55 protein-coding genes and 4 pseudogenes (1 of these 59 only partly in view) are annotated in these 55,983 nt (G+C 66.6%); 27 read left to right on the top strand and 32 right to left on the bottom strand.

Annotated features, from left to right (window positions below; genetic code table 11):
• On the bottom strand, positions 1–172 hold the 5' portion of the coding sequence (locus tag FV226_RS12350) for a DUF2934 domain-containing protein (protein ID WP_147763147.1). Its footprint begins 23 nt before the window's first position; only the first 172 of its 195 coding nucleotides appear in the window; it begins with the start codon at positions 170–172; the stop codon falls past the left edge of the window.
• The gene (locus FV226_RS12345; protein ID WP_147763146.1) at positions 173–1,558 is read right to left on the bottom strand and encodes a TAXI family TRAP transporter solute-binding subunit; all 1,386 of its coding nucleotides are present in this window, start codon (positions 1,556–1,558) and stop codon (positions 173–175) included. It lies immediately after the preceding gene.
• Between the two features lie 214 nt (positions 1,559–1,772).
• On the opposite strand from FV226_RS12345, the gene FV226_RS12340 reads away from it, so the two are divergent.
• The 6 genes from FV226_RS12340 to FV226_RS12320 all read left to right on the top strand — a co-directional run bounded on the left by FV226_RS12340 (position 1,773) and on the right by FV226_RS12320 (position 6,052).
• Entirely contained in the window at positions 1,773–2,006 is a 234-nt protein-coding gene (locus tag FV226_RS12340) for a hypothetical protein (protein WP_246691583.1), read from the top strand.
• Between the two features lie 228 nt (positions 2,007–2,234).
• Positions 2,235–3,080, top strand: coding sequence for a fumarylacetoacetate hydrolase family protein (locus FV226_RS12335; RefSeq protein ID WP_147763145.1), 846 nt, complete (start codon positions 2,235–2,237; stop codon positions 3,078–3,080).
• A gap of 60 nt (positions 3,081–3,140) precedes the next feature.
• Positions 3,141–3,464 carry a YnfA family protein gene (locus FV226_RS12330; RefSeq protein ID WP_147763144.1) on the top strand — a complete coding sequence of 108 codons (324 nt, stop codon included), beginning with the start codon at positions 3,141–3,143 and terminating at the stop codon, positions 3,462–3,464.
• Positions 3,465–3,868: 404 nt separating this feature from the next.
• Positions 3,869–5,020, top strand: a complete 1,152-nt coding sequence (gene nhaA, locus FV226_RS12325) for a Na+/H+ antiporter NhaA (protein ID WP_246691586.1) — start codon at positions 3,869–3,871, stop codon at positions 5,018–5,020.
• 56 nt (positions 5,021–5,076) lie between these two features.
• Complete coding sequence (locus FV226_RS27955) at positions 5,077–5,253, top strand: hypothetical protein (protein WP_187278747.1); 177 nt, start codon at positions 5,077–5,079, stop codon at positions 5,251–5,253.
• A 28-nt stretch (positions 5,254–5,281) separates the two neighbouring features.
• Positions 5,282–6,052, top strand: a complete 771-nt coding sequence (locus tag FV226_RS12320) for a potassium channel family protein (RefSeq protein WP_147763142.1) — start codon at positions 5,282–5,284, stop codon at positions 6,050–6,052.
• On the opposite strand, the gene FV226_RS12315 is transcribed toward FV226_RS12320, so the two are convergent.
• The gene (locus FV226_RS12315; protein WP_147763141.1) at positions 6,049–7,338 is read right to left on the bottom strand and encodes a DUF2254 domain-containing protein; all 1,290 of its coding nucleotides are present in this window, start codon (positions 7,336–7,338) and stop codon (positions 6,049–6,051) included. The two genes, FV226_RS12320 and FV226_RS12315, sit on opposite strands and share 4 nt — an antisense overlap.
• An 83-nt stretch (positions 7,339–7,421) precedes the next feature.
• On the opposite strand from FV226_RS12315, the gene FV226_RS12310 reads away from it, so the two are divergent.
• Positions 7,422–8,675, top strand: a complete 1,254-nt coding sequence (locus tag FV226_RS12310; protein ID WP_147763140.1) for a sodium:proton antiporter — start codon at positions 7,422–7,424, stop codon at positions 8,673–8,675.
• Between the two features lie 193 nt (positions 8,676–8,868).
• Here FV226_RS12310 and FV226_RS12305 read toward each other — a convergent pair whose 3' ends face one another.
• From FV226_RS12305 to FV226_RS27950, 9 genes are all read right to left on the bottom strand, one after another.
• A complete protein-coding gene (locus FV226_RS12305) occupies positions 8,869–9,378 on the bottom strand; it encodes a PTS sugar transporter subunit IIA (protein WP_246691582.1) in 510 nt (169 codons plus the stop codon).
• A gap of 58 nt (positions 9,379–9,436) precedes the next feature.
• Positions 9,437–10,132, bottom strand: a complete 696-nt coding sequence (locus FV226_RS12300) for a response regulator transcription factor (RefSeq protein WP_147751748.1) — start codon at positions 10,130–10,132, stop codon at positions 9,437–9,439.
• Entirely contained in the window at positions 10,129–12,849 is a 2,721-nt protein-coding gene (locus FV226_RS12295; RefSeq protein ID WP_147763139.1) for a sensor histidine kinase KdpD, read from the bottom strand. The genes FV226_RS12300 and FV226_RS12295 overlap by 4 nt, the downstream gene beginning before the upstream one ends.
• 24 nt (positions 12,850–12,873) lie before the next feature.
• A complete protein-coding gene (locus FV226_RS12290; RefSeq protein ID WP_147763138.1) occupies positions 12,874–13,479 on the bottom strand; it encodes a K(+)-transporting ATPase subunit C in 606 nt (201 codons plus the stop codon).
• A gap of 34 nt (positions 13,480–13,513) precedes the next feature.
• Positions 13,514–15,607, bottom strand: coding sequence for a potassium-transporting ATPase subunit KdpB (kdpB, locus tag FV226_RS12285; RefSeq protein WP_147763137.1), 2,094 nt, complete (start codon positions 15,605–15,607; stop codon positions 13,514–13,516).
• Between the two features lie 68 nt (positions 15,608–15,675).
• Positions 15,676–15,879, bottom strand: a complete 204-nt coding sequence (locus FV226_RS12280; protein WP_147763136.1) for a hypothetical protein — start codon at positions 15,877–15,879, stop codon at positions 15,676–15,678.
• Between the two features lie 13 nt (positions 15,880–15,892).
• The gene (gene kdpA / locus FV226_RS12275) at positions 15,893–17,608 is read right to left on the bottom strand and encodes a potassium-transporting ATPase subunit KdpA (RefSeq protein WP_147763135.1); all 1,716 of its coding nucleotides are present in this window, start codon (positions 17,606–17,608) and stop codon (positions 15,893–15,895) included.
• A 13-nt stretch (positions 17,609–17,621) separates the two neighbouring features.
• Positions 17,622–17,711, bottom strand: a complete 90-nt coding sequence (locus FV226_RS12270) for a K(+)-transporting ATPase subunit F (RefSeq protein WP_036267122.1) — start codon at positions 17,709–17,711, stop codon at positions 17,622–17,624.
• 8 nt (positions 17,712–17,719) lie between these two features.
• A complete protein-coding gene (locus FV226_RS27950) occupies positions 17,720–17,875 on the bottom strand; it encodes a hypothetical protein (RefSeq protein ID WP_187278746.1) in 156 nt (51 codons plus the stop codon).
• Positions 17,876–18,954: 1,079 nt separating this feature from the next.
• On the opposite strand from FV226_RS27950, the gene FV226_RS28960 reads away from it, so the two are divergent.
• The 7 genes from FV226_RS28960 to FV226_RS12235 all read left to right on the top strand — a co-directional run bounded on the left by FV226_RS28960 (position 18,955) and on the right by FV226_RS12235 (position 23,303).
• Positions 18,955–20,673 carry an AAA family ATPase gene (locus FV226_RS28960; protein ID WP_147763134.1) on the top strand — a complete coding sequence of 573 codons (1,719 nt, stop codon included), beginning with the start codon at positions 18,955–18,957 and terminating at the stop codon, positions 20,671–20,673.
• On the top strand, positions 20,673–20,927 hold the full coding sequence (locus FV226_RS12260; protein ID WP_147763133.1) for a hypothetical protein: 255 nt from the start codon (positions 20,673–20,675) through the stop codon (positions 20,925–20,927). Before FV226_RS28960 ends, FV226_RS12260 begins: the two co-directional genes overlap by 1 nt.
• Positions 20,915–21,490 carry a hypothetical protein gene (locus FV226_RS28340; protein WP_210246515.1) on the top strand — a complete coding sequence of 192 codons (576 nt, stop codon included), beginning with the start codon at positions 20,915–20,917 and terminating at the stop codon, positions 21,488–21,490. The genes FV226_RS12260 and FV226_RS28340 overlap by 13 nt, the downstream gene beginning before the upstream one ends.
• The gene (locus tag FV226_RS12250) at positions 21,480–21,890 is read left to right on the top strand and encodes a hypothetical protein (RefSeq protein WP_187278745.1); all 411 of its coding nucleotides are present in this window, start codon (positions 21,480–21,482) and stop codon (positions 21,888–21,890) included. Before FV226_RS28340 ends, FV226_RS12250 begins: the two co-directional genes overlap by 11 nt.
• On the top strand, positions 21,887–22,303 hold the full coding sequence (locus FV226_RS12245; RefSeq protein WP_147763132.1) for a DUF6634 family protein: 417 nt from the start codon (positions 21,887–21,889) through the stop codon (positions 22,301–22,303). Before FV226_RS12250 ends, FV226_RS12245 begins: the two co-directional genes overlap by 4 nt.
• The gene (locus FV226_RS12240) at positions 22,300–22,878 is read left to right on the top strand and encodes a hypothetical protein (protein ID WP_246691581.1); all 579 of its coding nucleotides are present in this window, start codon (positions 22,300–22,302) and stop codon (positions 22,876–22,878) included. Before FV226_RS12245 ends, FV226_RS12240 begins: the two co-directional genes overlap by 4 nt.
• Positions 22,879–22,940: 62 nt before the next feature.
• Positions 22,941–23,303, top strand: coding sequence for a hypothetical protein (locus FV226_RS12235; protein ID WP_147763131.1), 363 nt, complete (start codon positions 22,941–22,943; stop codon positions 23,301–23,303).
• 269 nt (positions 23,304–23,572) lie between these two features.
• On the opposite strand, the gene FV226_RS12230 is transcribed toward FV226_RS12235, so the two are convergent.
• The 4 genes from FV226_RS12230 to FV226_RS12215 form a co-directional block, all read right to left on the bottom strand.
• A complete protein-coding gene (locus tag FV226_RS12230) occupies positions 23,573–24,343 on the bottom strand; it encodes a hypothetical protein (RefSeq protein WP_147763130.1) in 771 nt (256 codons plus the stop codon).
• Positions 24,344–24,412: 69 nt separating this feature from the next.
• Positions 24,413–25,228: an ATP-binding protein gene (locus tag FV226_RS12225; protein WP_147763129.1), complete on the bottom strand. Its 816-nt coding sequence runs from the start codon at positions 25,226–25,228 to the stop codon at positions 24,413–24,415.
• A gap of 87 nt (positions 25,229–25,315) precedes the next feature.
• The gene (locus tag FV226_RS12220; protein ID WP_147763128.1) at positions 25,316–25,507 is read right to left on the bottom strand and encodes a hypothetical protein; all 192 of its coding nucleotides are present in this window, start codon (positions 25,505–25,507) and stop codon (positions 25,316–25,318) included.
• Positions 25,508–25,558: 51 nt separating this feature from the next.
• Positions 25,559–26,368: a dsDNA nuclease domain-containing protein gene (locus FV226_RS12215; protein ID WP_187278744.1), complete on the bottom strand. Its 810-nt coding sequence runs from the start codon at positions 26,366–26,368 to the stop codon at positions 25,559–25,561.
• A 429-nt stretch (positions 26,369–26,797) separates the two neighbouring features.
• On the opposite strand from FV226_RS12215, the pseudogene FV226_RS12210 reads away from it, so the two are divergent.
• A pseudogene (locus tag FV226_RS12210) lies at positions 26,798–27,169 on the top strand (SbcC/MukB-like Walker B domain-containing protein); the annotation flags it as partial.
• Between the two features lie 104 nt (positions 27,170–27,273).
• Here FV226_RS12210 and FV226_RS12205 read toward each other — a convergent pair.
• The 4 genes from FV226_RS12205 to FV226_RS12190 all read right to left on the bottom strand — a co-directional run bounded on the left by FV226_RS12205 (position 27,274) and on the right by FV226_RS12190 (position 31,570).
• Positions 27,274–27,555 carry a hypothetical protein gene (locus tag FV226_RS12205; RefSeq protein WP_147763126.1) on the bottom strand — a complete coding sequence of 94 codons (282 nt, stop codon included), beginning with the start codon at positions 27,553–27,555 and terminating at the stop codon, positions 27,274–27,276.
• A gap of 8 nt (positions 27,556–27,563) precedes the next feature.
• Complete coding sequence (locus tag FV226_RS12200) at positions 27,564–28,556, bottom strand: caspase family protein (RefSeq protein WP_147763125.1); 993 nt, start codon at positions 28,554–28,556, stop codon at positions 27,564–27,566.
• A 9-nt stretch (positions 28,557–28,565) separates the two neighbouring features.
• Positions 28,566–28,937, bottom strand: a complete 372-nt coding sequence (locus FV226_RS12195; protein ID WP_147763124.1) for a TIR domain-containing protein — start codon at positions 28,935–28,937, stop codon at positions 28,566–28,568.
• Positions 28,938–29,365: 428 nt separating this feature from the next.
• On the bottom strand, positions 29,366–31,570 hold the full coding sequence (locus FV226_RS12190) for an ATP-binding protein (RefSeq protein WP_187278743.1): 2,205 nt from the start codon (positions 31,568–31,570) through the stop codon (positions 29,366–29,368).
• Between the two features lie 25 nt (positions 31,571–31,595).
• Between FV226_RS12190 and FV226_RS12185 the strand changes: the two genes are divergently transcribed.
• Genes FV226_RS12185 through FV226_RS12175 form a run of 3 tightly spaced genes read left to right on the top strand, consistent with a single transcriptional unit; the run spans position 31,596 to position 36,041 of the window.
• Entirely contained in the window at positions 31,596–33,854 is a 2,259-nt protein-coding gene (locus FV226_RS12185; protein WP_147763122.1) for an ATP-binding protein, read from the top strand.
• A 1-nt stretch (position 33,855) separates the two neighbouring features.
• Complete coding sequence (locus FV226_RS12180) at positions 33,856–34,317, top strand: response regulator (protein WP_147763121.1); 462 nt, start codon at positions 33,856–33,858, stop codon at positions 34,315–34,317.
• 35 nt (positions 34,318–34,352) lie between these two features.
• A complete protein-coding gene (locus FV226_RS12175; RefSeq protein WP_246691580.1) occupies positions 34,353–36,041 on the top strand; it encodes a hybrid sensor histidine kinase/response regulator in 1,689 nt (562 codons plus the stop codon).
• Between the two features lie 226 nt (positions 36,042–36,267).
• Here the strand turns inward: FV226_RS12175 and FV226_RS12170 are convergent, their stop codons facing one another.
• The 3 genes and pseudogenes from FV226_RS12170 to FV226_RS12155 all read right to left on the bottom strand — a co-directional run bounded on the left by FV226_RS12170 (position 36,268) and on the right by FV226_RS12155 (position 37,630).
• Positions 36,268–36,471, bottom strand: a complete 204-nt coding sequence (locus tag FV226_RS12170) for a CsbD family protein (RefSeq protein WP_147763119.1) — start codon at positions 36,469–36,471, stop codon at positions 36,268–36,270.
• A 603-nt stretch (positions 36,472–37,074) separates the two neighbouring features.
• Positions 37,075–37,248: pseudogene (locus FV226_RS28600) on the bottom strand (sigma factor); the annotation flags it as partial.
• Positions 37,232–37,630 carry a hypothetical protein gene (locus FV226_RS12155; protein WP_147763116.1) on the bottom strand — a complete coding sequence of 133 codons (399 nt, stop codon included), beginning with the start codon at positions 37,628–37,630 and terminating at the stop codon, positions 37,232–37,234. The gene FV226_RS12155 and the pseudogene FV226_RS28600, both read right to left, overlap by 17 nt.
• A gap of 548 nt (positions 37,631–38,178) precedes the next feature.
• Here FV226_RS12155 and FV226_RS12150 point away from each other — a divergent pair.
• On the top strand, positions 38,179–39,630 hold the full coding sequence (locus FV226_RS12150) for a diguanylate cyclase (protein ID WP_147763115.1): 1,452 nt from the start codon (positions 38,179–38,181) through the stop codon (positions 39,628–39,630).
• A gap of 175 nt (positions 39,631–39,805) precedes the next feature.
• Here the strand turns inward: FV226_RS12150 and FV226_RS12145 are convergent.
• Positions 39,806–39,970: pseudogene (locus tag FV226_RS12145) on the bottom strand (IS66 family transposase); the annotation flags it as partial.
• Positions 39,971–40,013: 43 nt separating this feature from the next.
• Positions 40,014–41,663 carry an ISL3 family transposase gene (locus FV226_RS12140; RefSeq protein WP_147763114.1) on the bottom strand — a complete coding sequence of 550 codons (1,650 nt, stop codon included), beginning with the start codon at positions 41,661–41,663 and terminating at the stop codon, positions 40,014–40,016.
• A gap of 142 nt (positions 41,664–41,805) precedes the next feature.
• On the opposite strand from FV226_RS12140, the gene FV226_RS12135 reads away from it, so the two are divergent.
• Positions 41,806–42,974, top strand: a protein-coding gene (locus FV226_RS12135; protein WP_147763113.1) for an IS3 family transposase whose coding sequence is annotated in 2 segments (ribosomal slippage) — positions 41,806–42,070 and positions 42,070–42,974 — 1,170 coding nt in all. Because the reading frame shifts where the segments join, the coding sequence is not laid out codon by codon here.
• Between the two features lie 175 nt (positions 42,975–43,149).
• On the opposite strand, the gene FV226_RS12130 is transcribed toward FV226_RS12135, so the two are convergent.
• The gene (locus tag FV226_RS12130; protein ID WP_187278742.1) at positions 43,150–43,743 is read right to left on the bottom strand and encodes a FecR family protein; all 594 of its coding nucleotides are present in this window, start codon (positions 43,741–43,743) and stop codon (positions 43,150–43,152) included.
• Positions 43,744–43,797: 54 nt separating this feature from the next.
• Between FV226_RS12130 and FV226_RS12125 the strand changes: the two genes are divergently transcribed.
• Positions 43,798–44,163 carry a hypothetical protein gene (locus FV226_RS12125; RefSeq protein WP_147763111.1) on the top strand — a complete coding sequence of 122 codons (366 nt, stop codon included), beginning with the start codon at positions 43,798–43,800 and terminating at the stop codon, positions 44,161–44,163.
• Positions 44,164–44,352: 189 nt separating this feature from the next.
• The gene (locus FV226_RS12120; protein ID WP_147763110.1) at positions 44,353–44,748 is read left to right on the top strand and encodes a DUF3307 domain-containing protein; all 396 of its coding nucleotides are present in this window, start codon (positions 44,353–44,355) and stop codon (positions 44,746–44,748) included.
• An 11-nt stretch (positions 44,749–44,759) separates the two neighbouring features.
• Here FV226_RS12120 and FV226_RS12115 read toward each other — a convergent pair whose 3' ends face one another.
• Positions 44,760–46,913 carry an adenylate/guanylate cyclase domain-containing protein gene (locus FV226_RS12115; RefSeq protein WP_147763109.1) on the bottom strand — a complete coding sequence of 718 codons (2,154 nt, stop codon included), beginning with the start codon at positions 46,911–46,913 and terminating at the stop codon, positions 44,760–44,762.
• A 170-nt stretch (positions 46,914–47,083) separates the two neighbouring features.
• On the opposite strand from FV226_RS12115, the gene FV226_RS12110 reads away from it, so the two are divergent.
• Entirely contained in the window at positions 47,084–48,358 is a 1,275-nt protein-coding gene (locus tag FV226_RS12110; RefSeq protein WP_147763108.1) for an EAL domain-containing protein, read from the top strand.
• A gap of 354 nt (positions 48,359–48,712) precedes the next feature.
• Here the strand turns inward: FV226_RS12110 and FV226_RS28335 are convergent, their stop codons facing one another.
• Positions 48,713–49,057, bottom strand: coding sequence for an amidohydrolase family protein (locus FV226_RS28335; protein ID WP_210246514.1), 345 nt, complete (start codon positions 49,055–49,057; stop codon positions 48,713–48,715).
• A 54-nt stretch (positions 49,058–49,111) separates the two neighbouring features.
• Positions 49,112–50,077 carry a hypothetical protein gene (locus FV226_RS12105; RefSeq protein ID WP_210246513.1) on the bottom strand — a complete coding sequence of 322 codons (966 nt, stop codon included), beginning with the start codon at positions 50,075–50,077 and terminating at the stop codon, positions 49,112–49,114.
• A gap of 162 nt (positions 50,078–50,239) precedes the next feature.
• Between FV226_RS12105 and FV226_RS12100 the strand changes: the two genes are divergently transcribed.
• From FV226_RS12100 to FV226_RS12090, 3 genes are all read left to right on the top strand, one after another.
• Positions 50,240–51,217 (top strand): TAXI family TRAP transporter solute-binding subunit, encoded by a 978-nt coding sequence (locus tag FV226_RS12100; protein ID WP_348644101.1) that lies wholly within the window; start codon positions 50,240–50,242, stop codon positions 51,215–51,217.
• Positions 51,218–51,648: 431 nt separating this feature from the next.
• A complete protein-coding gene (locus FV226_RS12095; protein ID WP_147763150.1) occupies positions 51,649–52,761 on the top strand; it encodes a hypothetical protein in 1,113 nt (370 codons plus the stop codon).
• A 13-nt stretch (positions 52,762–52,774) separates the two neighbouring features.
• Complete coding sequence (locus FV226_RS12090; RefSeq protein ID WP_147763149.1) at positions 52,775–53,965, top strand: amidohydrolase family protein; 1,191 nt, start codon at positions 52,775–52,777, stop codon at positions 53,963–53,965.
• Positions 53,966–54,101: 136 nt separating this feature from the next.
• Here FV226_RS12090 and FV226_RS12085 read toward each other — a convergent pair whose 3' ends face one another.
• The gene (locus FV226_RS12085) at positions 54,102–54,830 is read right to left on the bottom strand and encodes an SDR family NAD(P)-dependent oxidoreductase (RefSeq protein ID WP_147763107.1); all 729 of its coding nucleotides are present in this window, start codon (positions 54,828–54,830) and stop codon (positions 54,102–54,104) included.
• Positions 54,827–55,462, bottom strand: a complete 636-nt coding sequence (locus FV226_RS12080) for a DUF938 domain-containing protein (protein ID WP_147763106.1) — start codon at positions 55,460–55,462, stop codon at positions 54,827–54,829. Before FV226_RS12080 ends, FV226_RS12085 begins: the two co-directional genes overlap by 4 nt.
• 102 nt (positions 55,463–55,564) lie before the next feature.
• Between FV226_RS12080 and FV226_RS12075 the strand changes: the two are divergent.
• A pseudogene (locus FV226_RS12075) lies at positions 55,565–55,771 on the top strand (transposase); the annotation flags it as partial.
• An 88-nt stretch (positions 55,772–55,859) separates the two neighbouring features.
• Here the strand turns inward: FV226_RS12075 and FV226_RS28330 are convergent.
• The coding region (locus tag FV226_RS28330; protein WP_246691584.1) for an ATP-binding protein at positions 55,860–55,983 on the bottom strand (124 nt) is incomplete at its 5' end.

Here is a 55,983-nt window from a genome sequence, read left to right as displayed (position 1 = left end):
GGGCGTCGGCCTCTTGCGCCTGCCCATTCCCGTCCGCGGCTTCCACCCCGAGCTCCCGCTCGGCCAAGAGCCAGAAACGGATGTCGAGTCCCTCCGGTCTGTGGTTGCGGTCCCAAAGCTCGAAGGCACGTTCGCGGATGCGCTCGAAGGTGATGTCGTTTGTCAGGGTCATCTAAGCGCCTTCCCCGCAACGGTCCGCTGTCGCGTCTGCATCCATAGGGCGACCGAGACGCCTCGCGATGGTGGACCGCGCCGCATCCACGGCGAGCGTCGCCGCCGCCAGGGTGCGGGGCTCGCTCGTCCGCCTCATCGCATGGCGGGCGATGCTGGCCGCGAGGTCGTCGGTCTCGCCCGCCATCGTCTCCAGCTTGGCGCGGTCGGTCGCATTCCGGGCGTTCGAGCGGATCTCCAGCAACCGCAGGGTCGCGACCTCGATGCGCTCGCGCCGGACGCGTCCCACCCGCTGGCGCAGCCACGCGGCGACGGACCCGAGGCCGCCGCCGAGGATGGCGACCAGGTAGATCCAGCTCTCGTAGCGCTCGATGAAACTCTCCTGCTCGCGCTCGTAATAGTCGATGGCGCCCGGGTGGATGGGTAGCCGTGCGCTGGTCGCACCGACGGTCGTGTCGTAGGCCGGATGCGTGACGTCCTCCGCCGCGGGCGCGGACTCCGATAGGAGCGTCCGCATCTCGAACAGGTGCTGGGTCACCTCCGCGGCGACGCTCCGGGACAGGGTCGAACGGGCCATGAGGCGGTAGGACGACCCGACCGTCGGGACGTCCTCGGCGGGGAGGCGCGGCTGCCCGTCGTAGAGGCCGGCCGGAATGGTCACGGCCTGGAGCCGGGGAAGCCGAGCCAGGGTAGACGCGGCGTCGGGCGCGCCGAACAGCGTCGCCTCGCCGTTCGCGTCCGCACCCCGGACGATCCCGACGATGCGTTGGGCGGCCGCCGACGTCGGCGTGGTCAGCAGGATCACGGCGGCGATGCGGCCCTCGGACAGGAAGCGGCCCAAGTCGCCCTCCTCGACCGGGACGAGGGCCACGGTCCGTCCGGGCACGTCGCCCTCCGGAACGTCGGCCCGCAGGTCAAGGCCGTGTCGCTCGACGAGGCTCCGAACGAGGGCATGGTCCGCCTTCCGGGACGCGAGGATGCCCAACCGTTTGCCCGAAAGGGCGGGGAACCCGTCGATACCGGCCTGGTGGGGCGCTACCACGAAGGTCGCCTGCTCGCGCAGGACCGCCAGGGTGAGCCCGTTGCGCGGCATCGACACGTCGGGCCGTACCACGGCGAGGTCGGCCTTGCCGTCTTGAAGGGCCTCGGCGCTCTCACGCACCCCGCCGTAGGGGACGATCCGCAGGCGGATAGACGCCTTTCCCTTGGACAGGGCATCGGCGTAGGCCCGTATCAACGCCGGTTCCGGGCCTCCGTTCGGGGCCACGGCGACGACCAGAGTGGTCGGGCGCGAGAGGTAGGCGTAGGCGAGGCCGCCGACGGCAAGCGCAAGGAGCGGCGAGCACAGCCAGATCACCCGCCGGATCGGCGACCCCACCTTGCGCAAGCGATTACCCCCGTCGGCGCCTAGTCGCCGAAAGCAAAGGTGGGCTGCGGGAGGCTCCGTTGCGAGTGAGTTTCGCCGCAGATCCGCGCCTTCGCATCGAATCCTGATGGGACACTTATGCGGATGGCCTAGTCTCCCGCTCGAACCTTTATGCGGCCAGGCTCAGGTTATGGATGCGGTCCCGACGATGGATCGCGCGAACCCAAGCCGATCCATGCCCGTCCCCCTTCCGGCCCCCGCCATCGTCGCCGAGGCCCCGCAATTCCCCACCACGAGCTTCGTCGTCGGCCAGGACCCGCAGGGTCGCTGGGTCGCCGTAGAGACCCACGGCCTGGGCGGCGGGCTCTTCCGCACGCGGCACGACGCGCTCCACTACGCGGTCGACCTCACCGGCCATCGACCGGACGCCGTCGTGATCGCGACGGACCGCATCGAACTCCGGATCTGAGATGAACGGTGGCGCCCAACGACTGCGGGCCCGCAGTGCCCGCCGCCTCGTCGCACGGTACGTGGCGGCGGGGGCCATCCTGGTGCTCGGTGGCGCCGCCGGGTGGGCCCTGGGCCTGTCGGTCTCCGTAACCGTGGCGACGCTCTGCATCGGATTGCCGGCGATGGCGCTGATCCAGCATTTCGCCACGCGGGAGCACGGGCGCCGAAGGGGGGACCGTCGGATGCGATGGCAGTCGGCACGGCAGAACCACGGCCTTGGCGCATCACTCGCCCGAAGCCGCAGATCATGACGTTGGCCCCGGACGAGATCGAGCGGATCGCGGAGAGCCTCGCGTCCGCCCATCGCTCAGGCGGTGAGAGCCTCGACGCAGGCCTCCACCGCCTGGCCGGAATGGACGAGGCCGAGGACGTGCAGGAGGCGACGTTGCGCATCCTGGCGGACGGCCACGTCGGCTACGCGCAGTGCGCCACCAGCCAGATGACCGCCCGGCTCCTGGGATGCACGGAACCGGTGATCGCCCCACTGCGTCGCGGAGCGCTTCTGGACGACGGCTCGACCTTCCTCCTGCCGCGGGGGATCATCGGGGTCGGGGCCGGGTACTGCTTTGTCCTCGGGCACCCGCTGGGGGAGGTATCGGAAGGTCCGGCCGGAGAGCGCGAGGCGGCCGATGCCTGCCTCGCCTGCCATCTCGAACTGCATATCATCGGACGTCGCGTCCCCCATGGCATCCCACTGAACGCGTCGACGGCCACTGCCGAACTCGGGCTCGACGTCGTCCATGTGCTCGGGCCCAGGGTGCGCGACGGACGTCCCGTCGACCTCGCCTCGACCGAGGTCCGTATCGACCTCGATGGCCATGCCGTCACCCGGGGGTGGGGGGGGGATACACTCGGCGCACCCATCGCCGCCGTCGCCTGGACGGCACGGTGGCTGGCTGGCCGCGGGCGCCGCCTGGAAGCCGGCGAGGTCGTCACGACGGGGAGTTGCACTGGCCTCGTGCGGGTCGTCCCGGGCCAGCGGGTCAGCGCATCCTTCGGGGATCTCGGGACGGTTTCCCTCGACCTCGTCTGACCAGACGGTCGCTTCGCAACTGGGCTTGACCAAGGACGTGGGGCGCCGGATGCCGGCGGGATGACATTTCTCGCCTACGCCGGCGCCGCGGTCGCCGAGATTGCCGGATGCTTCGCCTTCTGGGCGTGGCTTCGCCTCGACCGTTCGCCGTGGTGGCTGGCGCCCGGCATGGCGTCGCTCGCCCTGTTCGCCTACCTGCTGACCCTCGTCGACAGCGAGAGCGCGGGACGCGCATACGCGGCCTACGGCGGCGTCTACATCGTCTCGTCGATCCTATGGCTCTGGCTGGCCGAGGGGCACCGCCCCGACCGATGGGACGTCGGCGGCGCTGCGATCTGCCTCCTCGGTGCCGCGGTCATCCTCCTCGGACCACGCGGAACGTGACCGGCACAACCCAGGGCTCGCTCGAAGCAAATCCGAGCGTTGATACCACCCCATCACCGCGGCGGAGTTCGAACCAACCCAGCCAGTGAGCGGCCCCTGCCGACATCTCAAAAGCAGACAAAGCCTGCCATCGGCGGACGACTGCCTTTCGACCTATCCCATCCTTCCAGATGGTCTCATCGCGAAGGTCGCCCTTGCGGCCTGCTCCCGTTGGCGAAGCACCCAGGCGTGGGTTGTGGCTGCTCGATTTCGATGCGATAGGCCGCAGTGGGTGCGCGGTCCGTCGGTCGGATCGGCAGGTCGAGCGTTGGTCGGGCCGCCAGCGCCGGAGACCCGCGCCCGTGTCGTCGCCTTCTCGTGCCGTTCCGCGGCCTCGCCGCCGACCCCTGTCGGTGTTCCGTGATATGCTCGTCAGCGAGGCCGGCGGCGGTCTCGTCCTGATGGCCAGCGCCGCGCTCGCGTTGGCGGTGGCGAACTCGCCGCTGGCGGACACCTATTTCGCCGCCCTCAAGACCTATCTCGGCCCGCTGTCGGTCCTGCACTGGATCAACGATGCCCTGATGGCCGTGTTCTTCCTGCTCGTCGGGCTGGAGATCAAGCGCGAGGTGCTCGACGGACGCCTGCGCACCTGGCCCGACCGGGTGCTGCCTGGCTTGGCCGCGCTCGGCGGCATGGCCGCCCCTGCGCTCGTCTATGCCGCAGTCAACTGGAACTCGCCCGAGACGCTGCGGGGCTGGGCCATCCCGGCCGCGACGGACATCGCTTTCGCCCTCGGCGTTCTAGCGCTGCTCGGCTCGCGAGTGCCGGTTTCGCTCAAGATCTTCCTGACGGCCCTCGCCATCATCGACGACCTCGGCGCCGTGCTGATCATCGCCCTGTTCTACACCGCCGACCTGTCGCTCCCGATGCTAGGCGGGGCCGCCTTGACGCTGGCCATGCTCTACGGGCTCAACAAGGCTGGCGTGGCACGCCTGTGGCCGTACCTGCTGCTCGGCGCCGTTCTTTGGGTGTTCGTGCTCGCGTCGGGCGTCCACGCGACTATCGCCGGCGTGCTTCTGGCCCTGACCATCCCGCTGCGCCTGAGCGTCGGCAAGCCGGACGATCCGACCTCGCCACTGCACATCCTGGAGCACGCGGTCCATCCCTGGTCGGCCTACCTGATCCTGCCGGTCTTCGGTTTCGCCAACGCGGGCGTATCGCTGGCGGGGATTACGCCGCGGGTGCTCCTCGATCCGGTGACGCTCGGCGTTGCGCTCGGCCTGTTCGTGGGCAAGCAGGTCGGGGTGTTCGGGCTCGTCTTCGCCGCCGTGAAGCTCGGGCTGGCGCAGCGCCCGGCCCATGCCGGATGGTGGCAGGTCTACGGGATTTCGCTCCTCTGCGGCGTCGGCTTCACCATGAGCCTGTTCATCGGTCTGCTCGCCTTCGCAAATGCGCCCGAGCTTGAGGCCGAGACCAAGGTCGGCGTGCTGATCGGCTCGCTGGCCTGCATGGCCGCCGGTGCACTGGTGCTGCGGTTCGCCCCGGCCCGCCCGGCCCAGACCTCAGCCGATGCCTAGCCGCTGCACCAGGCCGCATCAGCCTTCCTCGACCTCCCAGAACCCGGTGAAGCATCATGCCTCGTCAGTTCCCAAGGCGTCGTACCGGCACCGTCGACGGCCGCCTATCCGATCTCATCCTAGCCCTGACTGGGGTTCTACTTCTCGGGATGGGCTTCCTGATGCTGCTGTCTTGGCTGTCAGGGGATGCCGAGGCCGCGATGGCCGGGTACGGCATCATGCTTAAATTCTGAGATCCAGCCCCTTACGGCCCTTCGACCGATGACGACGTTCACCGCGACGCTTCGCGAACTCTACGAGGAGGATACCGGACGCGCGCATCGCTTCCGCTACGGCCTGCTCGTGTTCGATGTCGCGACCATCGCCTTCGTGGTCGTCACCTCATTCCTGCCGCTGAGCCCCTGGATCGTCGCCAGCGACGTGGCGCTGGGCCTGTGCGTGCTGCTGGACTTCGCGGCCCGTCTGTTCGTCAGCCGAGCGCCGCTGCGCGAGTTCCGGCACCTCAGCACCTGGACGGACCTGGTGGCGGTGGCCTCGTTCCTCGCCCCCGTGCTGGTCGAGGGCGTCGGCTTCCTGCGCATCCTGCGGACCTTGCGCCTGCTGCGAACCTACCACCTGTTGGAGCGGCTGAGGCAGGACAGCGACCTGTTCCGCCGCAACGAGGACGCGATCCTGGCTGCGACCAACCTCGTGGTCTTCGTGTTCACGATGACCGGTATCGTCTACGCCACACAGCACGATCACAACCCGGCCATCCAGACGCCAGTCGACGCCCTGTACTTCACCGTCACGTCGCTCACGACGACTGGCTACGGCGACATCACTCTGCCGGGGCCGAGCGGCCGGCTACTGTCCGTGTTCGTGATGATCTGCGGGGTGACGCTGTTCTTCCGCCTCGCGCAGGTGGTGTTCCGCCCCTACAAGGTTCGTTTCCCATGCAACGCCTGCGGGTTGCAGCGCCACGAGCCGGACGCCGTGCACTGCAAGGCCTGCGGCAACCTCCTGAACATCCCCGACGATGGGGCCTACTAGCCGCCCGCCGCGATCTCGCCGAACCGCCGGTAGCGCTCCTCCAAGTCGGCGAGGTCGGACGGCTCCGCCACGTCGCGGCGGGCGGCGGCGATGACGAGACCGGCATGCCGGGAAAGCTCAGCCGCACGGTCCGGCCGCCTCTCGACCTCGGCGACGCGGGCGAGAACGTCCAGCATCCGACCGAGTACGTGGACCGAGCCGGCAGCGTTTTGGCGGATCATGTGGAACATAGCATCGCACAGCCCGTCGTAGTCGGTGACCGGACGGACCAGCACCGGGCGTCCCTCGCGCGGCACCACTCCGGTCGGCAGGTGCCGCGGGGCTATCCGGCATAGCGCGTCGCCGAGATGGTCGACGACGCTGCCGGCGGTGAACGGGTCGTTGATGCCGGGCGAGAGCGCCCGGACCGCGATCTCCACCAACTGCCGCACCGAGTATTCGGGATCCTGGAGCGCGGCGGGGCGGCGCCCCAGCGTCACGGCGTCGAGGACGGCGACCTCGGCGCCCTCGGCCGGCGCCGACAGGAACGCGACGGGGAAGCCGCTCGGCACGTAGTCGCCGGGCCGTACCCGTAGCGTGACCCTGATCCCGCGCTCGACGGCCCAGTCCGCCAAGGCCTCCTCGTCAAGGGCCTGGACGTAGCCACCGCCAGTCGCGGCCACGGCTCTTCCGGTCGGGGTATCGTCGGGCCGGTCGGTCCCCGGCTTGTCACGGGTATGCGTCGCGATGGCCTTGCACAGGTCTTGCTGGACGGCATCGACCACGGTCTCGATGTTGATGCTCGTGGCGATGTGGTGGACGAACCAGACCAACGTGCCGACCGCGACCAGCGCCAGGAGGAGGGCGCCGGTGATGGCGAGGTGCGGGACGAACGGAACCTCCTCCACGGTGCGCACCGTCCGCAGGACCATCAGCGCGTAGGCGAAGGTCCCGAGGAAGATGCCGAGCACCGTCTGGTTGCGGCCGTCGCGGATGAAGTTGCGCAGGAGTCGGGGCCCCATCTGGCCGGAGGCCAGGGTCAGGGCGGCGATGGTGATCGAGAAGGTCGTGCCGGCGACCCCGATGTTCGAGGAGGCGATGGCACTGAGCAGCGCCCGCGCGCCTTCGGCCCCGCCGGAATAGCCCCAGTTCGCATCCGGCGAGGAAGGGTCGTATCCGACGACGTGGGCCGTCTCCAGCCAGACACCGAACTGGGCCAGAAGGATGCAGCCGAGGACGACGAGGGCCGGCCGGAGCCAGAACAGGTCGCCGAGGATTTCCAGCCAGGCTTTGACGCGCGCGCTCATCGTTGTGGACCGACCCCTTCCGAGCCCGGCAACGACCGGCACGATGGGGCGTTCCGGAAGACCGCTGCCGGGAAGGACGACCCTTGATCTCGATTTTCGACCTTGCCGCGCTGCTGCTCACCCTCTCGGCCCTGTTCGGCTGGCTGAACCGCCGCTTCCTGCGCATGCCCCATAGCATCGGCCTGCTGGTGATGGGGCTTCTCGCCTCGCTGGCGCTGGTGCTCGTCGACGTCGCCTTCCCGGCGCAGCACCTTTACCAGGACCTGACCCGCGTCCTTGACCAAGTCGACTTCACCGGCGTGGTCATGAACGGCATGCTGGCCTTCCTGCTGTTCGCGGGCTCCATGAACCTCGACCTCCGCGCGCTCCGGGAGCGGGCCATGGCGGTCGCTACCCTCGCGCTACTCGGGACCGTCATCTCCACCGCCTTGGTCGGCGGGGCCTTCTGGGCGGCGGGACAGGCGCTCGGCAGCCCGGTGCCGCTGGCTTGGGCTCTGGTATTCGGCGCCCTCATCAGCCCGACCGACCCGGTGGCGGTACTGGCCACGCTGAAGAATGTCGAGGTGCCGGAAGCCCTCGAAACCGAGATGCAGGGCGAGGCTCTGTTCAACGACGGTATAGGCATTGTGCTGTTCACGGTGCTCGTTGCTTTCGCGTCCGGCAAGGGCGGTGAGGCGACGAGCGTCGGCGGGGTGGCGACGCTGCTCGTGCACGAGGCTGGGGGTGGCGTGCTGCTCGGCGTGGTCACCGGCTACGTCGCCTACCGCGCGATGAAGGCCATCGACGACTTCCCCGTGGAGGTGCTGATTACCCTGGCGCTCGTCACCGGCACCTACGCCATCGCGCAGAAGCTCGGCGCGAGCGGCCCCCTCGCGGTGGTGGCCGCCGGGCTGCTGATCGGCGAGCGTGCCCCGCGCTACGCGATGAGCGACACCACGCGGAAGTACGTCTCGGCTCTGTGGACGCTCATCGACGAGGTGCTGAACTCGGTCCTGTTCCTGCTGATCGGCCTGGAGGTGCTCGTCCTGCGTTTCCAGGTCGCCGGCCTGGCGCTGGCCGCCTGCGCCGCCCCCATCGTGCTGGTCGCCCGACTCGTCGCAGTCTCGGCGCCCGTCCTGCTGTTCCGCTGGGGCGGCAACCTTTCACTCGGCAACGTGCCGTTCCTGACATGGGCAGGTGTGCGCGGCGGCATCTCGGTAGCGCTGGCGCTCTCAATCCCGGAGAGCGAGGCCAAGCCGGCGATCCTGGCAGCGACCTACGCCGTGGTGCTGTTCACCATCATCGTGCAGGGCTCGACCCTCGGCCTCGTGGCGCGGCGGACCCTTCGAGCGAGCTAACCGAGACCGACTTTTCTCAGCCAAGGCGAACTGCCAGCCGGAGCTTCCAGACATCCCTTGAGAAGCGTGAGGTGCTGGCAACAAGTCCGCTCTTCTGCATTTCCGCCCGGAAGCGGACCGGCAGAAGCCTACCCATCCTGGACGGTCAGGGTGCACGGCATCCAGTGTCGTTGGATCAACAGCCTGTAGACAGTCACTGTGCCGTCCGGCTGTCCCTCATGCTCGCGTATAGCGCGCCGGCATCGCGGGCTCCCCGCATAGCCGCCACCGCCTCGGTATCACGCATCCGGCGGGCGACGCAGGCCAAGGCATTGAGTTGCGAACCCTGCGCATCGGTCGGGAGCAGCAGTAGGAACACGAGGTCCACCGGCCGTTCGTCGATGGCGTCGAAATCCACCGCATCGCGCAGGCGTATCAAACATCCGAACGGGCGCCTGACGCTCTCCAGCCGGGCGTGCGGCAACGCGATGCCGTCCCCGACCCCGGTCGAACCGAGCCCCTCTCGCTTCTCCAGGGCCGTCCGCAGCGACGCGGCATCGAGGCCGAGCGCCTGGGCGGCCCGGCGCGCCAGGTCGTCCAGGAGCGCGGCCTTGCTCGCCGTGCGGACCCCGACGGCGACTTGGTCGGGCGATAGGATCTCGTCGATGGTCATTCGGGTCGGCTCGGTCGCGGGACTGCGGTAAGGGTCGAGGGGCTCGCTCAAGCGCCCGGGTCCGGAAGGATCTCGAAGGGTTCACCATCATGCGCGGCGAAACACGCCATCAAGCCCGGGCCTCGTCCTCGGGGGCACGTAGGCGATAGCCGACGCCGGTCTCGGTCAGGAGGATGCGCGGGCGCTCGGGATCGGCCTCCAGCTTGAGGCGAAGCTGGCGCATGTAGACCCGCAGGTACTGCGGGTCGGACGAGGTGGAGACCTCGCTCATGAGTTGGGCGTGGGTCAAGGCCTTCCCGGCATGCTGAATCAGGACGCGCAGGAAGTCGTACTCGCGCGGCGTGAGCTTCACCTCCTCGCCGCGGACCCGGACCAGGCGGCGCACGAGGTCGACGCTGAGGCCGTCGACCTCGAACAGGGCGCGCTCGCCCTGGACCGCGAGCTGGTGGCGCAGGGCCGCCCGGATGCGAGCCAGCAGCTCGCCCATGCCGAAGGGCTTGGTGACGTAGTCGTCCGCCCCGAGGTCGAGCGCCTCGACCTTGCCCGCCTCGTCGTCCCGGCTGGACAGGACCACCACGGGCAGGTCGCGATGGTCCTTGCGGATCAGGCGCAGGAGGTCGTGCCCGCGCATGTCGGGCAGCCCGAGGTCGAGGATGATCAGGTCGACGGTCTCACGGGACAGGACGTCCAGCGCGGCGCGTGCGTTGGGTGCCTCGAAGGTCTCGTAGCCCTGGGTCGCAAGGCCCATGCGCAGAAGCTTCCGGATCGGCGGCTCGTCGTCGATGACGAGGATGTTCATGCTCATGCCGCCAGATCCGCGTGGGCGTTTCCCGCCGGGGGGACGGGCAGGAGGATGGTGAAGACGGCCCCGAGGCGGTCGCGGCGGTTGCCGGCCGTCAGGGTGCCGCCCATGGCCTCGACGAACCCCCGTGCGATGGCGAGGCCGAGGCCAGTCCCGGCCCGGACACTATCGCCCTTCCGGACGCGGTAGAACTTGTCGAACACGCGCTCGACGTCCGCCTCGGGCAGGCCATCGCCCTCGTCGAGGACCATGAGGCGGACCTGCCCACGCTCGACCGAGCCCCTGACGGTGACGGCGGACCCCTCGGGGGCGTACTTGGCGGCGTTGTCGAGGAGGTTGACCAGCACCTGCTCGAACAGCACCGGATCGAGGCGCAGGGCCGGCAGGGTCGCCGGAAGATCGAGTTCGACCCGATGGCCGGCGAGGATGGAGCCTAAGCGGCGCAGGGCGGTGTCGACGGTCTCGCCGACGTCCTGCGGCGTGAGGCTCGCCGCCACGGCCCCCGCCTCAAGCCGGGTCATGTCGAGGAGGTTGACGATGAATCGGTTCAGCCGCTCGGATTCCTCGATGATGGTGTCGAGAAGGTCCCTCTTGGCGTCTGCGGCCAAGGCCTCGTCGAGGTCGCGCAGGGTCGTGGCCGCCCCGAGCACCGAGGACAGAGGGGTGCGCAGGTCGTGCGAGATCGAGGTGAGCAGGGCCTGGCGCAGCCGGTCGGTCTCGGCGGCGCGCTCAGCCCGGTCGAGGTCCTCGACCAGGCGGACCCGCTCGATGGCCAGCGCCGCCATGTCGGCCAGCGCGTCGAACAGGCGCCGGCTCTCCGGCGAGAGGATCGGTCCGGTGCCGTCGGTGTCCAGACCGATCACGCCGACGATGCCGCGGCCCGTCCGCATGGGCAGGAACAGCCGCTTGGCCCCCGGCAGCGTGTCGGCGCCCCGCCCCGCGGGCCGCTCGTTGTCGAAGGTCCACTTCGCGGCGCCCAGGTCGGCCGCGTCGAGCGTGTCCTCGGGCGGGAAGCCCGCCCGGACGGAGACCGCTCCCTGATCGGGGAGCAGGACGACAACCCTGACCCTCAGCATGGCGGCGATCTGGGCGGAGGTCGCCCAGAGCACGTCGTCGAGGGTGGCGCAGCCGGCGAGCTTGCGGCTGAAGCCGTAGAGCCGCTCGGTGGCCCGCGCCCTGCCATGCGAGACCACCGCCTCGCGACGGGATCGGGACGCCAGGTTCGAGACCGCCACCGCCACCACCGTGAACAGCAGGAACGCGGCGATGTTGGTCGGGTCCGCGATGGTGAGGGTGTAGACCGGCGGCAGGAAGAAGAAATTGTAGGCCAGCGACGCGGCGACCACGGCCACGAGCGACGGCCCCAGCCCGAAGCGCACCGCGACGGCGACGATGGCGGTCAGCAGGATCAGGTCGGCGTTCTCGACGCCGAGATAGGGCTCGACCAGCAGCGCGAGCCCGAGGGCGGCCCCCGTGCCGAGGAGCCCGACGGCGTAGGGCAGGATCTCGACGGGCCGCTTCTCGACCGCCGTCGCGACCGTCTTCGCCGGAACCGGATCGGCCCTGGTGGCCTCGCCGGTGATGACGTGCACGCTGATGTTGCCGGACCGGCGGATGATGTCGTGCACCACCGAGCCGTTGAGGAGCTCGAACAGCGGCGAGCGTTCGGCCTTGCCGAGAATGACGTGGTTGACGTTGGTCGAGCGGGCGAAGGCGAGGATGTCGTCGGCGACGCGCCGGCCGCCGGGGAGCGTGACCGCGTCCCCGCCCAGCCGGTCGGCGAGGCGCAGGGTGTCGGCGATGCGGTCGCGCGCGGCCTCGTCGAGGGACAGGCTGCGCGGGCCTTCCACTGTGATGGCGGTCCACGGCGCGTGCAGGCGGTCGGCGAGGCGCTTGGCGTGGCGCACGAGGCCGGCGGAGTTCGGGTCCTCGCTGACGCAGACGAGCACCCGCTCCCCGGCTCCCCACGGGCCCGCGATGGCGTTGGCCCGCATGTGGCTGATGAGCTCGTCGTCGACCCGGTCGGCGGTGCGGCGGAGCGCCAACTCGCGCAGGGCCGTCAGGTTGCCGCGGGAGAAGTAGTGCTTGAGGGCGCGCTCGGCGTTGCCCTTCACGTAGACCTTGCCGTCCCGGAGGCGCTGGATCAGGTCGTCGGGGTTGAGGTCCACCACCTCGATGTCGTCGGCACGGTCGAGGATGCCGTCGGGGACGGTCTCGCGCACCCGGATGCGGGTGATCTGCGCGACGACGTCGTTCAGGCTCTCGACGTGCTGGATGTTGAGGGTGGTGTAGACGTCGATGCCGGCGTCGAGCAGTTCCTCGACGTCCTGGTAGCGCTTCGGATGGCGCGAGCCCGGCGCGTTGGTGTGGGCGAGCTCGTCCACCAGCGCCAGGGCGGGTCTGCGGGCCAGCAATCCGTCGAGGTCCATCTCGTCGAGCGCCGTGCCGTGGTACGCGACTGACCGCCGGCCAAGCACCTCGAAGCCCTCCACGAGCGCCAGGGTCTCCGCGCGCCCGTGCGTCTCGACCACGCCGACGACCACGTCGGTGCCGGCCTTGAGCCGCGCGCGCCCGACGGTGAGCATCTCGTAGGTCTTGCCGACCCCCGGGGCCGCCCCGAGGAAGATCTTGAGGCGACCCCGTCCGCCTTCCTCCCGACGCGCGGCCTCCAGCAAGGCGTCGGGCGAGGGACGGTCCGGATCGCGATGCGGCGTCGACATGGGGCGGCCTGTCATCCGGCGGTTCTACTTCGACCCCGAACCGTCCAGGGCGAGATTGAGGGCGAGCACGTTGACGCGGGGCTCGCCGAGGATGCCGAGGAGACGACCCTGGACCTGCGCCTCCACGAGGGAACGCACCCGATCCTCGGGCAGGCTGCGCGCCTTGGCGACCCGGGGCACCTGGAACAGGGCGGCGTCCGGCGAGATGTCCGGGTCGAGGCCCGAGCCGCTGGTGGTGACGAGGTCGACCGGGACGGGCTTACCGGGGTTCTCGGCCTTGAGGGCGTCGAGATCGCCCTTGACCCGCTCGGCTAGGGCGGCGCTCGTCGGCCCGAGGTTCGAGCCCGACGAGTTCGCGGCGTTGTAGGGCGACGGGACGGTCTTGGCGGCGTCGGCCGGGTCGGCGGCGCTCGTGGCCGAGGGGCGACCGTGGAAGTATCCGGCGCCGGTGAAGGATTGGCCGATCAGGCTGGAGCCGACGACCTTGCCGTCGCGCTCGATCAGGCTGCCGGCGGCCTTGGCCGGGAAGATCGCCCCCGCGATGCCGGTCATCGCGAGGGGGTAGGCGAGCCCGGTGATGGCCGTCAGGGCGATCAGCAGGACGAGGGCGGGGCGAAGCTGGTTCAGCATGACGATGGTCCCAAAGGTGGTGTGCGGCGGCAGCTCAGACGAGGTGCAGGGCGGTGATGGCGAGGTCGATGGCCTTGATGCCGACGAAGGGCACCAGGATGCCGCCGAGGCCGTAGATCAAAAGGTTCCGGCGCAGCAGCGCCCCGGCCCCGACCGCCCGGTAGGACACGCCCTTCAGCGCCAGCGGGATCAGGACGACGATGATGAGCGCGTTGAAGATGATGGCCGAGAGGATCGCGCTCTCGGGCGAGGCGAGGCCCATGACGTTGAGGGCCTGGAGCTGCGGGTAGAGCACCAGGAACATCGCCGGGATGATGGCGAAATACTTGGCGACGTCGTTGGCGATGGAGAACGTGGTCAGCGCCCCGCGGGTCATCAGCAACTGCTTGCCGATGCCGACGATCTCGATGAGCTTGGTCGGGTCGCTGTCGAGGTCGACCATGTTGCCGGCCTCGCGCGCCGCGACCGTTCCGGTGTTCATCGCGACGCCGACGTCGGCCTGGGCGAGCGCCGGGGCATCGTTGGTGCCGTCGCCGCACATGGCGACGAGCTTGCCCTGGGACTGCTCCTTGCGGATCAGGGCGAGCTTGTCCTCGGGGGTGGCCTGGGCGAGGAAGTCGTCGACGCCGGCCTCGGCCGCGATGGCGGCCGCGGTCATCGGGTTGTCGCCGGTGATCATCACCGTGCGGATGCCCATCTGCCGGAGTTCGGCGAAGCGCTCGCGGATACCGCCCTTCACGATGTCCTTGAGGTAGACGACGCCGAGAAGCTGGCCGTCCCGCGTCACGGCGAGCGGGGTGCCGCCCGCCTTGGCGACGTCCTCGGCGATGGCCTGGATCTCGCGGACCGTCTCGTCGGCGACGCCTGGGCTGAAAGCCAGCGCCGCGCCGGAGCCACGGGTCGCCATCGGCTGTGAACTCACCGAGGCGATGATGGAATCGACGGCGCCCTTGCGGATGGAAGAACCGTCGAGATCGACGCCGCTCATCCGGGTCTGGGCGGTGAAGGGCACGAAGGTCGCGTTCAGGCTCGCCATGTCGCGGGCCCGGATGCCGTACTTCTCCTTGGCCAGCACGACGATGGAGCGCCCCTCCGGGGTCTCGTCGGCTAGCGAGGCCAACTGGGCGGCGTCGGCGAGGTCCTGCTCGGTCACGCCGCGGACGGGGCGGAACTCGGTGGCCTGCCGGTTGCCCAGCGTGATCGTGCCGGTCTTGTCCAGCAGCAGCGTGTCGACGTCGCCGGCCGCCTCTACGGCCCGGCCCGACATGGCGAGCACGTTGAAGCGCACCAGCCGGTCCATGCCGGCGATGCCGATGGCCGACAGGAGCGCGCCGATGGTCGTGGGGATCAGCGTCACGAACAGGGCGACCAGCACGATCAACGGGATCGCACCGCCGGCATAAGACGCAAAACTCGGGATCGAGGCCACGGCGAAGACGAAGATCAGGGTCAGCCCGGCGAGCAGAATGTTGAGCGCGATCTCGTTCGGGGTCTTCTGGCGCGACGCGCCCTCGACCAGGGCGATCATCCGGTCGACGAAGGTCGAGCCGGCCGCGGCCGTGATGCGCACCCGGATCTCGTCGGAGAGCACCTGCGTGCCTCCGGTCACCGCCGAGCGGTCGCCGCCCGACTCGCGGATCACGGGTGCGGACTCGCCGGTGATGGCGGCTTCGTTCACCGCTGCCACGCCGAGGATGACCTCGCCGTCCGATGGAATGATGTCGCCGGCCTCTACCAGGACCACGTCGCCGACCTTCAGGTCGTTGCCGGGGATGGTCTCGAAGTCCCGGCCGGTGCCTTTCAGGCGCTTGGCCATGGTCTCGGTGCGGGTGCGCCGCAGGCTATCGGCCTGGGCCTTGCCGCGCCCCTCGGCGATGGCCTCGGCGAAGTTGGCGAACAGCACCGTGAACCACAGCCAGAGGATGATCTGCCCGGAGAAGGCGAGGTTCGCGCCGCCGGTGACGACGTCACGGATGAACAGGACGGTGGTGAGCGCGGCCACGACCTCGACCACGAACATGACCGGGTTCTTGATCATCTTCCGGGGGTCGAGCTTTGTCAGGGCGCCGACGAGCGCCGGGCCGACGAGGGCGGCGCTGAACAGGCTCGTGGAGTTTGGGCGGGCCATTGCGGTTGTCCGATTGGATGGTGAGGCATCTCGGGCGGCGGCGCGGTCACGCGCCGCCGAGTGGGGGCTCAGGGGGCCAGGGCGGTGCCGAGGAGGGCCGCCCCGGCCATGATGCCGAGGGCGCCGAGCAGCGTGAGGCCGAGCATGCCGAGGATGACGTCCGAGAGGCGGAGGTCGCGGCGGTCCCGTCGGACCCGGTCCCATGTCGGCGGCCTCGGCCGGTGACGTGCGAGGGTGCGCCGCATGGCGGCGCGGTTGCGGGATGGAAGCATGGCGTCCTGCACCTCACCCCCCCGCCGCGAAGGTCTGGCCGAGGCCGCCGGCGAGGTGCTCGACGATGGGTCCGAGCGCCAGCGCCGGGAAGAAGGTCAGGCCGCCGACGATCAGGATCACGCCGACCAGCAGGCCGACGAACAGGCCCCCATGCGTCGGGAACGTCCCGGCCGAGGCCGGCACCGTCTTCTTGGCGGCGAGCGACCCTGCGATGGCGAGCGCCGGGACGATCACGAAGAACCGGCCGAACAGCATGCCGAGGCCGAGCGTGGTGTTGTAGAACAGGGTGTTGCCTGTGAGCCCGCCGAAGGCCGAGCCGTTGTTCGCCGCCGCCGAGGTGAAGGCGTACAGGATCTCCGAGAAGCCGTGCGGGCCGGCGTTGGCCGGGCCCGCGAGGCCGGCGGCGACCACGGTGGCCAGTGCCGTGAACCCCAGCATCATCAGCGGCAGGCACAGGATGGCGAGCATCGCCATCTTGACCTCCTTGGCCTCGATCTTCTTGCCGAGGTACTCGGGCGTGCGACCGACCATCAGGCCGGCCACGAAGATCGTCACGATGACGAAGACCAGGATGCCGTAGAGGCCGGCCCCGACGCCGCCGACGATGATCTCGCCAAGCTCCATGTTGATCAGCGGGATCATGCCGCCGAGCGCCGTGAAGCTGTCGTGCATGGCGTTGACGGCACCGCAGGACGCCGCCGTGGTGACGGCCGCGAACAGCGCCGAGGCGACGATGCCGAAGCGGACCTCCTTGCCCTCCATGTTGCCGCCGGTCAGGCCGAACGCGTTGAGAACGGGGCTGCCGGCGCTCTCGGCCCAGTAGACGACGGTGACGCCCGCTAGGAACAGCACGCCCATAGCAGCGAGGATCGCCCAGCCCTGGCGCTCGTCGCCGACCATGCGGCCGAAGACGTTGGTCATCGCCGCGCCGATGGCGAAGATCGAGACGATCTGGACGAAGTTCGCGAGGGCGGTAGGATTCTCGAACGGGTGAGCCGCGTTGACGTTAAAGAACCCGCCGCCGTTGGTGCCCAGCATCTTGATCGCGACCTGGCTCGCGACCGGGCCGACCGCGATGGTCTGCTTGGCGCCTTCCAGGGTGGTGGCCTCGATGGCCCCGCCGAAGGTCTGGGGAATGCCCTGGGAGACCAGGAACAGCGTGTAGACGACGCAGATCGGCAGCAGCACGTAGAGGGTGGTCCGGGTCAGGTCGACCCAGAACGAGCCCACGGTGGCGGCTGAGGCGCGCGAGAAGCCGCGCACCAGGGCGACGGCCAGGGCGATGCCGGTAGCCGCCGACAGGAAGTTCTGGTGGGTCAGCCCCAGCATCTGCGTGAGGTAAGACATCGTCGTCTCGCCGCCGTAGTTCTGCCAGTTCGTGTTGGTCACGAAGCTCGCCGCCGTGTTGAAGGCGAGGTCCGGCGCGACGGCGGACTGCCCGTCCGGGTTGAACGGCAGGACCGCCTGGAAGCGCAGCAGCGCGTACAGGGCGAGGAAGCCGAGCACGTGGAAGGCGAGCATGGCCAGGGCGTAGGACAGCCAGTGCTGCTCCTGGCGGGCGTCGATGCCGGCGACGCGGTAAAGCCCACGCTCGACGGGGGCGAGCACGGGCGAAAGGAAGGTTCGCTCACCCGTGAAGACACGGGTCATGTAGCCGCCGAGAGGGCGGGCAAGCGCGAGGACGACCGCGCAGAACAGCGCGATCTGTATCCAGCCGTTGATGGTCATGGGAGGCGTTCCTTCAGAACCGCTCGGGGCGGACGAGGGCGTAGGTGAGGTATCCGAGCAGCCCCAGGGTCACGAGGGCGCCAAGCGTCAGGTCGAGGGTCATGGCGAGCCTCAGAGGCGTTCGCAGAGGACGGCGTAGCCGGCGGCCAGGCCGAAGAAGGCGAGCCCCGCGGCGATGAAGGCGATGTCGAGCATGGTCGGTCCGTTCGGTTCGGGGGCCGATGCAGGACCGGTCTCGCCCAGGACCAATGTGGACGCGAACCGCATTAGGGTTCGAGACGGAAGCTCGGACGATTTTATAAGGGACGCATTAGGATCGCGGGTCGCTCGCTGGTCGACCCTGGGACGGTGGCCTTTCAGTCCGCAGGCGCGGCCGTGCGCAGGGCGAGACGGAACTCGGCACACCCGAGCGGGCAGCCTGCCTGGGCGGCCCGGGGGCATTCGATCCGCCACCTCGAACGGTCGACCTGGACTACGCCATCGACACCGAGCCGATAGCCGTGGAAGGCGATCCCGCATGCTCGGCACCGGGAGAGCAGGCGCCGCAGACATTCAAGGGACTGGGATCGGCCGATGGTGCCGTCACCATTGCATCGGGCCGGTCGTCGGTCGGAGAGGTCCACGGGAAATCAACCTGGCACCCCATCGGGGCGGCTGACTACGATCCTCGAACCCGCATAAGCGTTCGAGAGGGTGCGAGACGGTTCGGCATAAGGATTTGATTTTGCAGATAGACCCGCTCCAGCATGTGGGAACGCCCTATGTCCTGCCCGCTGCACATCACAAACCGCTTGCAGCCTGCCGCATGATGAAACGGGCCACCCGATTAGTATCAGGCAGCCCGCTTACTCTAGGTTGATTTGGTGCGGAACTTTGAGGGTCAAAAGCGGATCATTGGGTCGGCTATCAAGCGGGATCCCGATAGTCGTTGCGGTGGCGATGTTACAAACGGGTGACCGATCCGGGTTCTTGTCAGCCGTTTGTAACATCGGATGACCAGCATCCTGGGCATCCGTAGCGGATCCCGAGGTTATGCCCAGCATACTGGGCATCCCGAAATGCGTGCTATCGCGAACATTTCGGGGGTTTCGGACCAGAATGATCGTTATACCGCACATTTCCAGGGGCATCCCGTCGTGTTGACTGGATCAGTCCAGGGTTTCGTACACCAGGATTTCAGCGAGCCCCCGGACCGTCTTGAACGGGACCACCCCTTCATGCATCTTGCGGACTCCCACGGAGCACGACCTTCGCCATGACCTCGCGCCTGCAGAAACGGACCGCCTCGATAGCCTGAGCCCCGAGCTCGGATCGACCCCGCGTGTCCTTCTGCCTGCGAGACCCCCATGCCCAAGATGTCCGACCACCAGGCCCGCGCTCGCGCGCAGGCCGTCCTCTCCGTCCGCCTCGCCCGCGACAGCTTCATCAGCAAGACGCCCGCCCGGGGCGGCATCCCCAACACGAGCCGGGAGCTCCTCGCCGGCGCGGAGTTCCTCGGCGAGGACGTCCGCATCGACGTCGCGGCCTACCTGTTCCCCCTGGTGAAGACTGGGTCGAAGCACCGGCTCCCGCCCCGCCTCTACGCGACGCTCCGCCGGCTCCAGGACGATCCGACGCTGGCCAACCTGCGCGTCGCGCGCCGGTCCTGCGCCCTGGCCGTGTCGCGGGCCGACTTCCACTGGGAAGGCGAGGAGATGCTGGGCGAGACCCGCATGGAGCTCGACGACCTCGTCATGCGGTGCTGGATCTGGGAGGCCGGCTTCGGCTGCCCGGGCGCGGCCGCCCATTGCGCCGGGCTGGCGTTCGACGCGTACCGCATGACGAGCTCCACGCCGAGCGTCAGCGCGCTCCCGTTCCGGCTCCTCCGGTCGGCGATCGAGTACCTGATCGCCTCGCGCATGCCGCCCGTGGGAGCCGACGCGGCGCCCTACGTCCCGGAGGCCCGGAACGACCAACTCCTCCACGCCTACGGCGACGTCCGCGACCTGGCGTATTTCCTCGGCGTCGTCGTTCAAGGCATCGCCGAGGGCCCCGTGAAGGAGGAGCCGGAGGCCGCCCCGGAGGACGACGACCTGTCGGCGCTGGCGGACCTGGCGGAGGACCGCTCCGGGATCGTGCGGGACCCGGCGCCGGCCAAGCCGACCAGGCCGGTCGAGGACGGCCGGACGTACAGCGCCGGCGACATCCTCTTCGGCCCGAGCCGCATGGTGCTCGCCTCGACCGAGCACCTGCCCAAGGGCAAGAAGGGGGATAACAACCCCGTCGACGAGGCCCGCAAGATCGCCGGCAAGCGTCTGCCCCTCGTCGGGACGCACCGGGACCTGCCCGAGATCCAGGCCGAGCTCGACGCGGAGTTCGTCCACCTCGGCGAGATCACTGGCAGGATCCTGAGCGGGCTCGTCGGCCGGGACTGGTCCTACGTGCCGCCGACCCTCTTCGTCGGTCCGCCGGGGGCGGCGAAGACTCGGTACGCCCGAAGGCTCGGCGAGGTCCTCGGGCTGCCCGTGAGCGTCCACTCGCTCGGAGGATCGTCCGACGCATCCTTCATGGGCACGAGCCGGCAGTGGTCGACCGCGCGCTTCAGCGTGCCCTTCCAGGAGATGCTCAAGTCCGGCGTGGCCAACCCGGCGCTCGTCCTCGACGAGGTCGATAAGGCCGGGCGCTCGCACCACAACGGATCCATCCTGGACGTGCTGGTGAACGTCACCGGCGGGGAGACCGCGGCCCGGTACTCCGACCCCTACCTCGAATGCGCGACCGACCTCAGCGCGGTCACGTTCCTCCTGACGGCCAACGGCCTCGGGGGCCTCCCGAAGCCGCTGCTCGACCGCCTGAGGGTGATCGAGATCCCCACCCCGGGTCCGGAGCACCTGATCCCCCTGGCGACCTCGATCCTCGACGACGTCCGCGCCGATCGGGGCCTCGACGAAATCTGGTGCCCGCCCCTGGAGGAGTGGGAGACCGACGCCCTGGCCGAGCACTGGCCCGGGGGCAGCCTGCGCGTCCTGCGACGGCTCATCGAGGCGGTCGTCGACGCCCGCTCGCACTCCGCGCGGAGGCAGTGATGCCGACCCCGCTGCTGCAGCTCCGCGCCCTGCGCGACATCGTCGAGGCCGAGGTCTTCGACCAGCGCGTCGACGCCTGCCTCGGGCCCGGCGTCCACCGCTACGTCGCCGCCCTGGTCCGCCTCGTCGAGGACGGGGACCGGGACCCCTCCATCGCCCTCAACGAGGGCCTCTCGGCCGCGGGCTTCCTTCGCGTCGTCCCCCGCCTTCCCCCCGTCCGCGCCCGCCAATGGAGCCCCCAATGTCCCGCCTGATCCAAGCCGAGGCCACCGCCATCCTCGCCGTCGTCCTGCGGGGCGAGGCCGAGTTCGTCACCGTCGCCGGCGTCGACGTCACGCCGGACGGCCCGCGGGTCCGGTTCGCCCAGGTCCCCCGGCCGCGGCCCCGGGACCCGAAGGCCGCTCCAGCCGACCCGGCCGTCCTGTGCGAGCTGCTCTCGCGGACGCTCGCCCTGCGCTGGCGGACGCCGTCCCCGGTGGCGCCAGAGGATAGCTACGTCGCGCTCACCAAGGCCTACCCGACGGTCTACACGACGACAACGGAGACGTCGGCGGGGTGGCACTGGCTTCTGGCCGCGACCGCCGAGAAGCTGATCGAGCACGGGCTGCCGGCCGGGTTCCAGACCCTTCAGGTCAAGGAGAAGTTCGCGACGCTGAGGTTCTACTGGGGCGCGGACGACGACGCCCGGCCCGGTTTCGGTGCCATCATCGAGGCCGCCGAGCGGCTGTCCGCCGGCATCTGCGACGCGTGCGGCCGCCCCGGTCGGTTCCGGTCCGGGGGGTGGTCCAAGACCGCCTGCGACGAACATGCCCGCTGAGGTCGAGGTCTACCGGAACATCACCCGGCGCCGATGGTCCGTCCGCGTCGGTCGCTGGGTCGCCGCCCACATGGACGCGATCGCCCTGCGCGACGTGGTCTTCCGGTCGTCGGAGGCCTCCCGCCTCCGGACGATCCGGACCAGGATCCGGGACGTCCATGCATGGGCCCGCGGCGTCCCCGTCCCGGGACTGGGACGGCCCGACGATGCGGTCCCCGTCCGGTACCGGCCCCGCATCGAGCCGGGCTTCCGCGACCCCGACGGCGGCATCGTCGTGATGGCGGACTTCGCGTGGTTCGAGCCTGACGGGACCTGCTGGGCGGCCCTGGAAACTTTCATCGCCGGGGCGGAAGCTCTTCCCCAAGGACGGATCGTCGTGACGAGTGGAGTGCAGCCGTGAGACTGAAGGTCCTGAACAGCTTCGAGCTGCAAGCCCTGGAGCGGCGGCGCGCCAAGGCCCGCGAGACCCTCGCCCAGATCCAGGCAGGCTGGGTGCCCAACGAGGCAGCCCTGGCCGAGGCCCCCTTCCTCGACGACTGGTCGGTCCGCCCGTACCCGGGGACCGACCTGCCGAGCCTCGTCGGAAACTGCTGGGGCCATCCAACCCTCGGCAATCGCTGGATCGGGACGAGCCCGATCCAGCACCTGGGCGACGGCTACGCGGTCACGCAGAAGACCCTGTACATCCTGGGGCGCGAGCACACCGCCTCGAACGAAGCGCGGCTCGACAGGATCCTGTCCGGCCGCCGGGGCCGCGGTCGCGAGGCGTGCCCCGAGCCCGACTTCGACGACGAGACGGAGGTGAAGCCGTGATCGTCCTCAGCGAGAAGGTCCTCACCGCCCTCAAGGCTGCGTTCGACGACCGCGACAGGCTCGCAGCCGGGTGGGTACCTCCGGCCGAGCTCTGGGTGCATGCCCCCGTCCTCCATCGCTGGTTCCAGGGCCCCGACCCGGTCTCGGGCACGATGGCGATCTTCGGCCTGTCGGATGGCGTCAAGCGCCGCAGCGATCCCGTCGTTGCGATGGAGACCGGACCAGGCGGGATCGGCTGGGCTCGGACGCTGTCCGGATGGCACAGGCTCGCCATGGCCAAAGACGAGGCCCATGCATCCGGTCGGCACCTGGTCCCGGCGGAAGCCCGCGAGATCGAGATCGCCGCTCGGCGGGCCGGGTACAAGGCGCCGTGCCACTCGCTCCAGCCGTCGGGACCGCTCGTCCTCGACAGCGTCTGGGAGAAGGTTGCCCGGCATTTCGAGACTACGTCCGAGGACGCCGAGACGGCGATCGCGGTGTTCTACGCCCGCTTGCGCGATGTCGGTCTGAAGGAGGCGCGGATGATGGTCGGCGGCTGGATGGCCGCCCGGGAGTTCGACCTCGAAATCGTCTGAGCCCAGGCATTCTATCGATCCGGCCAGGCCGTCCTTCAATCCTTTGATCGCATGATCCGGTGATGAGAACCTTCCTGACCCTCGCGGCCGTCGCCGCCCTCTCCACACCCGCCGCGGCGGATCGCTTCGAGGCCCGTCTCGTCGCGCCCACGCCCCAGGGAGGGATCCTTGCCGCGAGGCTGATCGTCGACGGCGGCCCGGGCGGCGTCCGGTGGACGATGGCCTGCACGGACGAGGGCGACCTGCGCGGCCGGCCGGCCCGGATCCGGACCTACCAGGGCAGCGCCCCGTTTGAGCCGGAATGGGTGATGGGCACGGCCCCCGAGGGCCGGTTCACCCTGGCGCTGCGGGGGCGGCCGCTCCTGGCGACGTCGCTCGAAGGGTGCCCGAAGATGGGGGTCCCGATCCTGCGGTCGTTCCCCTAGCGCGGCGTCTTGGTGCGCAGTGCAAGCAGCTCCCAGGTCCCGACGACCGTCGGCGGAGAGATCGGAGACCTCGTCCTTCGCTGGAGGCGGACGGTGCTCGAACTCATCGGGCGGCACGATGGTGGAACACCCGGTATGCCTTCCGGCAAAAAGCGCTTGGCCGCGTCGGGTCAGCTGACTAACAGCCCCCGAAAAGGCCAGCTGTGCAGAATGACATTGAGAGTGGAAGGATCGCAAATTCAGAAGCGTTTAGTCTGACAGCGCTAAGCTTATAGCATTTGAAATCGAAACACATCGATGAGCGCGGATATCTCGGCGTATATGTTGGGCTGGAACAATTTACGCTCGTTGGCCAGCTCGATCACCTTTCCCTTCATGTCGTATCCGTTTAGAGATACCGAGCCCACGATGAACTGGGCGTTCTCAGGCCTCTGGGCTTCGATCGTGCTGAAGATGCGCTTCGCATTTACGGGGTCCTGATCCTGCTGCAATGGGCTGTCGAGGACTACGGGCGCCGTGATCGCCGTCGAATGCTCGAAGCAGGTGCTGACGAACGCCAGGACGTAGGAAAGGACCGCTCGTGGATGAACCGATCCGGTATCCTTGATGACGTAGTGGATCTTCTGCGCCTTGTCCAAATTGATATTTTTGACATCCAGCGAATTCAGGTTTTCCGTGATTTTGTCTGCGAAGAAGGTCACGATCTTGTCCTTTCGCGCTTTGTTTTCAAGTTTCTTGATTAGCTTTTTGACCGACGCGATGCCGCTGGTAAGCTCGGCTGCCTTGGCCTCGATATCCGCGGCCTGTTGGTCGAAGACGCTCAGTGCCTGACGCTGTCCCTCGGACGCGATCACCTGAGCGAGGGTGATCTCGCCTTGTTTGATGGTGAGCACCTCCTGGGCGGCGGCGATTTGCTGATCGGCGGTCCGCAGGTTGAGGCGAGCGGCCTCGACCTGCGCCTTGACCTCGATCATCTGGTCGACGAGCTCGTTCAGGACCGCGACGCATGCCTCGCGGTCCTCGATGATGCCGAACCTCATCGCGAAGTTGTTCTCGTGGACGGTTCCGCACGTCGGGCAGGGGATAGGCTCGTCGCCACGCTCGACGAGCTATTCACGATCGTTCTCAAGTTCCTTGAGGGCGCGGCGCCCGACCTCGAACTGGTCGTTCAGGAGCGTTCTCTGCGCGATCACGTCGCTCAACGCGGCGGCGAACCTAGCTCGCTTCTCACGCAGCTTCTTTAACTCGGCTAGCAATCGCAGGATCGCCGCCTCGTACGCTTCCTGGTCAATCGACAACGCGTCCTGGGTCACGGATTGCCGGAGGGCCAGGGCCGACCGCTCGACGACGGTGGCCTGGCTCTGCAACTCGCCTTTCTCGACGGTCATCAGTTGAAGCTCGGCCCGGCGGGCGTACCATTCGTCCGGCAGGATGCCCGAATGGTACGAGACGATGCTTCGATGGTAGTTGGCGAACTGCTTCAGCCCTTCGAACGACTGCCAGGGACGCTCCCAACCCACATCCTGATCGACGTAGAACGGCAGGAAGAAGAAGGCCGGTGTCGGCGTCGTCGGGTTCCCCTTGCGGTCCGGCAGGACCAGGTTGATCCCGAGCAGCTTCGCGAGGGACGGTGCCAACTGGCTGGTCACCTTCTGCATCGACCCCATGAGAACACGCGCCTCGTCGAACAGCGCGAAAACCGATCCATGCCTGAGCATGAAGTAGGTTTTACCGTCCACCTGAAACTCAAGGAGACCGGTCACCTTCAGGTTGGGCCAACTTTCATGAACGCGGGCTGGATCTGCCCCGAGGACCCAGTACAAGGATTTGATCAGGGAAGACTTACCGGTCGAGTTGCCTCCGAGGATGATCGTCATCTTCGGATCGAATGTCGTCTTGAACGCCCCCTGCTCCAGGTCGGACATGAGATATAATTTTTTGAAGCGTAAGTTTTTCATCGGTCTTCTTGCGCAAGTTCCTCACCAGCAATCTGAATCTGCGCTCGGCGCTCATTATGAGAACTCGTATAGGAAGGCGGCGCTTAGGTACGCGTCATCCTGATTGATGCCGAACCGTTGGGCGAGCGCGCGGACGTGACCGAGATTTGATGTAACGATCCCGGCGAGGGTTTGATCGCCGTCGTCGACATCGTTCGCGAGGTCACGAAGGCTCGTGCAGAACCGCTCGAAAGCGATCGTGACCACGCTCAGCTTCTCAAGTTCGTACCGTGCCCAAGCGCGGCCGATGTCGCGCTTTCAGACGGGAGATATCCCGGTAAGGTCGTTCGCGACGGTAGACCACTTCGGCCTGCTCTGATGGCGTCGCTTGGTCTCGTCCAGCATCTCCTGGACCTGGACACGCGTCAGCGCCTTCGCCCGCATGAGGTCCTGGAAGTTCGTCACGCTCCCCATATGCTTGGATCGTTCGCGGGCATGTTCGAGGATGACCACGACGAACGCCGATGATGGACAGTCCGGGATGCCGAGTTGGGTCTCAAGGAACTGGACGATCAAGCCCCGCAGCATGGTTCCGGGCCTGCCTAGCGGAAGGTCCGATAGATGATACTCGAAAAGGTCGATGTCGCCTGCGGCGAACGTCGAGACCTCGGCAGCCATCGCTTTCTTGAGCGCGTCGGTCTTGACGCTTTCCCCTTCGTCGAAGGTGCAAGGACACTTCGTATGCTCGATGAACTCACAGGGCTGGTTGCTGACGAAGCCTAGAACCTCGACCGCATCTCCAAATTTAACCCGGTTGTCGTACATCTTCGCCAATATCGACGGGATTTTTTCGCTCCCTTCACGCCGCTTGTAGCGCTGTGTAAGCCGTTTCACGGTCCAATTGCCGGACGTCCTGGTTTTGACCTGATAAAATCTCGCCTTCATCGGCAGGGCCGACCCGTTGAGAACCACGATGTCATCATGGAATTCGAACGCGATTGCGTAGTCATCCGACTTCCCGTGCAGCATAAGAACGAGCGAGACGGCCCAGGAGGCCTGGTAATCGAGCCGTTCGAGCGCGATGCTTCCACCCTTCTCGCGCTGTGGAATGGCGACGAGATCGTCCATCAAGCTCAAGGCCCGCGCCCCTGTGACCATGTCCCAATCGGGCGAGGATCACGCATAGGTAGCTCCTATGCAACCTTCGCAAGTCGCCTTTCGTGTGGGGCGTCCGACCTGATGTGGCTGCCGGAGAGGTCGTTTCCCACCTCAGGCTGTGCCGGCCTACGATCGACCGCGGGCCGATCCCTATGGGTCCGCCCCCGTTCAGGTCGCGCTCCCCCCGACGAGGGCGAGCAGCACTTGCGCGCCGTCATGCCGCTCCGCGATGGAAACCGCCCGTCATCCGCCGATCGTCCCCATGCTCATCGTCGCAAACGTGGCAGCTTTCGTGGAACCTTCTCAATGTGTTCTTTTTTTGTTCCGAAGGATTCGCGGAGCGCGAGCATGCAGGTCTACGGCGTCGTCATCGGCTTTCCCATGCCGATCCCTAGTCAGGGCGCCGACCTCGCGCTCCACGTCCTCGACCGTGACATGAGCGACGAACTGCGCGGCACCCGCAGCCTCTCGGGCGGCGAGCGTTTCCTGGTGGCGCTCGCCCTAGCGCTGGCGCTTTCCCGCCTGGAGGGACGACAAGCCTTCGTCGAAACGCTCTTCATCGACGAGGGTTTCGGGCCGCTCGACGCCGACACCCTCGATGTCGCCATCGACGCCCTGGAGACCTTGCAGGGCCAGGGCCAGGGCCGGCGCGTCGGCGTGATCACCCACGTAGCCGCGATGATCGATCGCATCGCCGTCCAGGTACGGGTCGAGCGCCGAGGAAACGGACGCAGCGTCGTGAGGGCCGTCGACAGCTGCTTGCCGGGTTGAGCGCCTTTCTCGGGTGGTCACTTCGTCACCCAGGGTGTAGGTGTCGCACGCCGCGGCGATGATCGACCGCATCCCAGGGTATGCCGGCGCCCCACCCCGGCCGTTCAACCCCCCTGCTGGGTCAATGCAGCCATGATGATCGGCAGGTACTTCCGTACTTGCTCTCGGTCACTCTCCTTCTCCTTTTCGGAGAGATCGTCATAACCGGAGCTTATCTGTTTTTCCCATCGGTCGACGAGTTCGGCAGGTATGGTCAAGGACCCGTCGGCCTGTCGCACGGACTTCCCATGCATGTATTTCTGCCAATGCGACCACCGCTCGTGCTCCACGGCGGCCAACCGCTCGACCAATCCTTCCAGCAAGACCTCATAATCAACCTCCGCCACGGAACACCTCAGATCAACCCGCTCGCAACGAGCTTGCGGTAGTGCTCGCCGAGGACGGTCAACTCACACGACTTACCCTGCATGGCCGCGTGCCACATGTGCGTGGCGCCCACGGGCCGGACCAGGTTGACCTTAACGAAGCGTTGCAGCACCGCGAATACCGCCGTCTTCGCCGGGTCGGGCGCCGGTATGCCCGGGTCGAGTTTCTGGTCCTCCAACCGCTCCGGCTCATAGGCCGGGTCCAGCGGGAAATCGTAGGCCGCGCGCGGGAAATGGTTGGCGAGTGCCTGCAGGTCCACGAGCGGGATGGGCGGCTCCGCCTTCCGCAGCGAGACGAAAGTCTTCACATTGGTCTTGAACACCGGACGCTGCGCCCATGGACCGAGTGACTGGTCGATGTGGGCATAGATGCTGCCAGGCGTCACCTCCCCGACGAGGTTGGCGGCGGCGCCGCCCAGCGCATCGACCAGCAGGGTCGTGAACACCCCTGCCCCGCCGCCCTCGATCTCGAAGGCGTACTGTTCCGCGGTGGACGCGGTCAGGACGGTCATCCCCTCGCCAACCTCGGCGACAGGCTGCCCGCCGCCGCGATCACCGGCGACACCGCTGTGGCAGCTATCGAGGATAACGACCTTGTTCCGGGCGCGCGACTGAGCTGCGAGGCTCATCAGTTCGTGCAGCGAAAAACCGTCGTCGCCGGTCTCGCAGTCCGTCGCGCAGATGAAACCGCCGGTGTCCTCGATGAACCCATGCCCCGCGAAATAAAACAACGCAATGTCTGCATCGCCCGCGAAAAGTTCGCGGGCGGCCTCCTTCAGCTTTGATTTCCTCACCGCGGCCGAACCGCCGGCCCCGATCATGATGCGGGGATTGGCGAAGTTCACGGTCCCGTCGGCATGCCGCTCAAGCACGGACTTGACCGCGTAGGCATCGTTCACACAACCGCTCAGCGAGCCGATGTGATCATAATGGTCGATGCCGACGATAAGGGCCTTGCGCATTCGAACCCCTCAGAGAGTGTCGATGAAGCCGCTGATGTTCGTGTCCGTCCACGTGTAAGTCGTTACGCCGTCGATCTGCGTGCGATCGGTTGAGTACGCCCAGATGCCGCGGATCTTCTTACCTTCCTCTTTTGCGCACTTGATCTCCCACTTCTGCCCGCTCGATTGCAGGGAGTTTTCGCTGACGAGGATGATCACGCCGTCGGAACGCTTAATCCGCGTGCGAACGCGATCCTTCCAGTTCTCGTCATAGGGTTCCTTGACGGACATATCGATGAATTCATACGGCGACCGCGGATGCAGCCGTTGCCCGACGAACAGATTGCGCTGTGCCTCGTCCTCTATGGCGAATGCGATGAACACCACTTTTTTGTCGGCCACGGCTGTCCCTCCCCTGCCCCATCGGGCATGTTCATGATATGTACTACATCCTTATCCCATGGCGATACCGCCGTATACCGTTGCTGCACTAAAGCGACGGCCGCGGCCCGATACACCGACCTTAAGCAACGGACTGCATAAACTCGATTAGGGAAGTCCTTATAAGTGCCCGAGTTGAAAGACCCAATAATATCTACCTGATCGCGGCATTCATTATACCGGCCTTGATTATTTCATATATGCGCTCCCGGTTCATAACGGGGAGGATGGATAAATTCAGCGATGCCGCATTGGGATATCTCGCGCTGACGATCGTCTACTATGGATTTTCCATTCCTGTCATCGGCTCACGGCTCCTGCGCAAGGTCGCGACCTGGAAGCGTCGGAAAAGCATCCTGGGTCGGTAGTCCGTCGACGCCGGCGTCGTTCTACCGATCGAGTAAGGCCCGAACCTTCTCGGCCAGCTGGTCGATGCCGTAGGGCTTGGACAGAAGGTGGGTGCCGGGATCGATCACCCCATTATGGACCACCGCGTTCCGGGTGTAGCCGGTCGTGTAGAGCACTCTCATGCCGGGGACCCGGGCGAGCGCCGTTTCAGCCAGTTGCCGGCCGGTCATCCCAGGCATGACGATGTCGGTGAACAGCAGGTCGAAGGTTCGCCCCGCCTCGAACATGCGAAGCGCGTCGGCGCCGCTCGGAGCATGCGAGACGTCGTAGCCGAGTTCGCGCAGGGACTCGACCGAGCAGGCCCGCATGCGCTCGTCGTCCTCGACCACCAAGATGGTCTCGGTGCCGCGCGACCCTCGCCCGGCCCGTTGCGGGAGCTCGGCCGGCACCTCCTCCGAGCCGTGAAAGCGCGGCAGGTAGACCTTGAGGGTCGTTCCGTGGCCGGCCTCGGAATAGATCTTCACGTGACCGTCGGACTGGCGCACGAAGCCGAAGACCTGGCTCAGGCCGAGCCCCGTGCCCTTGCCCGGCCCCTTGGTCGTGAAGAACGGATCGAACGCCTTTGCGACCACGTCGGCCGGCATGCCGGTAACTGTGTCGGACACCGCGACAAGCACGTACTGGCCCACGGCGACGTCGTTCGCGCCCCCGTAATCGTCGTCAATGTGGGCGTTGTTGGTCTCGATGGTCAGCCGGCCGCCGTCCGGCATCGCGTCCCGCGCGTTGACGCACAGGTTCAGGATCACGTTCTCCAGCTGGCTCGGGTCGGCACGCGCCTTCCACAGCCCCGCCGAAAGGACGGTCTCGACCCGGATGTCCTCGCCCAGCGTGCGCACCAGCAGGTCGTGCATCCCCGAGACCATGCGGTTGGCGTCGAGGGCGGCAGGCGACAGGGGTTGCTGCCGCGAGAAGGCGAGCAGGCGGTGCGTGAGCGCCGCGGCCCGGCCCGCGCCGTCCAGGGCGGCCTCGACGTAGCGCCCGACCTCGGTCTCCCCCTTGGCGAGGCGGCGCTCCAGGAGGTTCAAGCTGCCAACGATGACCGCGAGCATGTTGATGAAGTCGTGCGCGATGCCCCCGGTCAGCTGACCGACCGCTTCCATTTTCTGCGATTGTCGCAGTTGGCCCTCGGCGGCGCGGCGCTCGGTCAGGTCGACGGCCTCGACCACGACGAGAGCGGTCGCCCCGTCGGGCCCCGGCACCGGCAGGAAGGCGAGTTCGAAGGTCCGGATGCCGCCCGGCAGCCGTGCCTCGACCTCCTCACGGACCGTGGCCCCTGAGGCGGCGTCAGCCACCCAGGAGCGCAGCCGATCCGGTAACCCCGGGGTCGCGGCGAACCACGGTCCATCCCAGAACGGCTTGCCCCTGACTTCTTCGAGCCGCCGACCCACTGCCTTCAGGGCGGTGTCGTTGACATCCAACACGTTGCCGTCGGGGCTCAGCAGTCCCTGAAGCTGGTAGATGGTCTGGAAAACCGTGCGCAGGCGCGCCTCGCTCTCCCGCAGCGTCGCGGTGCTTTGCGCCAGGTCGGCGACTGAGCGGCGCAGTTCCAGCTGCGTCATCACCTGCCGGCCCAGCATCGCCAGCGCGGACGATTGGTCCGGCGTCAGGCCGCCCGGTCGCGGGAGCGTGTCGAGAACGCACAAGGTACCGATGGCAACGCCCGTCTTGGTCACCAGCGGCGTGCCCGCGTAGAAGCGCAAGCCACCCGAATCTATCACGAGTGGGTTGGATCTGGTCCGTACGTCGCCGCCCAGGTCGGGGATGACCGTGAGGCCCGGCTCGGCGAGGGCGTGGACGCAGACCGATCGCGCCAAGTCTGTCTCGCACGCCGGGAAACCGATACGGGCCTTGAACCACTGTCGATCCTCGTCGACGAGCGAGACCAACGCCATCGGCGTCCCGCACACCTGGGAGGCGAGCAGGGCGATATCGTCGAAGGCGGGCTCGGGCGGCGTGTCGAGGATCGCGTAGCCGGCGAGTGCCTCCGACCGGGCTCGATCATCCTGTCCAGTGGGCATCGCGCGAGCGGGTCGATGTCCAATGGAACGGTCAAGTCTAGGTTGCCTAGGATCCGTGCGCGACGGATTGAAACGGACCGTCAGCCCAGGGACAACCTTCGGCACCAGTTCTTTTGGACTATATGGAGCCCGAGCACGCGCTGGTATCAGGAGCCCGAGGGTCCGCATCCGGCCCAACCGGGATGCATCCTCCTTGAACCAAGCTAGCGACGAGGTCCGGCAGCGGGTCGACCTGACGGCCTGCGACCGCGAGCCGATCAACATCGTGGGCAGCGTGCAGCCGCACGGCTTTCTGCTGGTGCTCGACGCGAAGTCACTGACCATCGTCCAAGCGAGCGCGAACGCCCCGGTCGAGGCGCCGGTCGGCAAGGCCCTCGACGCGGCGTTCCCGCACCTTGCCATCATCGTCCGGCGTCATCTCGACGAGGCCGGTCCGCAAGCCGGCGCATCCTACCTCCGAACCGTGACACTGAGCTCGGACGCCGCGCGCCTGACCTACGAGGTCGCGGCGCACCGGATCGACGGCCTCGTCGTGCTGGAACTGGAGGAGGTCGACGCGACGTCGTTGGGCGTCGGCCTTGATGTGCTCACCCCACGGCTGAGGACCTTCGTCGAGCGCCTTCAAACCGCCTACGGCATAGATGAGCTCTGCCAGCTGGTCGCCGAGGACATCCGTGCGGTGACCGGCCTAGACCGTGCGCTGGTCTATCGCTTCGACCGGGACTGGCACGGCACGGTGCTGGCCGAGGATGGCAACGGCGCGCTGCCGTCCTACCTCGACCTGCGCTTCCCGGCCTCGGACATCCCGGCCCAGGCGCGCGAGCTCTACCGCCGCAACCGCCTGCGCATCATCCCGGACGCGGGCTACGCGCCCGTGCCGATCCTGCCGGCGATGACGCCCTCGGGAAAACCGCTCGACCTCAGCCAGTCGGTCCTGCGCTCCGTCTCGCCGGTTCACGTCGAGTACATGCGCAACATGGGGACCATGGCTTCCATGTCGGTGTCGATCCTCATCGATGGCGCGCTGTGGGGCCTGATCTCCTGCCACAACGCCGTACCGAAGCGCGTGCCGCTGCATGCCCGCAACGCCTGCGACGTGCTCACCCAGATCTTCGCCCTGCAACTCTCGGCGCGCGAGCGCGGCGCCCAGGCCGAGCAGCGGCTCGCGCTCGGGCAGGTGCAGGCGCGCCTGCTCGGGTTCATGGCGGAGGAGGACAGCTTCGTCGACGGCCTGCTCAAGCATCCCGACGACGTGCTCGCCTTGGTGAACGCCGCCGGCGCGGCGGTCGTCACGGCGGACCGCTGCCGGCTGCTCGGCGCGACGCCGGACGAGCGGGACGTGCGCGGCCTGTACGACTGGCTCGCGGCGCGCCCCGACACCGACGAGGTCTTCGTATCCGAGGCCCTGTCCGACGACATTTCCGGAGCGTCGGCCTTAGTTGAGCGGGCCAGCGGACTCCTCGCCATCTCGATCTCGAAGAAGTACGCGAGCTACATCCTCTGGTTCAGGCCCGAGGTGGTCCGGACGGTGAAGTGGGGCGGCAATCCGGTAAAGGCCGTCCAGGCCGATCCTGAAGGCGGCCCCGAACGGCTGCATCCGCGAAAGTCGTTCGAGATCTGGAAGGAGACGGTGCAGGGCCGCTCCTCTGCGTGGTCCGTGCCGGAGGTCGAGGCGGCCAAGGACCTGCGGTCGTCGGTGCTCGGGATCGTGCTTCGCCGGGCCGAGGAGCTCGCCGCCATGAGCGAGGAGCTCCAGCGCTCGAACAAGGAACTGGAGGCGTTCTCCTACTCGGTGAGCCACGACCTGCGAGCGCCGTTCCGGCACATCGTCGGCTACTCGAACCTGCTTCGGAACCGTGAGGGCCAGAACCTCTCGGACAAGGGGCGGCACTACGTCGACACAATCATCGAGGCCGCCCTCTCGGCCGGCACGCTGGTCGACAACCTGCTGACGTTCTCGCAGATGGGCCGGCACTCGCTGAACAAGAACACCGGCGAGATGGGCGCCCTGGTCGACGAGGTGCGCCGCAAGGTCGAGCGCGACGTCGCCCCCGGTCGGACCGTCCGCTGGGAGGTCGGCAAACTCGGCCGGGTCTACGCCGACCCGTTCATGCTGCGGCTCGTGATCGAGAACCTGCTCTCGAACGCCGTCAAGTACACGCGCGACCGCGCCGAGGCGGTCATCGAGGTCGGCCGGCTTCCACCTCAGGACGGCGAGGCGGTGTTCTTCGTGCGCGACAATGGCGTCGGCTTCGACATGGCCTACGTCGACAAGCTCTTCGGCGTGTTCCAGCGCTTGCACCGCGTCGAGGAGTTCGAGGGGACCGGTATCGGGCTCGCCAACGTGCGCCGCATCGTCGAGCGCCACGGTGGCCGCACCTGGGCCGAGGGCCGGCTCGGCGAGGGCGCGACCTTCACCTTCACCCTTCCGATGCGAGAGGAGGCTCGTTGAGATGGCCGGACTGAAGCCGATCCTCCTCGTCGAGGACAACCCGAACGACATCGAGCTGACGATGGCGGCGCTGGAATCGAGCCAACTCGCCAACGAGATCGTCATCTGCCGCGACGGCGCCGAGGCACTCGACTGGATCTACCGTCGCGGCCCGCATGAGAAACGTCAGAAGCAGGACCCGGCCGTGGTGCTGCTGGACCTGAAGCTTCCCAAGGTCGACGGCCTTGAGGTGCTGGCGAAGGTGAAGGGCGATCCCGCGACCCGGGGCATTCCGGTGGTGATGCTGACCTCGTCACGCGAGGAGACCGACGTGGTCCGCTCCTACGACCTCGGGGTGAACGCCTTCGTCGTGAAGCCGGTGGCGTTCGACGAGTTCTTCGCCGCCATCAAGGAGCTCGGCGTGTTCTGGGCCCTTCTCAACGAAGCGCCCCCGCATCGGGGAGGCTGGCCATCGAACGGGTGATCGGACCCTCCGCAGGGCCGCTGCGCATTCTTCACTTGGAAGACAGCGACCTCGACGCGGAGCTCATCGAGGCGGAGCTGGACGACCTCGGCCATCCGTTCGTGATCGAGCGGGTGATGACGCGCGACGGGTTCGCTGCGACCGCTTGGCCCGACCGCCACGACCTCATCCTGGCGGACTACGTGCTGCCGACGTTCGACGGCGTCAGCGCGCTCGGCATCGCCCGGGAGCAATGCCCGGACATCCCGTTCATCTTCTGCTCGGGCACGCTCGGCGAGGAGGTCGCCGTCGAGGCGCTCAAGAACGGCGCCACCGACTACGTCACCAAGCAGCGGCTCGACCGCCTGGTCCGGACCATCGTAAGGGCGCTGGCCGAGGCGCGGGCGCGGGCGGACAAGCGAGCGGCCGAGGCGGCGCTGCAGGCCATAAACGAGACCTTGGAGACGCGCATCGCCGAGCGCACCTGCGAGCTCGCCGAGGCCAACGCCGAACTCAAGCGCGAGATCGGCGAGCGCGAGCGTGCCGAGGATGCCCTGCGTCTGAACCAGCGTCTTGAGGCGGTCGGGCAGTTGACCTCGGGAGTGGCGCACGACTTTAACAACTTGCTCACCGTCATCGCCGGCAACATCGAGTTCCTGGAACGCGCAGTCTCGGACGACCGCTCGAAGCGTCGGCTCTCCATGATGAAGGGTGCAGCCGACCGCGGCGCCCGCCTGACGGCCCAACTCCTCGCCTTCTCACGGCGCCAGCGGCTTGAGCCGACGCCGGTCGGGCTGAACGACACCGTTGTCTCGATGGGCGAACTGCTGCAGAGCTCCATCGGCGGGGCGGTCCAGATCGAGACCACGCTCCAGGCCGACCTGTGGCCGGCGCTGATCGACGCGACCCAGATCGAGCTCGTCATCCTCAACCTTGCCATCAACGCCCGCGATGCGATGGCGGTGGGTGGACGGCTGACCATCGAGACCGCCAACGTCATCGTCACAGGGCCGCCGAGCCGGCCGGAGCAGCCCCAGCCCGGCGAGTACGTCATGGTGTCGGTGAGCGACACCGGCACCGGCATGCCGCCGGAAATCCTGTCGCGTGTGTTCGAGCCGTTCTTCACCACCAAGGAGGTCGGCAAGGGCTCGGGCCTCGGGCTCGCGCAGGTGTTCGGATTCGTGAAGCAGTCCGGCGGCGGCATCCGGATCGACACGGTGCTCGGCGAGGGCACCTCGATCAAGGTCTACCTGCCGCGGGTCGTCGGCGCCGGGGTGGCCCCGACCGAGAAGGTTGAACCGGTCGATTGCGCCCTGACGCATCCGCCGGGGAGCCGCCCGACGCTCCTCGTGGTGGACGACGACGCGGAGGTCCGGGAAGTCACGGTGACCCGTCTCTCGGAGATCGGACACGACGTGCGCGAGGCGGCCTCGGGTCTCCAGGCACTCGCCAGCCTGGAGGCGGACCCTTGCGTCGATCTCGTGGTGCTCGACTTCGCGATGCCGGGTATGAACGGCGCCGAGGCGGCAATCGAGATCCGGAGGCGCTGGCCAGGGATGCCGGTCCTGTTCGTCACCGGGTTCGCGGACACCACGGCCCTGAAATCGGCCGGCGCGAGCGGATCGGACGCGGTTGTCCTGAAGCCGTTCCGGGACGGGGAGCTCGAACGCAAGGTCGGCTTGGCCCTCGCCGGCAAGGTGGAACCGGGTCTGCGACTCGTGTCCGACCGCAGCCGAAACGGCTAGGCGAACTGTCAAATTTTGACCGCCAACCGAGCGCTTACGAAGGATCGCGGATGTCGAGCAACCCGACCCGGAACATCGCGCTGACCCCTGAGCTCAAAGGCTGCATCAAGGCGCAGGTCGACAGGGGGCATTGAGGGTTTGAGCCTGAACCGGTTACGAGCCCGGCCGCTGCCGTCTATCCCAACGCCGTGACGCCCGGGGCGCGATCCCGCCCCGGGCGCTCGGATCAGGCCTTGCCGGTGATCTTGTCCGCGACGTGCTTGGCGCCGTCCTTGACGTCGCCCGTCGTCTTCTGGGCCTCGCCCTTGAGCTCCTGGGCCTTGCCCTCGGCCTTCAGCTTGTCGTTGTCGGTCACGTTGCCGATGCCCTGCTTCACGTTGCCGACGGCCTCGTTGGCCAGACCCTTGATCTTGTCGGTGGTGCTGCTCATGGCGTTTCTCCCTCGCGACCAGGCCGGTCACTGGCACCAGTAACAGCCTTGTCCGGAACGGCGTTCCCCCCGTCCGCACCACAAGCCCGCGATCAGCGCGTGGATGCCTGCCGCAGGACTTCCCCCCAAAATAGAGTCGCATTTGCACAAAGGGCGCCCGGCGGGAGCCGGACGCCTCTTTTGATGCGACGTCACCCTTACCAACGGTGATGCCAGCCGACGTGGCGGTAGCCGCCGTGCCAGCCCCAGGGGCGATGCCAGCCGACGTGACGGTAGCCACCCCAGCGGTGCCACCGTGGGCCGTACCAGCCGATGCGGCGGTAGCCGTAGACGATTGGGCGTACGACGATGGGGCGATAGACGACGTTCGGACGGCAATAACCGTAGTATCCGCGAAGGCCTCCGGGTCCGCAGCCGTCGCGCGCCTCAGCGGCGCCGGCGGTTGCTGCAATCGTACCGAGAGCGAGGACGGCTGCACCAGCAAGTTTTAGTCGCATAGTCTTCTCCTCTGTTGAGATGCCTATGAAACAACATAATTATAGGAACGGTTGCAGCGTATATTGTAATGATTTGTTGCAAATTGTAACGATAAACCTGTAGAAACAGGAAGGCGCCGGCCGAGGCGACCCCAGGATGGTCGACGTGCCGCCAGCGCAGCCAGGCGTCCTGTACGACGTCCTCGGCTTCGCCGAGGGACCCGAGCATGCGGTAGGCGAGCCGGATGAGCCGAGCCCGCTCCTGTTCGAAGACGCGGGTCGGATCATCGATGGTCGGCATGGCGGAACGACCAGACGCTGAGGGCGACCGCGATAAGCGCAGGAAGCGTCACCGAAGGGAAGTCGCGGGGCAGAACCTCCGGCCCACAGATGCCCACCGCAACCTCCCAGAAGTGGAACAGCGCGTGGCCCGAGAGCCAGACGGCACCGAGGGTCCAGAGCAGCGAGCGCGGTCCCGCTCGGGCCGCGCCGTACGCGAACCCCGACCCGATCAGCACGAAGATCAGGCCGATATCGCGCAGGAAGTGCTGATTGAACGGGCCTGTCGTCGTCACGCCCGGCACCGCGAAGTACCATGCCTCGGGCGCAGTGAGCATGAAGACGCCGTTCCCGGCCAGTCCTGCGCCGAGGATGCCGGCAAGTACCGGAATGGCTTTGGTCATCGAGCGATCTCCCCGTGATACGTTCACGTGAGTGACGATGCGCTGCCTTCCGATGTGACATGGGATGCAAGTTTCCGAGGGGATCCTTTCAGAACGTCGGCCCTGCTCGGCTCACGTCACCGAACACCGATCGGCTGCCTGCACAACGGTCGAGCGCCGCTACGAAGCACTCGACCTAGCCATGACACGGAACCTAAGAACACCCTTACCGCGACGATATCCATCGATGAACGACCGCATTCGAGATGCCCACGTGTGGGCATCAACGGCATCGTCGGGTCGAGTCCCGACCGTCCGTTCTACGACCGTATCGGGTGGATTCCTGTCAGTCCGGTTTCGGATGGTGAAATAAGAAAGCCGACGTTAGGGGTTGTTAAAAACTGGCCGCGAGCTGAGCGGCCTGTTTGAGCATGAGGCAGAAGAAAGTGACGATATAGAGTGGGCTCTGTGATAGGCCGCAGCTCACGTCACCTTTGATTAAGTCTATTCGTCGTATCCAAATGACAGCACCTTCGCTTCGGTGGGCTGCACACGGGCGACAGGGAAACATGTCGGACACACAGCGCGAGGCACTACGCCAAAAGGCGCTTGCCGAGATCGACTTGCTCCACACGCCGCCCGAGCGCGAGTTCGACGCCCTCGCCAAGCTCGCCCAACGCATGCTCGGGACCGGCATGTCCTCGATCACCCTGGTCGCCCCGGAGCGGCAGTGGTTCAAGGCGCGCTGCGGACCCCTGGCGGCCGAGACCCAGCGGGCCCAGGCGTTCTGCCCCATCGTGTTCGAGACCGAGGCGCCGCTGATCGTCGCCGACACCACCCTCGACCCGCGCTTCGCGACGAGCCTGTTCGTCACGCGCGCACCGCACATCCGCTACTACGCCGGCGTTCCGGTCCGCGTCCGGCGCCCCGACGGCGACAGGGTCACGGTCGGAACGCTTTGCGTCCTCGACGAGCAGCCCCGCGCGCCGACGGCGGCCGACCTCGACATCCTCACGGAGCTGGCCTGCGTCGCCGAAGCGTTGATCGAGGCCCGAACCCTCGCCGTCCGCGCCGCGGAGGTGGCCGAGGAGCACCTGATGACGGTCGAACGCCTGGAACGCGAGCGTCGCCAGTTCAAACGGGCCGAGCGCATGGCCGACATGGGATCGTACCGCTACGACATCGAGAAGCGGACCCTATCCTGGTCGGACGGCGTCTTCGCCATCCATGAGCTGCCCGTCGGCGGCGCCGAGCCGGCCGGCGACGTCATGGACGCCTTCCCCGAGCCCGACCGCACCGCGTTCAGGGCTGCGGTGATGCGCACCCTGGACACCGGCGAGCCGTTCGAGCTCGAGGCCGACCTCGTGACCGCCAAGGGCAACACGCGGCGCGTGCGATGCTACTGCGAGATCGAGCTGGCCAAGGGCAAGCCCGCCGCGCTCATCGGCTTGATCCAGAACATCACCGAGCGGCACGGGCTGGAGACGCGGCTCCGGCACCAGGCCCGCACCGACGACCTGACGCAGCTGGCCAACAGGGCCGAGTTCCACCGCGTCCTCGATGCGCGGCTGCACGAGGCGCGGGCTGCAGACGGCGACGTCGGCGTCCTCCTGATCGATCTCGACGGCTTCAAGGGCGTGAACGACGCCCTCGGGCATGCGGCGGGCGACGCCGTGCTGCGCCGCGTCGCCGAGCGCCTGCGCAAAGCCGGCTACGAGCGGTATTTTCCGGCGCGCCTGGGAGGCGACGAGTTCGCGGTGGTCGTCCCCCAGAACCTCGCTCGCTCGGACCTGGACACCATGGTGCGGCGCCTCCTGCACGACCTAGAGATTGTCATGGATGGACAGGGCCACATCGCCCGAGTGACGGGAACGATCGGCATCGCGTGGTCCAGCGAAGCGTCGCACGACCGCGACGCCGTCCTGCGCCACGCCGACGCGGCGCTCTACGCGGCCAAGCGCACGCGCAAGGGCACGGCGCAGACTTACCAGCCCAAGCCGGACCCGCGGCAGGTCGCTTAAGCGATTGTAATTACCCACCCCGGTGATAACTGGGTTGAGGCGCCGAGGGTTTTGAGGGGAATGGTCAAGGGGCTTCTGCCTCTGAGGCGGGCGGTATCGACGACGGCGGGGATGGTAGCTTCGCCCTCGGCACCTCACATCGCGCGATAGCAATTGGTGAACTTCTGCTGGTGCCGCCCTTGATGCGCACGCCGGTCTCGGCCGAGGCGACCGCCGCGGCCCGACGTAGGGTCAAGAAGGCCTCCTCGCGGCCGGAACGGAAGCGTGTTTGCGCTCGACGAAGCAGGTTCATCAGCCTGAACTGGCTGAGCGTCAAACCGAACAAATTGGACAACACCGCTGGCCTGCCTCCTGAAAAGTGGCTCTTCGCCAAGTTTGGTGGATCAGACTACGTGGAGGAACCGTCGGCGGAGGAGATCGAGGTTGGCGCGGCCGTACATGGCGCGCTTCAGGAGCTTGAGACGCGTGATCTGCCCTTCAGCCTGTCCACTGCTCCAAGGGAGTGTCAGCGCGGACCGCACGGCGTCTCCGTCCTGGCCGATGCTGGCGGCGAAGTTCTCGACGATGCGGACGCCGCAGTTTTGGGCGTCGCCCAGCCATTCATCGAACGCCGTGACATCCGATCTTCCCGATGGCGGCGGATGACAGCGGCTCCGGACGATCCGGCAGAACCGGCGGGCGAGATCGACGACCTTGGCCGCCTCGGTATCCTGCAGGACGCGCGCAACGACCGCGGCTGCCTCGGGGTCGAGGTCTTCGGGCTCACGCAGGAGATGCCAGGACAGTTGCTTGGATGAGGCCAGGGGTGATGCGGTGGAGATCGCAACACGGATGTCAGCTGTCGCTGGCGACGACCGGATGGTCGTTTTGGCCGAGCCTGCGCGCCGCTCGGATAACCAGCGACGCACCTGCTTCGCGGTGCCGGCAAATCCGACACCCTGAAGTTCGCGCCAGAGTTGCGTCGCGTTCTCGCACCCCTCATCCAAGCGGACATGCAGATGCCCGAGATAAGGATCGAGCATGCTCGGCTTCGGCTCGCGCATGCCGTTCCGGGGGACGCTTGCGGCGAAGGCGTACTTGCGCACCGTGGCCCGGGCCAAGCCGGTCTCGCGATTGATGCGCCGAAGCGACTGTCCCTCCGCATGGCGGCGACGCACGTCATCGTAGGCCGCTTTCCATCGGCTACGGGCAGCATCTCGCGCGAGCATCTCGGACGGTGCGCGTGGGAAGGCCGTGACGCGCCGGATCGAGGGCGATGACGGGGCCACGGCCGGCAACAGCTTCAGACGCGGATGGACGCGGGCGAGCCAGCGCTCGACCATCTGCCGGGTCTCGAGCAGGAGATGCCATCGGTCTGCGACCTGAACGGCATCGGGCGCACCCATGGTGGTCCCACGCGCATATTCGGTCGAGCGATCCCGTGCCACGACCTGGATCTGCGGGTCTCGCCGGAGCCTAGCCGCCAGCGTCGCGGCCGAACGATCCGGCAGCAGGTCGATGGGACGGCGGCGTTCGAGGTCGACAAGGATGGTGCCATAGGTTCGCCCCTTGCGCAGGGCCCAATCGTCGACACCGACGATGATCGGTTTGGATCGAGTCGGCAGCGGCCATTTGCGGATGCCATGCAGCAGTGTCGTGGCACTGGTCGGCATCGCCAGGTGCGGCAGCAGCCGGGCGGCGGGCGTGGCACCGAGCGCCAGTGCGGTCCGAACTTGGGCATCGGCCAGCCGGCGGGTCCTCTGAGCGTAGCGGTCGAGGAGGCGAGGCAGACGCTCGGCGAAGGTCCGACGCGCGCAAGCCGGATTGTGGCAGTAGAAGCGCCGGATCGTCAGGTTCAGGCGCACCTCTTGACCACTCGTCGGTAGGTCGGCGGGACGCCGGTGATAGCGACTATGCACTGACCGGCTGACCGTACGACAGCATGGGCAACGGGCATGATCGCGCTTCGCTTGAGCGGTAATGCGAAGGGCAGTGCTCTCCGCACGCGTGACGTGGAGAACGCGACAACCGGGGATGTAACAGAGAAGGGTCATGCCCTGATCTGAGAATCCTTGCCCGGGTCAGCCAGGAGCTACCTCCCAGCACCCCCAGCCGACCCAATCCACTAAACTTGGCGAAGAGCCGAAAAGTGGTCCTCCCTGAGGTATGGCTTCAAGCCATGTGGAGGATGTTGTGATGGGACGGAAGAAGCATACGGCTGAAGAGATCGTCGCCAAGCTGCGTCAGGTCGATGTCTTGGTGTCGCAAGGACGCAAGGTTGCTGAAGCAATCCGATCCATCGAGGTGACGGAAGTCACGTACTATCGCTGGCGTTCCGAGTACGGCGGTCTGAAGGGTGATCAGGTCAAGCGGCTGAAGTCCTTGGAGACTGAGAACCAGCGTCTTCGTCGAGCGATCTCCGACCTGACCCTGGAGAAGCTGATCCTGAAGGAGGCCGCCTCGGGAAACTTCTGAGCCCGGCTCGCCGCCGGGCTTGTGTCGACTACGTCGTTGCCGAGCATGGCGTCTCGGAACGCTTCGCCTGCCGTGTTCTGGGCCAGCATCGTTCGACACAGCGCAAATGCGCCGTCTTGATCGAGGACGAAGCCGCCCTGACGGCTGCGATCATCGCGTTGGCCCTCCAGTACGGCCGTTACGGCTACCGTCGGATCACGGCCTTGCTCCGGCGCGATGGCTGGACGGTGAACGTGAAGCGGGTCGAACGAATCTGGCGACAGGAAGGCCTTAAGGTCCCCGCTCGCCAACCGAAACGGGCACGCCTCTGGCTCAACGATGGCTCATGCCTACGACTGCGACCGGAGCGACCGGACCACGTCTGGTCCTACGACTTCGTCGAGCACCGCACGCATAATGGGCGCAAGTACCGGATGCTGAACGTCATCGACGAGTTCACGCGCGAGTGTCTGGCAATCCGTGTATCTCGCAAGCTGAAGGCACTCGACGTGATCGATGTTCTCTCGGATCTGTTCAGCCTGCGCGGTGTGCCGGGTCATATCCGCTCGGACAATGGGCCGGAGTTCATCGCCAAAGCCGTTCAGGACTGGATCGCGGCGGTGGGATCGACGACCGCCTACATCGAGCCGGGCAGTCCGTGGGAGAACGGCTATTGCGAGAGCTTCAACGCGAAGCTGCGGGATGAACTCCTCAACGGCGAGGTGTTCTACACCCTCAAGGAGGCCTGCGTCGTGATCGAGCAATGGCGTAGGCACTACAACAGCATCCGGCCGCACTCGTCGCTCGGCTACCACCCGCCTGCACCGGAGGTCGTCATCTGGCCAACGGAACCGAGCAGATCAGCGCCGCTCGCTCACCCCGCCATCGTCACACGACCGACGATGCACTAACTTCGAACCTGGGCCACCAAATGGGGGCAGGCCAGGTACCGGCGCGACGACCCGCACCCTACACGTCGGACGGTGCACGGCCAGCGGATTGACCGAACATAAAGCGATGGATCTGGTCGGCGTAAGATCAGTACGCCGACCATATTAAGTCACAATTTAAGGTCAGATCGACCGATCACTGCACCTTGGCAAAGCTGACCGTCTGCACAGCACGGGTTGTGCGATCCTCGGGCCACGGGCCGGCCTCCATCGGAGCCTTGTTGCTGTAGATCATCGTGCCTTGGCCCTTCTTCAGGAGTACCTTACCGCGCTTGGTGGTGACTTCAACCTCACCATCGAGCACCAACACACCATAACCCCTGTCGATCTGGCCACCCCAGACGGTGGTACCGCGCACACCCAAAGTACCGACTGGGGTCTCTATGACGACGTTGCCGCCCGTCGGTCCTTCGACCTTTCCGCCCACGAACAAGAAGGCGCCTTGTGCAACCTTCACGCTCATCGCCCCGCCGAGATAGCCCGGCTTGTAGACGAACTCATCGACCGTCATGCGGCCCTTCTCGCCGAGCGTTAGCACGGTGCCGTCTTCGAGCTTGGCTTCCAGCCTTGCTCCGGGGCCGGTGCGCAGTTTGTCTTTGAACAGCAATGGGCCGGTCGGCGCCAAGGCACGCGTTTCGTGGCCCTGGCTTGCGGTCGCATCGGCCTGGACCTTTTCAATCGCGCCGATCGGTTCCGGAGCTGCGAGTGCCGGTAGTCCGGTCCCCACCATGGCAATTGTCAGGGGGACGATACAAAGTCGATTCATGAGCACACTCCGAGCGTGGTGGCAGTAACAAAGGGTTCAGGAAAACGAGCCGGTCTGGCGGCGCGTATCGAGACGCGTTCGGCGATCGGCGTCAGGGATCGCGCTCTTGGTCTCGGTCGAGACAGCCGGCTGAGGCGGAAGCTTGGCGATCTTCTCGACGACGGCAACAACGCTATGCTCGCCTCGCCAAACTTTCCTCACCTGAAAGATCAGGCTCCGCCCAACGATTTTCAGGACGAACACATCTGGAAGATCCAGTTCGTTTTGAACTCTAATCTTCATTGCAGAGTAAGAAACGTCTGTGACAGTACAAGGGCGATCGATACCGTCGGCAAGCCGAATAACCGCGATCCAGGAGATTTCGGCTTTCTCGTCTCGCGGTAGCTGAGGTTCGCTCATATGATCAGGCCCGAATTAGACCTAAACATCATAAAACAAATGGATTAATCAATCATCAATAAGACTGCCTGCTCGAAAACTGGAAATATCGACGCCTATTGTCGCGCCTTCGCGTTAGCGACTTATTGAGGCTGGCTAAGCAAAGCTGCCGGACCGCGACCAGTGGAGGGGTCCATGCCAGCCTTCGATTCGGCCGTTCCCCTCGGGCCGCTGACTACGCTGCTCCTGGTCATGGCTGCCAAGCATTACCTGATCGACTTCGTGGCGCAGACCGAGTGGATGGCCCGCGGCAAGGAGCGCGTTACGGGTTGGCAAGCGCCGCTCGTTGTTCATGCCGGCTCGCATGCGCTCGCCACCCTTGGCATCGCGCTGGTGTTCAAGCCGGCGCTCTGGTGGATCGCGCTCGTGGACTTCGTCGTTCATGGATTGATCGACCGCGGCAAGGCCGTGGCGTCGCATCGTACCCGCTTCGCGATGACCGATCCGCGGTTCTGGTGGCTTATGGGGTTCGACCAGTTCCTGCATCAGGTCACGAACGTCGCACTCGCGGTTCTTCTCGTCCTGGGCTGAAGGGCCGGTGTTCAGGCGGCCATGAGCGCATCGCACTCGCCGGCTCTGATGCGGCGTGCGTGCAGTGCGAGGATCGGATCGTTCGGATCGGCGGCGTGCAGGCTGAGCAGATCCTGCAGCGCGCCGGCATCGCCCGCAACCATCCGACCGAACGCGTCTAGATAGTTGGCCAGCGCCCCGGTCGGCTGCGTGACGGGTTCGAACACGTCGACGCCGACCGACTTGCCCTTCAGCAACAGCGTTCCGACGGGTCTGAAGACGTGTGTCGAGACGCGTTCGACGGTGGCGCGCGCGATACAGATCCGTGTCCCGAGGGTCTTGTTGGCCGCCTCGAGCCGTGCCGCGGTGTTGATGGCGTCTCCGTGAGCGGTGTAGTCGAAGCGCCGCGACCCGCCGAAATTTCCGACGACCGCCATCCCGGTGTTCACCCCAATGCGCGTGATGCCGAACGCGATCCCCGCTGCGCGCTGACGGAGCTTAAAGGCTTCCGCGAAGGCATCGAGCGCGAGTGCGCACCGTACGGCGCGCTCGGGGTGATCGGGTTGATCGAGAGGTGCGTTGAACATGACGTGCACCGCGTCGCCCACGATCTTATCGACCGTGCCGCCGTGCTCCATCGCGATCGAACACATCCCGTCGAGGTAGTCGTTCAACAGCTGCACGAGCGCCTCAGCACCCGCCGCCTCGGTCATCGCAGTGAACCCTTCGAGGTCGGTGAACAAGAACGTCATCTCGCGGGACTCGCCTCCGAGCTTGAGCCGGGCGGGATCGCTCGCGAGCGCGGCCACGAGGTCGGGCGAAAGGTAGTGCGTGAAGGCGGCGCGCAGCCGGCGCGACGCGCGCTCCGTGCCGGCATAGCGGACCAAGATGGCTCCAGCAAAGCCGACAGCGACCGAGAGGCTGGGCAGCGTCGGATCGAAAAGCAGGTCGGCGCGGGTGAACGCGGCCCACGCGACCAGGCTCGGAATCGCGAATGTCGACGCGGCCATCACGGCTGCTACGCCGAAAGGCGCGAGAGCGCCAGCAAACGCGACTGCGAGCCCAAAGAGTAGCGCTGCGCTACGCTCCGCCCCTGATGCCCAGACCGGGCGGACAAGATGCTTGCCGGTCAGAGCCTGTTCCAGGGCGATGGCGTGCAGATCGACGCCCGGCTCGAACGGGGTCATCGGTGTCGGCCGCAAGTCGGACAAGCCGACCGCGCTGGTGCCGACGAAGACGGCTGCCCCCTTCACCTCCTTGCGCAACTCGGCGCGGTGATCCGCGTCGAGAAGTCGCCAAGCCGAAACGGTCCGCGACGATCGTGGAGCGGGGAAGCGCAGTCGGAGCGACCCGTCGGCGTCGAGCGGGACGTCGATGTCGCCGACACGGACCGTGTACCCGGTCAGCGTCTCGCCGACGCGCTCGGCACGTACCTTGAACGTGTCTTCGTCCTGCAGCACACGCAACGCTTCTAGGGCGAGCGACGGCACCAAGCGATCGCCGACGAATGCGAGCATCGGCAAACGCCGGGTGATTTCGTCCGTGCCGGCCTTGATCGAAAAACTGCCGTGGCCGTCCGCCGCCGCGTCGAGCACAGGGACATTCACAACCGCACCCTTGAAGTGCGGGATCTGCTCGAAGTTGGCGGAGCCGATCACCGCGAAGGCCGCGACGCGTTTCGGAAGCCCGACACGCACATCGTCGATCGGCGCTAGACCCGCCACCACCCGCCCGCGCGCGAAGGCTTCAGCCAACAAGGCATCGTGGTTCGGCAGCGGGGATGGCATCGCCGAGGCTTGGAAGCCGAAACGCTGTGCCCATTCCGGGATGAGTCGCGACGGCGAGGTCCGATCGGGCTCCGCAAAGACCATATCCAAAGCGATGGCGCTGGCACCGAGATCCTGGAGCGCGGTCACAACGTCGGCGACGACGGTGCGCGGCCACGGCCATTGGCCATGTCGGGACAAGCTTTCCTCGTCGATATCCACCACGAGGACCGGTGCCGCGCTTGGGTCGCGCGGTGAGAGACGTTGCATTGTGTCGGCGGCGAAGTTTTCCAATCGCGCGAACGGTGCCGGCAGCCCCGAAGCAAGCATAAGGAGCACCACGATGGCGCCTGCCCCCACGAAGCAAGGAGTTGTCCATCGCTTGAGTGTTCGCGGCGCGCGGATGAGCGGTTTAGACATCGCCCTGCGGTCTCCCCATCCGGCTTCCGGAGACCATCGCAAGCCGACGCTGACAAGCTATTAAGAACGCGGATCGACACTGAAGAAGGCATCAGTTCTTTTGCTTGGCTTAATCATTTGTCCGCTACAGGATCTTAGACGGTAGAAACGGCCGTGCGGGGTGCCCGGTGGTGAACGCGCTGTACACGACACTCGACCGCAGGCTGGTGCCGGCAGGATCGCTCCTGTTCGCAGCCGGCCAGCCCGGGGATGCGGCTTACCTCATCATCAGTGGCCGGCTTGAGGTCTTCCTTGAGCGGCCGGATGGTGATCTTGTCTTGGCTCAACGTGGCCCGGGCGAGATCGTCGGCGAGATGGCCATTCTGGACAAGCGTCCACGTTCGGCTTCCGTGCGCGCGTTAGAAGACAGCGCCCTGGTCGCGATTACAGAGCAGCAGCTCGCACACCGCATCGCCGAGACCGATCCGATCCTCTGCATGTGCCTTGGTGTCGTGCTGGATCGATACCGCGAAACCGTTGCCTTGCTCGAACATATGAAGGGCTCAGCGCCCCCACCTGCCGAAGCCAAGTTGCATTCGCCGAGCGGACCCACCGCGAACGACGCGTTCACTTCCGCGCTGAACACACTCGTCCTCGAGCGTGAGATCCGCGATGGCGTGAGAGCTGGTCAATTCGAAATGCACTATCAGCCGATCGTTCGTCTCTCCTCCCGACGGCTGGCGGGGTTCGAGGCATTGATGCGCTGGCGTCATCCACACCGTGGAATGGTGCCACCGGTCGAATTTATCCCGGTTGCGGAAGCGTCCGGATTGATCAGCGAGCTCACCGCCTTCGCCCTCGCAGAAGCCGGGCGCGTGCTACCGGAGTTCATGCTGGCCGCGATGCGGAACGTGTCTTGGATCGAAAACCAACTGTTCATGAGCGTGAACGTGTCCGGTCACGATCTGGCAGCCGCCTCGTTTCCTCAACTGATTGCTGATCTCATCGCCCGGACCGGAATCGAACCCGATCGGCTCAAGATCGAAGTCACAGAAAGCATGCTGATGCGGGATCCAGAACGCGCAGCGGCAGCTTTGGCGGAATGCCGGCTGGCAGGCCTTGGGGTCGCCATCGATGATTTCGGGACAGGGTACTCCAGCTTGAGCTATCTGAGCACGCTTCCGATCACGACCCTCAAGATCGACCGAGCCTTCGTGCGCACCCTCCTGACTGATCGCACCAGTCGTCGTATCGTTCAGACCATCCTGCGCTTAGCCGACGATTTAGAGATCCCCGTTGTCGCAGAAGGGATCGAGCAGATAGAAGAAGCGGATCTGCTGACCGAGATGGGCTGCGCACTCGGCCAAGGCTATCTCTTCGGCAAGCCCATGCCGCTCGACTCGTCTATCGCGTTGACCCGCTGCTGGGCTGCTCTTGCTCCCGCGAAGTGGCGTGCGCAAATCTAATTCCTGAGTTATTTCTATTATGTGGACGATCAACCGCTCGCTCCTAAAACCGCAATACCAATAGACGGCGCTGGCAATGTTATCTAACTGAATTTAAAGTTATTATAGAAAATCTTATTATGCTGCTTATCGAACGCCAGCCTTATGTCCGTTCACGGGCAGCGCTGGCAGCAGTCTGAACGACAATGTTGGGTCGGCAGCAGAATGTCTGCTTCGGGCAGGCGTCAGAATTCCGATCATGGTGCATCTCAGGTGTTGGAAAAACCTGAGCACGATTGCCGAGGTAACCAATCAAAATTCCGGCGCTTCGCACAATTAGCTAACAATACGAAGCTGCTTTACAGCAGAGGCGGATCATGGCGAAGCCGATGAGACTGGCTCTTGCAGTCGTCCGCGCTGCCAGACCTCGATGATCCGGGTGCTATTCGCAATGTCCTCGGACGGGTCCGCGGAAAGGATGATGAAGTCGGCACGGCGTCCGGCTTCCAGCTGGCCGCGATCGCGGAGGCCGAGAAGGTCGGCAGCCTGCGACGTTGCTATGTTCAACGCTTCCATGGGCGTGAACCCGGCCTGCACCATCAACATCAACTCGCGGTGTTCCGCCACGCCCGGGACCCGCTCGGGCGCCGCGCCGCTGTCGGTCCCGAATCCGATCCGGACACCAGCGTCCTTCAAAACTCTCAGATTGGCAAGGTTCATGGCCAGGGAGTCGCGGGCGCCCTGCGCCTTGGTGCTCGAACGCGTGTCACGTTGCTAAACGGGGTCGTCGAACCGAGCCTTGAGGTCGTGCGAGAGTGCCGTCCTGACAAAGGGCGTCTGTGCCCAGGGCGGCGCATCGGCGTAGGCGAACGTCGCTTCGTCGAGGGCGAGTGTCGCGATGTACCAGGTGTGGCGAGCCTCAAGCAGCGTAACGAAGTCCGGATCGACCGGCTTGTCGCGGACGCCGTGCGCCAACACGTCGGCCCCGACCCGGACGACGGCACGCGCGTCTTCGAGGTCGTGGACATGCGCGGCGACCAGCAAGCCTAGGCGATGGGCCTCGTCGATCACAGCCGCGTAGACGGCCGGCTGCATCTTGGCCGGCACGGAGCCGCCGAAGTCGTCAACCCAGAGCTTTACCATGTCGGTGCCACGCTCCTTCATCGCGCGGACCGCGTCGCGGCCCTCTTCGGCGCTCGCTGGGCGAAAGAGCTGGTCCGAGCTCACACGGATCATCGCTTGCGGCGGTCCCCCATCCGGAACGCCGATGCCCCGATCGACGCCGAACAGGTCGGCGCCGGGAATGCGTCCGGCATGCGCCTCAGCACGGATCTCAGGCATGATCGCCCCATTGAGCCCAAGGGCCATAACCGTGGTGACGCCCCGAGCTGTGTAGGCTTTGAGTTGAGCGAGGATGTTCTCACGCGTGTAGTTCTGGGCGCCCACGTCGATGCCGTTCACGATGCCGACATGCGAGTGGTCGGAGATCAACCCCGGCATGATCGTGCGCCCATGCAGGTCCCGGATTTCGGCATCGGACGGCACAACGACGGTCGTGCGTGAACCCGCAGCGACAATGCGCTCGCCGTCGACGATCAGCACCGCGTCTTCGATCGGTTTAGACGATTGACCGTCGATCAGCCGGACCCCGGTGAAGGCGAGCGGTCTTGCGGCTGCATCGTCAACGCAGGACAAGCTCGTGGTAACGGCCAAGGCCGGCAGCAACGCATTCCATCGCATCGCATTATCCTCCCGGATCGATCACGGGACATTGCAGGTCGCTTTTGCTGGCGTACGACCTTGGATCCCGCGATAGGCTTTGTTCGTCGATCTGACGGGATGTCATCGGGTTTGTCGAGGCGTGCCGCTCGGTCCGCGCGCCTGGTCCATCACGACGAGCCCATGTGCGGGGGGGCCATGATGCAGCGGCGCGCAGTGCTATTCGGCATGGCAAGCCTCGCCACGATCCCACGCGCGCTGGCGCAGCAGACCGAGTCCGGGCTCCATCTGACTTTGGGGACGGCAACGCCGGGTGGTTCATTTCCGGCCTTTGGCCGAGCGCTGATTGCCGCCGTCCACGCTGTCGATCCGGGTTTGGCTGTCGATGCGAAGATCACGAAGGGCTCGACGGAGAACCTCACTTTGCTCAAAGCGGGCAAGCTCGACCTCGCCCTCGTGCAAGGTGAGTACGCCTACGAAGCACTGGCTGCACAGAGCGACGACGGCGATCGTTTATCGGTCGTGGCCCCCATCGACGCCTCGCCCGGCATGTTCGTCGTTCCAGCCGCCAGTCCGGTCCGAAGTGTCCACGATCTGCGCGGTCGTGCGGTGGCCCTCGGTACGCGCGGCTCGGGGTTCACGATCATGGGGCGGATCGTGCTTCAGGGTTCCGGCATCGATCCTGCGCGCGACATCACGCCGATCCTCCTCGACGATGCCGCCGACGGCGCCACTCAGGTTCTCGATGGTCGCGCCGCTGCGCTCTGGGGGGCGAGCCTTGGCTGGCCGGGCTTCAAAACTTTGGCGGAGGCCCCCGGAGGCGCCCGCTTCTTCGGCCCGGCGCCTGAGGCGATCCCGCAAATCCTGGCCCTTCGCGCCTCGATGCGTCCCCTGACGGTCCCGGCTGGCTCCTTCCGTGGGCAGGATGCCGAGATCGAGACCGTCGGCTCCTGGAGCTTCATCCTTGCCCGACCAGGCCTGGATGACATTGCCGTTGCCAGGCTCGTGCGGGCGATCGACCGCGGGCGGGAGACCTTGGCTCAAAACTATCTGCAGGGCCGCGAGAGCGATCCGCGAAACCTGGTCTCGAACGTGCCGGCAGGGTGGCTCCATCCGGCGACCGCCGCATATCTCCGAGAGGCCGGCGCGGCTCCGAAGTGATCACCGTACGACCGTTGCCGAGTTGCTGCATCCAGGGCCAAGCCGAAGCGGGGAGAGCCGCCTTTCGAACCGGTCTGTCCGCAAGGTAGCGCGAGATCAGCTGCGATCCGTACACCGCCGTCGCGGCGTTTGCGCCGATGCTCTCGACGTCACTGGCCGCTCCGCGATCGACCCGCACAAATCGCCGGAGACGATTTCTCGGCCAAGCGGGACGGGCGCCCCCGCCACGATCCCGTAGGTTCTCTGAGCCCCGACGCGATCCGTACGGCCGCCGGCATCGAGACGGCTGCGAAGTGGCTGGCGGGATCGCGCCGCGAAAAACAATGCGGCCCGAAGTTAAAGCCTGGTCGCTGGACGAACGCCGTCCGATGGCCCTCAATGGCACCAGACAAAGCGATCACGCCAGATATAAGATCGCTGGAGGAACCTGCATGCTGCGACGCCTTGCGGCCGTGGTCGCGATCGTTTTCGCCCTACCGGTCCATGCAGAGGAGCCACTACGCTTCGAGGTCGATCCGGCTTGGCCCAAACGCCTGCCGAACGACTGGATCATGGGGCAGGCCGCCGGCGTCGCCGTAGATGCGCAGGACAACGTCTGGGTCGTGCAGCGGCCACGGACGCTCACTGACGACGAGAAGGCCGCAAGCCTCGATCCGCCGCGGACCCGGTGCTGCAAGCCGGCACCGCCCGTCCTTGTCTTCGACCAGGCCGGCACGCTGCTGAAGTCCTGGGGCGGCCCAGGCCAGGGCTACGAATGGCCCACGAATGAGCATGGCATCCACATCGACCACAAGGGCTTCGTCTGGCTAGCAGGGAACGGCGACACCGACGGCCAGATCCTGAAGTTCACCCAGGACGGCCGGTTCGTCCTGCAGATCGGCAAATCGGGCGCGCAGACGGACAGCCAGGACGTCTCGCGCCTCGGCAAGCCTGCCGCAATGCAGGTCGATCCCGAGACCAACGAGCTTTACGTCGCGGACGGGTACTACAACCATCGCGTCATCGTGTTTGACGCCGAGACGGGCGCGTTCAAGCGGATGTGGGGTGCCTACGGCAAGCCGCCGACGGACGAGAAGCTCGGTCCCTACGATCCCGCGGCTGCGCCGGCAGCGCAGTTCCGCAATCCAGTCCACTGCGTTCAGATCGCCCGTGACGGGCTGGTCTATGTCTGTGACCGCACCAACAACCGCATCCAGGTCTTCCACAAGGACGGCAGCTTCGTGAAGGAGATGTTCGTCGAGCGCGGCACGCGGGCCAACGGCGCGGTGTGGGAGCTCGCGCTCTGGCCGGACGAGCGCGAGACCTACCTCATCAACGCCGACGGGGCGAACAACGAAGTCCGGACGCTCAGTCGCGACACCGGCGAGGTGCTCGGTCGCTTCGGGCGCAATGGCCGGCAGGCAGGCGACTTCCACTGGGTCCACAACCTTGCCGTGGACTCCAAGGGCAACGTGTTCACCACCGAGGTCGACACCGGCAAGCGCGCGCAGAAGTTCCTGTTCCGGGGCGACATGATTCTGCGCAAGCGAACGGTCGCACCGTGATGACCACGCCATGATGACCGCCGACTCGGATCCGAATACGCCGGCTGCGTGTTCCTGCTGCCTCCCGCGCCGCGGCTTCCTGCGCGGGCTCGCTGGCGGCAGCGTCGCTGCCCTGGCCGCGCAGTCCGGCTCTGCCGTGGCTCAGGGCGTCGTCGAGCGTGCACCCTACTCAGGCCTCGTGATCGATTGTCACGGGCACTACACGACCGAGCCGCCTGCGATGCTGACCTGGCGCAAGCGCCAGATCGACGCCATCAACGACCCTGCGCAATCGCCTGCACCCTCATCCCTGACCGTGAGCGACGACGAGGTGCGAGCGAGCGTGGCCGACCGGCAGGTCAAGCTCCAGACCGCGCGCGGCATCTCGCTGGCGCTGTTCTCGCCGCGGGCCGGCGGCATGGGCCATCACATCGGCAACGCCCGCACCAGCCGCGACTGGTCGATTGTGTCCAACGACATGATCCACCGCGTGGCGACGCTGATGCCGCGCAACTTCGTTGGCGTGTGCCAGCTGCCTCAGTCGCCGGGCGTCTCACCGAAGAATTGCACGGCCGAACTCGAGCGCTGCGTGCGTGAACTCGGCTTCGTCGGCTGCAACGTCAACCCGGACCCGTCGGGAGGCTATTGGACGGATCCGCCGCTGTCCGACCGGTTCTGGTATCCGCTTTGGGAGAAAATGGTCGAGCTCGACGTGCCGGGTATGGTCCATGTCAGCGCCTCGGCCAACCCCAACTTCCATGCGACCGGCGCCCACTACATGAACGGCGATACCACCGCCTTCATGCAGTTCGTGACATCGGACCTGTTCAAGGACTTTCCGACCCTGCGGCTGATCATTCCCCATGGCGGCGGCGCGGTGCCGTATCACTGGGGCCGCTACCGTGGACTCGCGCAGGACCTGAAGCGGCCTCCGATCTCGGAGCTGATGCGCAACGTCTTCTTCGACACCTGCGTCTACCATCAGCCCGGGATCGACCTGCTTCTGAAGGTCGTCCCGACCGACAACGTGCTGTTCGCCTCCGAGATGGTCGGCGCCGTCAACGGGATCGATCCCGAGACCGGCTACGCCTTCGACGACACCAAGCGTTACGTTGAGGCCGCCGCGATCTCAGACGCCGACCGCGCTAAGATCTTCGCGCGCAACGCGCTGCGGATCTATCCAAGGCTGGCAGGCCGACTGACCGCTGCAGGGGTAATGCCGTAGCAGGCATGCAAGGGTGAACCCTCGCGTAACGCCGCCAGTACTCCGGTTGAAGAGAACGCGACCCGGAGCGCCTCGATGCTACTGCCGCCGACGTCGGATTCGCCAAACTGTCCATCCATTTGAGCCGGGGCCGCGCTTAGGCGGGGATCAGCGAGCCGTCCCAGGCGAAGACGCCGCCGGTGTCGTCCGCACTGAGGCCATTCAGCACGCGCAGGAGATGCGCCGCACTCTCCTTGGGTGAGAAGACGCCGTCGGCCGTCGAGTCCGGCCGAAAGGGCCGCGACAGACCGGAGGCCACCGTGCCAGGATGTAAGCCCACGACGATCGCCTCCGGTCGGCTGCGGGCAACCTCGATCGCGAGCGTTCGCAGAATCTGGTTCAGCGCCGACTTCGAGGCGCGATAGGCGTACCAGCCGCCTAGTCGATTGTCGCCGATCGACCCGACCCGCGCCGACAAGGCCGCGAACACGCATCGCTCCCTTTGCGCCAGCAGGGGCACGAAATGCTTGGCGACGAGCGCAGGGCCGATCGTGTTGACTGAGAAGACAGTGGCCATCGCGGTGGGATCGAGCGCCCTGACCGTCTTCTCGGGCGAGATGCCTGTCCGGTGGAGAAGGCCGGTGGCGACGATGACCAGGCCGACCGGTCCGGCTTCGCCGACCCTGGCCGCCGCCGCCGCAACTGTCGCCTCGTCTGTCAGGTCGACCGGGAGAGTTCGGACGCCCTGCGGGACTGACGATTCCGAGCGGGAGAGCGCGAAGATCGGCGCGTAGGCTGCAGCCTCGGCGAGCGCGCGGATCAAGGCCCCGCCTATGCTGCCAGACGCACCGACGATGACCGCGCTGGTTGGGCACGAGGTGGTCAAAGCGTGACCTCCCTGTCGACGGCAGAGCCTCGGCGCCCTCGGTGAAAGATCAGACTAAGGTTGTTGGCCGGCATCGCGACGCGCTCGGTCAGATGCAAATCGTGCGCTCGGGCGGCTGCTACGACCGCCTCGATATCGCGGATCCCCCAGGAGGCATTCCTGGCGCGCAGGCTGTCGTCGAACGCGGCGTTGCTCGGAGCGGTGTGCGCGCCACCCTCCCGAAAAGGACCGTACAGGTAGAGCACACCACCCTCCGCGAGCGTCGCTTCCGCACCAGCCATCAGCCCGATGGTCGCGCCCCAGGGTGCAATGTGGATCATGTTGATCGCGACGACCGCGTGCACCCGCGTCACCGGCCACCGCTGACGGATCGCGTCGATCGCCAGCGGCGACCGGCTGTTCGCCAGCCCTGCGGCGTGAGCATGGGCGACGATGCTGCGACGGGCCGCTTCATCGGGATCGCTGGGCTGCCAAACGAGCGCGGGCAGCGCACGAGCGAAATGGACGGCGTGCTCGCCCGAGCCGCTCGCGATCTCAAGGACGAGGCCGCTGGGCGGGAGAACGCGCATGAGGACTTCAGCGATAAAGGCGGCGTTGCGGGCCGCGGCCGGCGAGAACAAGGCATCGAGCATAGAGCTCTTCTAAGAGCCCGTCCGATAAGGGGCTGAGGCAGGGTTGAGTGGCCGGGACGGCAGTGATTCCAAGAGGGTGCTGAAACCTGACCTGGATCTGCCATGTGGACCCCGACCACCCGGCGGCAGCATAGCCGTGCGGGCCTGCGCTATGAAACCGACCTGACAGATGCCGAGTGGGCAGTGATTGCACCTCTGATGCCGGAGCCGGCGCCATGTGGCCGCCCACCAGTCTGGACGACGCGGGAGGTCCTGAACGCCATCTTTTACGTGCTGCGCGGCGGCATCGCGTGGCGGCTGATCCCGAAGTGTTGATTTCCGCTGAGAGTTGACCCGGCGTTTTCGTTGAGAAGTGACCCAGGTTCAGGGGTTGATGTTTATCATTGGGTGGGTCTGGTCAACTCACGGTGCGGCTCCTTTTCGGCTTTCCGGCTGCGGCACTTGCCCTGAAGCGGAAGCTGTCGTTTCCGGTCTCTAGGATGTGGCAGTGGTGGGTGAGGCGATCGAGCAGCGCGGTAGTC

The organism is Methylobacterium sp. WL12 (assembly GCF_008039475.1).
Classification (GTDB): domain Bacteria; phylum Pseudomonadota; class Alphaproteobacteria; order Rhizobiales; family Beijerinckiaceae; genus Methylobacterium; species Methylobacterium cerastii.
This window is presented reverse-complemented; position numbering and strand designations above follow the sequence as displayed.

Coding starts and splice junctions, on each gene's coding strand:
- FV226_RS12340 (WP_246691583.1), top strand. CDS start 1,773: ATGCCCGTCCCCCTTCCGGCCCCCGCCATCGTCGCCGAGGCCCCGCAA.
- FV226_RS12335 (WP_147763145.1), top strand. CDS start 2,235: ATGGCAGTCGGCACGGCAGAACCACGGCCTTGGCGCATCACTCGCCCG.
- FV226_RS12330 (WP_147763144.1), top strand. CDS start 3,141: ATGACATTTCTCGCCTACGCCGGCGCCGCGGTCGCCGAGATTGCCGGA.
- nhaA (WP_246691586.1), top strand. CDS start 3,869: ATGCTCGTCAGCGAGGCCGGCGGCGGTCTCGTCCTGATGGCCAGCGCC.
- FV226_RS27955 (WP_187278747.1), top strand. CDS start 5,077: ATGCCTCGTCAGTTCCCAAGGCGTCGTACCGGCACCGTCGACGGCCGC.
- FV226_RS12320 (WP_147763142.1), top strand. CDS start 5,282: ATGACGACGTTCACCGCGACGCTTCGCGAACTCTACGAGGAGGATACC.
- FV226_RS12315 (WP_147763141.1), bottom strand. CDS start 7,338: ATGAGCGCGCGCGTCAAAGCCTGGCTGGAAATCCTCGGCGACCTGTTC.
- FV226_RS12300 (WP_147751748.1), bottom strand. CDS start 10,132: ATGAGCATGAACATCCTCGTCATCGACGACGAGCCGCCGATCCGGAAG.
- FV226_RS12295 (WP_147763139.1), bottom strand. CDS start 12,849: ATGTCGACGCCGCATCGCGATCCGGACCGTCCCTCGCCCGACGCCTTG.
- FV226_RS12290 (WP_147763138.1), bottom strand. CDS start 13,479: ATGCTGAACCAGCTTCGCCCCGCCCTCGTCCTGCTGATCGCCCTGACG.
- kdpB (WP_147763137.1), bottom strand. CDS start 15,607: ATGGCCCGCCCAAACTCCACGAGCCTGTTCAGCGCCGCCCTCGTCGGC.
- FV226_RS12280 (WP_147763136.1), bottom strand. CDS start 15,879: ATGCTTCCATCCCGCAACCGCGCCGCCATGCGGCGCACCCTCGCACGT.
- kdpA (WP_147763135.1), bottom strand. CDS start 17,608: ATGACCATCAACGGCTGGATACAGATCGCGCTGTTCTGCGCGGTCGTC.
- FV226_RS12270 (WP_036267122.1), bottom strand. CDS start 17,711: ATGACCCTCGACCTGACGCTTGGCGCCCTCGTGACCCTGGGGCTGCTC.
- FV226_RS27950 (WP_187278746.1), bottom strand. CDS start 17,875: ATGCGGTTCGCGTCCACATTGGTCCTGGGCGAGACCGGTCCTGCATCG.
- FV226_RS28960 (WP_147763134.1), top strand. CDS start 18,955: ATGCCCAAGATGTCCGACCACCAGGCCCGCGCTCGCGCGCAGGCCGTC.
- FV226_RS12260 (WP_147763133.1), top strand. CDS start 20,673: ATGCCGACCCCGCTGCTGCAGCTCCGCGCCCTGCGCGACATCGTCGAG.
- FV226_RS28340 (WP_210246515.1), top strand. CDS start 20,915: ATGTCCCGCCTGATCCAAGCCGAGGCCACCGCCATCCTCGCCGTCGTC.
- FV226_RS12250 (WP_187278745.1), top strand. CDS start 21,480: ATGCCCGCTGAGGTCGAGGTCTACCGGAACATCACCCGGCGCCGATGG.
- FV226_RS12235 (WP_147763131.1), top strand. CDS start 22,941: ATGAGAACCTTCCTGACCCTCGCGGCCGTCGCCGCCCTCTCCACACCC.
- FV226_RS12230 (WP_147763130.1), bottom strand. CDS start 24,343: ATGAGGTTCGGCATCATCGAGGACCGCGAGGCATGCGTCGCGGTCCTG.
- FV226_RS12225 (WP_147763129.1), bottom strand. CDS start 25,228: ATGTCCGACCTGGAGCAGGGGGCGTTCAAGACGACATTCGATCCGAAG.
- FV226_RS12215 (WP_187278744.1), bottom strand. CDS start 26,368: ATGGACGATCTCGTCGCCATTCCACAGCGCGAGAAGGGTGGAAGCATC.
- FV226_RS12200 (WP_147763125.1), bottom strand. CDS start 28,556: ATGCGCAAGGCCCTTATCGTCGGCATCGACCATTATGATCACATCGGC.
- FV226_RS12190 (WP_187278743.1), bottom strand. CDS start 31,570: ATGCGGACCCTCGGGCTCCTGATACCAGCGCGTGCTCGGGCTCCATAT.
- FV226_RS12180 (WP_147763121.1), top strand. CDS start 33,856: ATGGCCGGACTGAAGCCGATCCTCCTCGTCGAGGACAACCCGAACGAC.
- FV226_RS12170 (WP_147763119.1), bottom strand. CDS start 36,471: ATGAGCAGCACCACCGACAAGATCAAGGGTCTGGCCAACGAGGCCGTC.
- FV226_RS12155 (WP_147763116.1), bottom strand. CDS start 37,630: ATGACCAAAGCCATTCCGGTACTTGCCGGCATCCTCGGCGCAGGACTG.
- FV226_RS12150 (WP_147763115.1), top strand. CDS start 38,179: ATGTCGGACACACAGCGCGAGGCACTACGCCAAAAGGCGCTTGCCGAG.
- FV226_RS12140 (WP_147763114.1), bottom strand. CDS start 41,663: ATGACCCTTCTCTGTTACATCCCCGGTTGTCGCGTTCTCCACGTCACG.
- FV226_RS12130 (WP_187278742.1), bottom strand. CDS start 43,743: ATGGTGGGGACCGGACTACCGGCACTCGCAGCTCCGGAACCGATCGGC.
- FV226_RS12120 (WP_147763110.1), top strand. CDS start 44,353: ATGCCAGCCTTCGATTCGGCCGTTCCCCTCGGGCCGCTGACTACGCTG.
- FV226_RS12115 (WP_147763109.1), bottom strand. CDS start 46,913: ATGTCTAAACCGCTCATCCGCGCGCCGCGAACACTCAAGCGATGGACA.
- FV226_RS28335 (WP_210246514.1), bottom strand. CDS start 49,057: ATGAACCTTGCCAATCTGAGAGTTTTGAAGGACGCTGGTGTCCGGATC.
- FV226_RS12105 (WP_210246513.1), bottom strand. CDS start 50,077: ATGCGATGGAATGCGTTGCTGCCGGCCTTGGCCGTTACCACGAGCTTG.
- FV226_RS12100 (WP_348644101.1), top strand. CDS start 50,240: ATGTGCGGGGGGGCCATGATGCAGCGGCGCGCAGTGCTATTCGGCATG.
- FV226_RS12095 (WP_147763150.1), top strand. CDS start 51,649: ATGCTGCGACGCCTTGCGGCCGTGGTCGCGATCGTTTTCGCCCTACCG.
- FV226_RS12090 (WP_147763149.1), top strand. CDS start 52,775: ATGACCGCCGACTCGGATCCGAATACGCCGGCTGCGTGTTCCTGCTGC.
- FV226_RS12080 (WP_147763106.1), bottom strand. CDS start 55,462: ATGCTCGATGCCTTGTTCTCGCCGGCCGCGGCCCGCAACGCCGCCTTT.